This is a genomic window from Lactonifactor longoviformis DSM 17459 (genome assembly GCF_900129135.1).
In the GTDB taxonomy this organism is placed as follows: Bacteria; Bacillota; Clostridia; order Lachnospirales; family Lachnospiraceae; genus Lactonifactor; species Lactonifactor longoviformis.
The window spans coordinates 243,085-300,270 of record NZ_FQVI01000001.1 but is presented as its reverse complement, the minus strand read 5'-3'; the positions used below and the strand labels follow the sequence as shown (position 1 = coordinate 300,270).

General features: G+C 46.6%; 59 protein-coding genes, 1 tRNA gene and 1 pseudogene (1 of these 61 only partly in view). 53 read left to right on the top strand and 8 right to left on the bottom strand.

Annotation, left to right across the window (positions count from 1 at the left end):
• The 5 genes in view from BUA56_RS01295 to BUA56_RS01275 are tightly spaced (at most 48 nt apart) and all read left to right on the top strand, a layout consistent with a single transcriptional unit that may run on beyond the window.
• On the top strand, positions 1–510 hold the 3' end of the coding sequence (locus tag BUA56_RS01295) for an ABC transporter ATP-binding protein (protein ID WP_072848421.1). It extends 627 nt beyond the left edge of the window; the window shows 510 of its 1,137 coding nt (coding positions 628–1,137); its start codon lies off the left edge, out of view; it ends in the stop codon at positions 508–510.
• On the top strand, positions 497–1,396 hold the full coding sequence (locus tag BUA56_RS01290; RefSeq protein WP_084067549.1) for an ABC transporter permease: 900 nt from the start codon (positions 497–499) through the stop codon (positions 1,394–1,396). The genes BUA56_RS01295 and BUA56_RS01290 overlap by 14 nt, the downstream gene beginning before the upstream one ends.
• A gap of 3 nt (positions 1,397–1,399) precedes the next feature.
• Positions 1,400–2,221, top strand: a complete 822-nt coding sequence (locus tag BUA56_RS01285) for an ABC transporter permease (protein ID WP_072848419.1) — start codon at positions 1,400–1,402, stop codon at positions 2,219–2,221.
• Positions 2,222–2,258: 37 nt separating this feature from the next.
• A complete protein-coding gene (locus BUA56_RS01280; protein WP_072848417.1) occupies positions 2,259–3,350 on the top strand; it encodes an ABC transporter substrate-binding protein in 1,092 nt (363 codons plus the stop codon).
• A gap of 48 nt (positions 3,351–3,398) precedes the next feature.
• The gene (locus BUA56_RS01275) at positions 3,399–5,069 is read left to right on the top strand and encodes an amidohydrolase (protein WP_072848415.1); all 1,671 of its coding nucleotides are present in this window, start codon (positions 3,399–3,401) and stop codon (positions 5,067–5,069) included.
• 28 nt (positions 5,070–5,097) lie between these two features.
• Here BUA56_RS01275 and BUA56_RS01270 read toward each other — a convergent pair whose 3' ends face one another.
• Positions 5,098–5,922, bottom strand: coding sequence for a MerR family transcriptional regulator (locus BUA56_RS01270; RefSeq protein ID WP_072848413.1), 825 nt, complete (start codon positions 5,920–5,922; stop codon positions 5,098–5,100).
• A 154-nt stretch (positions 5,923–6,076) separates the two neighbouring features.
• Here BUA56_RS01270 and BUA56_RS01265 point away from each other — a divergent pair, with 154 nt between their 5' ends.
• From BUA56_RS01265 to mscL, 13 genes are all read left to right on the top strand, one after another.
• Positions 6,077–6,397, top strand: coding sequence for a (2Fe-2S)-binding protein (locus tag BUA56_RS01265; RefSeq protein WP_072848412.1), 321 nt, complete (start codon positions 6,077–6,079; stop codon positions 6,395–6,397).
• 4 nt (positions 6,398–6,401) lie between these two features.
• The gene (locus BUA56_RS01260) at positions 6,402–7,973 is read left to right on the top strand and encodes an FAD-dependent oxidoreductase (protein WP_072848410.1); all 1,572 of its coding nucleotides are present in this window, start codon (positions 6,402–6,404) and stop codon (positions 7,971–7,973) included.
• Between the two features lie 12 nt (positions 7,974–7,985).
• Positions 7,986–8,318 (top strand): (2Fe-2S)-binding protein, encoded by a 333-nt coding sequence (locus BUA56_RS01255; RefSeq protein WP_072848408.1) that lies wholly within the window; start codon positions 7,986–7,988, stop codon positions 8,316–8,318.
• The gene (locus BUA56_RS01250) at positions 8,311–9,450 is read left to right on the top strand and encodes an NAD(P)/FAD-dependent oxidoreductase (protein WP_072848406.1); all 1,140 of its coding nucleotides are present in this window, start codon (positions 8,311–8,313) and stop codon (positions 9,448–9,450) included. The genes BUA56_RS01255 and BUA56_RS01250 overlap by 8 nt, the downstream gene beginning before the upstream one ends.
• A 45-nt stretch (positions 9,451–9,495) precedes the next feature.
• On the top strand, positions 9,496–10,644 hold the full coding sequence (locus tag BUA56_RS01245) for a tyramine oxidase subunit B (protein ID WP_072848405.1): 1,149 nt from the start codon (positions 9,496–9,498) through the stop codon (positions 10,642–10,644).
• Positions 10,645–10,704: 60 nt separating this feature from the next.
• Positions 10,705–11,910, top strand: a complete 1,206-nt coding sequence (locus BUA56_RS01240; RefSeq protein WP_072848403.1) for a tyramine oxidase subunit B — start codon at positions 10,705–10,707, stop codon at positions 11,908–11,910.
• A gap of 319 nt (positions 11,911–12,229) precedes the next feature.
• Positions 12,230–13,252, top strand: coding sequence for an aldo/keto reductase (locus BUA56_RS01235; protein ID WP_072848402.1), 1,023 nt, complete (start codon positions 12,230–12,232; stop codon positions 13,250–13,252).
• Position 13,253: 1 nt separating this feature from the next.
• Positions 13,254–13,637 carry an MBL fold metallo-hydrolase gene (locus tag BUA56_RS22520; RefSeq protein ID WP_084067548.1) on the top strand — a complete coding sequence of 128 codons (384 nt, stop codon included), beginning with the start codon at positions 13,254–13,256 and terminating at the stop codon, positions 13,635–13,637.
• On the top strand, positions 13,607–14,074 hold the full coding sequence (locus BUA56_RS22885; protein ID WP_158640963.1) for an MBL fold metallo-hydrolase: 468 nt from the start codon (positions 13,607–13,609) through the stop codon (positions 14,072–14,074). The genes BUA56_RS22520 and BUA56_RS22885 overlap by 31 nt, the downstream gene beginning before the upstream one ends.
• A complete protein-coding gene (locus BUA56_RS01225) occupies positions 14,071–14,721 on the top strand; it encodes a 4'-phosphopantetheinyl transferase family protein (protein ID WP_072848401.1) in 651 nt (216 codons plus the stop codon). The genes BUA56_RS22885 and BUA56_RS01225 overlap by 4 nt, the downstream gene beginning before the upstream one ends.
• 24 nt (positions 14,722–14,745) lie before the next feature.
• Complete coding sequence (locus BUA56_RS01220; protein ID WP_072848400.1) at positions 14,746–15,417, top strand: response regulator transcription factor; 672 nt, start codon at positions 14,746–14,748, stop codon at positions 15,415–15,417.
• On the top strand, positions 15,418–16,431 hold the full coding sequence (locus tag BUA56_RS01215) for a sensor histidine kinase (RefSeq protein WP_072848399.1): 1,014 nt from the start codon (positions 15,418–15,420) through the stop codon (positions 16,429–16,431).
• 88 nt (positions 16,432–16,519) lie between these two features.
• Positions 16,520–16,954: a large conductance mechanosensitive channel protein MscL gene (mscL, locus tag BUA56_RS01210; protein WP_072848398.1), complete on the top strand. Its 435-nt coding sequence runs from the start codon at positions 16,520–16,522 to the stop codon at positions 16,952–16,954.
• Between the two features lie 110 nt (positions 16,955–17,064).
• Here the strand turns inward: mscL and BUA56_RS24050 are convergent, their stop codons facing one another.
• Positions 17,065–17,292 carry a helix-turn-helix domain-containing protein gene (locus tag BUA56_RS24050; RefSeq protein WP_158640962.1) on the bottom strand — a complete coding sequence of 76 codons (228 nt, stop codon included), beginning with the start codon at positions 17,290–17,292 and terminating at the stop codon, positions 17,065–17,067.
• A gap of 35 nt (positions 17,293–17,327) precedes the next feature.
• Between BUA56_RS24050 and BUA56_RS01200 the strand changes: the two genes are divergently transcribed.
• Positions 17,328–17,510, top strand: coding sequence for a transposon-encoded TnpW family protein (locus BUA56_RS01200; RefSeq protein ID WP_072848396.1), 183 nt, complete (start codon positions 17,328–17,330; stop codon positions 17,508–17,510).
• 74 nt (positions 17,511–17,584) lie between these two features.
• Here BUA56_RS01200 and BUA56_RS01195 read toward each other — a convergent pair whose 3' ends face one another.
• Positions 17,585–17,986, bottom strand: coding sequence for a putative toxin-antitoxin system toxin component, PIN family (locus BUA56_RS01195; RefSeq protein WP_072848395.1), 402 nt, complete (start codon positions 17,984–17,986; stop codon positions 17,585–17,587).
• Positions 17,983–18,258, bottom strand: coding sequence for an AbrB/MazE/SpoVT family DNA-binding domain-containing protein (locus BUA56_RS01190; RefSeq protein ID WP_072848394.1), 276 nt, complete (start codon positions 18,256–18,258; stop codon positions 17,983–17,985). The genes BUA56_RS01195 and BUA56_RS01190 overlap by 4 nt, the downstream gene beginning before the upstream one ends.
• Positions 18,259–18,473: 215 nt before the next feature.
• Here BUA56_RS01190 and BUA56_RS01185 point away from each other — a divergent pair.
• Positions 18,474–18,659 (top strand): annotated as a pseudogene (locus BUA56_RS01185) (ABC transporter ATP-binding protein); the annotation flags it as partial.
• Positions 18,652–20,637 (top strand): ABC transporter permease, encoded by a 1,986-nt coding sequence (locus BUA56_RS01180; protein ID WP_072848393.1) that lies wholly within the window; start codon positions 18,652–18,654, stop codon positions 20,635–20,637. The pseudogene BUA56_RS01185 and the gene BUA56_RS01180, both read left to right, overlap by 8 nt.
• Before the next feature lie 162 nt (positions 20,638–20,799).
• On the opposite strand, the gene BUA56_RS01175 is transcribed toward BUA56_RS01180, so the two are convergent.
• Complete coding sequence (locus BUA56_RS01175) at positions 20,800–21,633, bottom strand: AraC family transcriptional regulator (protein ID WP_072848392.1); 834 nt, start codon at positions 21,631–21,633, stop codon at positions 20,800–20,802.
• A 118-nt stretch (positions 21,634–21,751) separates the two neighbouring features.
• Between BUA56_RS01175 and dapF the strand changes: the two genes are divergently transcribed.
• The 7 genes from dapF (at position 21,752) to BUA56_RS01140 (ending at position 29,495) form a co-directional block, all read left to right on the top strand.
• Positions 21,752–22,612, top strand: a complete 861-nt coding sequence (dapF, locus tag BUA56_RS01170) for a diaminopimelate epimerase (protein WP_072848391.1) — start codon at positions 21,752–21,754, stop codon at positions 22,610–22,612.
• A gap of 45 nt (positions 22,613–22,657) precedes the next feature.
• Positions 22,658–23,152 (top strand): Lrp/AsnC family transcriptional regulator, encoded by a 495-nt coding sequence (locus BUA56_RS01165; RefSeq protein ID WP_072848390.1) that lies wholly within the window; start codon positions 22,658–22,660, stop codon positions 23,150–23,152.
• Positions 23,149–24,309: an aminotransferase class I/II-fold pyridoxal phosphate-dependent enzyme gene (locus BUA56_RS01160; RefSeq protein WP_072848389.1), complete on the top strand. Its 1,161-nt coding sequence runs from the start codon at positions 23,149–23,151 to the stop codon at positions 24,307–24,309. The genes BUA56_RS01165 and BUA56_RS01160 overlap by 4 nt, the downstream gene beginning before the upstream one ends.
• Positions 24,310–24,380: 71 nt before the next feature.
• Positions 24,381–26,240: an ATP-dependent nuclease gene (locus tag BUA56_RS01155; RefSeq protein ID WP_072848388.1), complete on the top strand. Its 1,860-nt coding sequence runs from the start codon at positions 24,381–24,383 to the stop codon at positions 26,238–26,240.
• Positions 26,241–26,247: 7 nt separating this feature from the next.
• Positions 26,248–27,009 carry an arginase family protein gene (locus BUA56_RS01150; RefSeq protein ID WP_072848386.1) on the top strand — a complete coding sequence of 254 codons (762 nt, stop codon included), beginning with the start codon at positions 26,248–26,250 and terminating at the stop codon, positions 27,007–27,009.
• A gap of 96 nt (positions 27,010–27,105) precedes the next feature.
• Positions 27,106–28,428 carry an aspartate kinase gene (locus BUA56_RS01145; protein ID WP_072848384.1) on the top strand — a complete coding sequence of 441 codons (1,323 nt, stop codon included), beginning with the start codon at positions 27,106–27,108 and terminating at the stop codon, positions 28,426–28,428.
• 293 nt (positions 28,429–28,721) lie between these two features.
• The gene (locus tag BUA56_RS01140; RefSeq protein WP_072848382.1) at positions 28,722–29,495 is read left to right on the top strand and encodes an EcsC family protein; all 774 of its coding nucleotides are present in this window, start codon (positions 28,722–28,724) and stop codon (positions 29,493–29,495) included.
• A 777-nt stretch (positions 29,496–30,272) separates the two neighbouring features.
• On the opposite strand, the gene BUA56_RS01135 is transcribed toward BUA56_RS01140, so the two are convergent.
• Positions 30,273–30,770, bottom strand: coding sequence for a GNAT family N-acetyltransferase (locus BUA56_RS01135; protein WP_072848380.1), 498 nt, complete (start codon positions 30,768–30,770; stop codon positions 30,273–30,275).
• Positions 30,771–30,950: 180 nt separating this feature from the next.
• On the opposite strand from BUA56_RS01135, the gene BUA56_RS01130 reads away from it, so the two are divergent.
• The 9 genes from BUA56_RS01130 to rseP all read left to right on the top strand — a co-directional run bounded on the left by BUA56_RS01130 (position 30,951) and on the right by rseP (position 41,427).
• Entirely contained in the window at positions 30,951–31,247 is a 297-nt protein-coding gene (locus tag BUA56_RS01130) for an Hpt domain-containing protein (RefSeq protein ID WP_072848379.1), read from the top strand.
• Positions 31,248–31,322: 75 nt separating this feature from the next.
• Positions 31,323–33,485, top strand: a complete 2,163-nt coding sequence (locus BUA56_RS01125; RefSeq protein WP_072848377.1) for a GGDEF/HDGYP domain-containing response regulator — start codon at positions 31,323–31,325, stop codon at positions 33,483–33,485.
• A gap of 152 nt (positions 33,486–33,637) precedes the next feature.
• A complete protein-coding gene (locus tag BUA56_RS01120) occupies positions 33,638–35,926 on the top strand; it encodes a vitamin B12-dependent ribonucleotide reductase (protein ID WP_072848376.1) in 2,289 nt (762 codons plus the stop codon).
• A 139-nt stretch (positions 35,927–36,065) separates the two neighbouring features.
• Positions 36,066–36,761, top strand: a complete 696-nt coding sequence (gene pyrH / locus BUA56_RS01115; protein WP_072848374.1) for a UMP kinase — start codon at positions 36,066–36,068, stop codon at positions 36,759–36,761.
• A gap of 44 nt (positions 36,762–36,805) precedes the next feature.
• Entirely contained in the window at positions 36,806–37,357 is a 552-nt protein-coding gene (gene frr, locus BUA56_RS01110; protein WP_072848373.1) for a ribosome recycling factor, read from the top strand.
• Between the two features lie 83 nt (positions 37,358–37,440).
• Positions 37,441–38,151, top strand: coding sequence for an isoprenyl transferase (locus BUA56_RS01105; protein WP_072848371.1), 711 nt, complete (start codon positions 37,441–37,443; stop codon positions 38,149–38,151).
• Complete coding sequence (locus BUA56_RS01100; RefSeq protein WP_072848369.1) at positions 38,151–38,939, top strand: phosphatidate cytidylyltransferase; 789 nt, start codon at positions 38,151–38,153, stop codon at positions 38,937–38,939. Before BUA56_RS01105 ends, BUA56_RS01100 begins: the two co-directional genes overlap by 1 nt.
• Before the next feature lie 13 nt (positions 38,940–38,952).
• The gene (locus BUA56_RS01095) at positions 38,953–40,095 is read left to right on the top strand and encodes a 1-deoxy-D-xylulose-5-phosphate reductoisomerase (RefSeq protein ID WP_072848367.1); all 1,143 of its coding nucleotides are present in this window, start codon (positions 38,953–38,955) and stop codon (positions 40,093–40,095) included.
• A gap of 3 nt (positions 40,096–40,098) precedes the next feature.
• Positions 40,099–41,427, top strand: a complete 1,329-nt coding sequence (rseP, locus tag BUA56_RS01090) for an RIP metalloprotease RseP (protein WP_084067542.1) — start codon at positions 40,099–40,101, stop codon at positions 41,425–41,427.
• Positions 41,428–41,541: 114 nt separating this feature from the next.
• On the opposite strand, the gene BUA56_RS01085 is transcribed toward rseP, so the two are convergent.
• Positions 41,542–42,279, bottom strand: a complete 738-nt coding sequence (locus BUA56_RS01085; protein ID WP_072848366.1) for a FadR/GntR family transcriptional regulator — start codon at positions 42,277–42,279, stop codon at positions 41,542–41,544.
• Between the two features lie 256 nt (positions 42,280–42,535).
• On the opposite strand from BUA56_RS01085, the gene BUA56_RS01080 reads away from it, so the two are divergent.
• On the top strand, positions 42,536–43,510 hold the full coding sequence (locus BUA56_RS01080; protein WP_072848364.1) for a C-terminal binding protein: 975 nt from the start codon (positions 42,536–42,538) through the stop codon (positions 43,508–43,510).
• Between the two features lie 59 nt (positions 43,511–43,569).
• Here the strand turns inward: BUA56_RS01080 and BUA56_RS01075 are convergent, their stop codons facing one another.
• Positions 43,570–44,835, bottom strand: a complete 1,266-nt coding sequence (locus BUA56_RS01075; protein ID WP_072848363.1) for a peptidoglycan-binding domain-containing protein — start codon at positions 44,833–44,835, stop codon at positions 43,570–43,572.
• Between the two features lie 246 nt (positions 44,836–45,081).
• On the opposite strand from BUA56_RS01075, the gene BUA56_RS01070 reads away from it, so the two are divergent.
• The 15 genes from BUA56_RS01070 to BUA56_RS01000 all read left to right on the top strand — a co-directional run bounded on the left by BUA56_RS01070 (position 45,082) and on the right by BUA56_RS01000 (position 56,384).
• Positions 45,082–46,020, top strand: a complete 939-nt coding sequence (locus BUA56_RS01070; RefSeq protein ID WP_072848361.1) for a substrate-binding domain-containing protein — start codon at positions 45,082–45,084, stop codon at positions 46,018–46,020.
• 73 nt (positions 46,021–46,093) lie between these two features.
• A complete protein-coding gene (pstC, locus tag BUA56_RS01065) occupies positions 46,094–46,957 on the top strand; it encodes a phosphate ABC transporter permease subunit PstC (RefSeq protein WP_072848359.1) in 864 nt (287 codons plus the stop codon).
• The gene (gene pstA / locus BUA56_RS01060) at positions 46,957–47,823 is read left to right on the top strand and encodes a phosphate ABC transporter permease PstA (protein ID WP_341443306.1); all 867 of its coding nucleotides are present in this window, start codon (positions 46,957–46,959) and stop codon (positions 47,821–47,823) included. The genes pstC and pstA overlap by 1 nt, the downstream gene beginning before the upstream one ends.
• A gap of 4 nt (positions 47,824–47,827) precedes the next feature.
• Positions 47,828–48,577, top strand: a complete 750-nt coding sequence (gene pstB / locus BUA56_RS01055; protein WP_072848358.1) for a phosphate ABC transporter ATP-binding protein PstB — start codon at positions 47,828–47,830, stop codon at positions 48,575–48,577.
• Positions 48,577–49,224 (top strand): phosphate signaling complex protein PhoU, encoded by a 648-nt coding sequence (phoU, locus tag BUA56_RS01050; protein ID WP_072848356.1) that lies wholly within the window; start codon positions 48,577–48,579, stop codon positions 49,222–49,224. The genes pstB and phoU overlap by 1 nt, the downstream gene beginning before the upstream one ends.
• A 26-nt stretch (positions 49,225–49,250) precedes the next feature.
• Entirely contained in the window at positions 49,251–49,925 is a 675-nt protein-coding gene (locus tag BUA56_RS01045) for a winged helix-turn-helix domain-containing protein (protein WP_072848354.1), read from the top strand.
• Positions 49,925–51,592, top strand: coding sequence for an ATP-binding protein (locus BUA56_RS01040; protein ID WP_072848352.1), 1,668 nt, complete (start codon positions 49,925–49,927; stop codon positions 51,590–51,592). Before BUA56_RS01045 ends, BUA56_RS01040 begins: the two co-directional genes overlap by 1 nt.
• A 92-nt stretch (positions 51,593–51,684) precedes the next feature.
• Positions 51,685–52,248, top strand: coding sequence for a chromate transporter (locus BUA56_RS01035; protein WP_072848351.1), 564 nt, complete (start codon positions 51,685–51,687; stop codon positions 52,246–52,248).
• Complete coding sequence (locus tag BUA56_RS01030) at positions 52,245–52,820, top strand: chromate transporter (protein WP_072848349.1); 576 nt, start codon at positions 52,245–52,247, stop codon at positions 52,818–52,820. The genes BUA56_RS01035 and BUA56_RS01030 overlap by 4 nt, the downstream gene beginning before the upstream one ends.
• A gap of 97 nt (positions 52,821–52,917) precedes the next feature.
• On the top strand, positions 52,918–53,580 hold the full coding sequence (locus tag BUA56_RS01025) for a vitamin B12 dependent-methionine synthase activation domain-containing protein (protein WP_084067539.1): 663 nt from the start codon (positions 52,918–52,920) through the stop codon (positions 53,578–53,580).
• A 3-nt stretch (positions 53,581–53,583) separates the two neighbouring features.
• Complete coding sequence (locus BUA56_RS01020) at positions 53,584–54,906, top strand: replication-associated recombination protein A (RefSeq protein WP_072848345.1); 1,323 nt, start codon at positions 53,584–53,586, stop codon at positions 54,904–54,906.
• A gap of 84 nt (positions 54,907–54,990) precedes the next feature.
• Positions 54,991–55,074, top strand: a tRNA-Leu gene (locus BUA56_RS01015).
• 471 nt (positions 55,075–55,545) lie between these two features.
• The gene (locus BUA56_RS01010; RefSeq protein ID WP_072848343.1) at positions 55,546–55,779 is read left to right on the top strand and encodes a hypothetical protein; all 234 of its coding nucleotides are present in this window, start codon (positions 55,546–55,548) and stop codon (positions 55,777–55,779) included.
• 161 nt (positions 55,780–55,940) lie between these two features.
• Positions 55,941–56,180, top strand: a complete 240-nt coding sequence (locus BUA56_RS01005; RefSeq protein ID WP_072848341.1) for a type II toxin-antitoxin system RelE family toxin — start codon at positions 55,941–55,943, stop codon at positions 56,178–56,180.
• Positions 56,181–56,192: 12 nt separating this feature from the next.
• Positions 56,193–56,384: a hypothetical protein gene (locus BUA56_RS01000; RefSeq protein ID WP_072848339.1), complete on the top strand. Its 192-nt coding sequence runs from the start codon at positions 56,193–56,195 to the stop codon at positions 56,382–56,384.
• The last annotated feature ends 802 nt before the right edge of the window (positions 56,385–57,186 follow it).

Sequence of the window (57,186 nt, the reverse complement as noted above, 5' to 3'; positions counted from 1 at the left end):
AATGAGGGGCGGATCGAACAGATTGATACACCAAGAGAGATCTATGAGCATCCGAAAACCAAATTTGTTGCAAATTTTATCGGAGAAACCAATTTGCTGGACGCCATGATTCTGGAAGTCAAGGGAAATCAGGCGGTAATCGGTACCGAGGTTGGAAAGGCACTGGTGTCTCTGGATCCGAAGGAGAAATTTCAGGTAAATGACGGCGTGTCCGTTTCGATCCGGCCGGAGCATATGAAATTTTCAAAGACGCCGGTAGAGGGATTCTCCATCAAGGGTGTGGTGAAGGAACAGATTTTCGTGGGAAATCTGATCAAGATGATGATCACCCTCAATGACGGAACAGAGATTCGGATCAACCGTTTTGATGCCGCAGATCTGGAGGAAACGGGCGAGCTTCTCTATCTGTACTGGGAGCTGCCCTGGGGAATTGTGATCAAGGAAAAGAATCTGATTAACACAGATTCCTTCCGGGATATCAAGGGAGGTGATCCGGATGAAGAAGAGTGAAGAAAAGCCCAGACCAAAGGGACGACCGAAAAAAACAAGGCGGGAGCGCATGACAACGCTGATTATGCAGGCGCCAATGACGATATGGGCGGCGCTGTTTATCATTGCACCGTTCTGCCTGCTGGCATTTATGAGCTTTATGACAAAGGGGCCGCTGGGGAGCATCCAGTATACGCCAACGCTGGACAATTACAAGGAAATCCTAAATCCGGTGTACGCGGATGTGATCAAACAGTCTCTGGTTGTGGCCGGCTGGACCACCACACTGACGATCCTGATGGGATACCCGCTGGCCGGGTTTATCGCGAAGGTGAAGAGCAAAACCTCTTCGCTGCTTACCATTTTGCTGATGCTTCCGCTGTGGGTCAGCGGGCTGGTCGTATTATACAGCTTTGTAATTCTTCTTAACAACAGCGGAATCATTAATACAATCTTAATGAAGCTGCACTTGCTCAAGGAACCGCTGGCGCTGCTTTATAACAATTTTGCGATTGTCGTAGGTATGATCTATATGTTTTTACCTTTTGCAGTGCTGCCGATGTATTCTTCGATCGAGAAACTGGATCCCGGATTGATCGAAGCGTCCAAGGATCTGGGAGCAGGGCCGGTGAAAACATTTTGTAAAGTTACATTACCACTTACATCCCCGGGAGTATTTGCGGCTATCATCCTGACCTTTATTCCCTGTATTGGATACTACATGGTAACGGATATGCTGGGCGGAGGTACAAGCCTCATGATTGGCAATCTGATCTACCGGCAGTTTACAATCTCAAGAAACTGGCCTTTTGGAGCGGCGCTTTCTGTAGTGCTGGCTGTCATCATCTTTTTGATGGTATTTATCTACACGAAGCTTGGCGGAGATTTGGATGATTTAGGAGCGTAGCCTATGAAGAAAAAGAAGATTATCAATGGATTACATAAAACCTATGTGCTGCTGTTGTTCCTTTTTTTCTATGCGCCGGTTGCTGTGATGATTCTGTTTTCATTTAATACCAGCAAGGCAAATGTTGTCTGGCAGGGATTTACAACAAAATGGTATCTCAAACTGATGGGTGACAGTGAGCTTTGGGGCATCTTCGGAACAACAGTACTTATTGCGGTTCTGACCACGATATTCGCCTCTGTCGTTGGAACGATGGGGGCAATCGGATATAAAAAGTCAAAGGGAAAGCTGGCGAAGTTAATCACAAATTCAACTTATTTTCCAATTGTTATCCCTGAGATTGTTTTGGCAGTGGCCTTGTTTATGATTTTTAATACATCAGGATTTTCCCTTGGAATTCCGGCAATTGTGATTGGTAATACGACGATTTGCCTGCCTTATGTATATATAACGGTAAAATCAAGACTGGTGGGAATGGAGCCGTCGATAGAAGAGGCTTCTCTGGATCTGGGTGCAGATCGGATTTATACGCTGTTTCACATCACGATACCGCAGATTATGCCGGGAATTGTATCGGGAGCGTTTATGGCGTTTTCCCTCTCGCTGGATGAGTTGATTATCACCTCGTTTCTGGCGGATGCAGGCACGACGACTTTACCGATGAAGGTTTATTCAATGATGAAAAAGGGAATTTCCCCGGAAATCAATGCACTTGCAACAGTTATATTTACAGTCAGCATACTGTGCGTTGTGATCTATCTGGCAGTGGACGGAATTCGGACAATAAAGGCTGTCAAGGCCAGAAAGAAACCGCGGGATCTGTAGGAACGTTTAGATATTTGAGAATGGAGGAGGAAAGACGATGAAAATGAATAAAACACTCTCTGTGTTATGTATGACAGTACTTTTTGCAGGATCCTTAAGCGGCTGTGGAAATGACGGATCTTCACCAGAGGAGGGAGGAAGCGCTTCTAAAGGAGGCACTTTAAACGTGCTGACATGGGAAGGTGATGTTTCGGATGAGACGGTTGCTGACTTTGAAGAAGAGTATGGCGTGGATGTCAATATCACTTATGTGGAAGACACCAACACCATTCTGGCAAAGATGCTGCAGGGAAACAGTGAGTATGATGTGATTGATATAGAAAGCGCCTATATGAAATCTTTTGTGGATGCGGAGCTGCTTGCACCGCTGGACTACGACAAGATAACGAATTATGAAAATATCGATCCGGTATATGTAGAAAAGGGCGCGATGGGTGATGAGAAGCTGACATACAGCCTGCCGATTACCGGGCCTCTTTATACCGGCGTTGTCATAAACAAGGAAACCTGCCCTATAGAAATTGATTCCTTTGAGGACCTTGCAGATCCGGCGCTGGAAGGACAGGTATGGAGCACAAATGCGACAATTTCACTGTATGCAGGTGCACTGAAGGCACTTGGTTATTCTCCGAACAGTCAGGATGAGAAGGAACTCAATGAGGCGCAGGCGCTGTTGCAGAAAATTAAACCTAATATCAAGGCATTTGGAGCAAGCTCAATTTCTTCTCTTGAGACAGGAGAATGCTCGGTTGCATACACCTATGATTACAATATACTGATGTTTGATGACAAAGCAAACTGGGACAAATTCGAAATTGTACCGGAGACGACATTGGGGTACTGCCAGTACTGGACAGTAGCGGCGTCCTCAGAGAATCAGAAGCTGGCAAATGAGTTTATTAACTACACCTACTCTGCAGAATCCGCAATAAAGCTGCTCAATGAATGGGGCGGTGTTCCGGCATTGAAGAGAGAACTGATTGAAGAGGGTGTTGCAAAGGATTATTTTGAGAATCCGATGCTCCAGGAATTCGCCGATATGTGGCCTGATCATGAAGAATTATCCGTCAGCGACGAGCAGACCGCGATCATGGATACGCTTTACAATGAGTTGATGAGCGGAGAATAACGATAGTAAGGATACAGGCAGAAACGCGTGAATTTCAGGAGGTGAAATATGGGAGCACGGCAGATCATACTTGGAAAGGTGTTTACTTCGGAGCAGGAGAACTGCTATGCCGAGGGATTTGTAATAGAGGATGGAAAGTTTATTGCTGTGGGATCGAAAGAGAAAGTAATGGCATATTGGACGGACGGTTCCGTTATCAGGGAATATAAGGTCGGAATCATCGTACCCGGTTTTACGGAAGGACATGCGCATGTCAGCTCCTCCGTTGAATTGACAAAGGGGCCCTTCTTAGGAGTGGATTCCATTGAAAAATGCCAGGAAGTGCTCCGGGAATTTGCGGAGAGTCATCCGGGCAAATCCCCCATTATAGGCGGAGGGTTTGAACCAGGGCTGTTCGGTCCAAAGGGGCCGACTGCAGACCTCATTGATGCAGTTGTCAGCGACCGTTCGGTAATCATTTCTGACGAGGGCCACCATTCGGTCTGGGTTAATACAAAAGCCTTGGAGACAGCAGGGATCGCGAGAGATACTATTGACCCTCCGGGCGGTCAGATCAGTCATAATGAAAATGGGGAACCGAGTGGTTTTTTGCAGGAGATGGCCATCGATCTGATTACACCGGCCCTGCCAGAGATTACAAAGGAGGATTATGAGAAGGCGATTCTGTATTATCAAAACATCGGACTCTCCAACGGAATTGTTACAGCCTTTGAACCTATGCTCAGTCATTCTGCGGATGAATCGGTGCGTTTTGATGCTTATGAAAAGCTGGAGAAGGAAGGAAAGCTGAAGATCACCTATCGTGTGGCACCGACGCTGAATCCCGGGGACGACGCGGAAGAGTTTTTTCAACAGGCGGTAATGTATCGGGAGCGTTTCTCAGGCTGCGATAAGGTACAGATCCAGACGATCAAATTTTTTGTGGACGGAGTCGTGGACGGACATACTGCACTGCTGCGGAGGCCATATAAAATGGAACCCTTCGATTGCGGCCCGGTGCTGATCGGGCAGGAAGAATTAGAACGAAGGATGATCAGGGCGCTGGAGGAAGGATTTGGTATTCATGTGCATGCGATTGGAGATGCGGCGATCGATGAGGCGCTGAACGGATTCGAGGCGGCACAAAAGCAGGTTCCGGGAAAATATCGAAATGCAATCACGCATTTACAGGTGTGTCAGCCGGATCATCCGAAGCGGATGAAGGAGTTGAACGTAGTTGCGGTCGTCAATCCGTACTGGCATTTTAAAACGCCGTTATATGAGCCATTGGAGCTCCCGTTTCTGGGAAAGGAACGGGCAGAGAGGATGTATTATCTGCGTTCATTTCTGGAGCAGGGGATTCCTGTCTGCCAGGCCAGCGATTTTCCAGTGACAGTTCCCCCGGATACGATGTTCTGTCTGCATATGATGGTGAATCGAATGGAGCCGAAGACGTCAAAGGAAGTGTATTTTCCGGAGGAAGCGATCTCTGTCGAAGACGCCTTGCGGGTGCTCACGATCGGCGGAGCCTATGAGAATTATCTGGAAGACAGAAAAGGTTCTATTAAGGTCGGAAAAGACGCGGATTTTGTTGTGCTCAGCCAGGATGTGACCGCTGTTCCAAAAGAATCCATTTATACTGCCAAGGTCTTGGAAACGTGGATTGGCGGAGAAAATTGTTTTGTTTTACAGGAAGAGGACAGCATTGATTGCACAGTGCCGGACAGTCACTGTAAATGAACGAAAAAGACCGTGAGCAGTATCTGCATTATACAGATTTAACAGGAAGCTGGATTTCAATCAGATATTCGTCTTCAATGGAGGTCTCATATTCGTCAATATAGCAGAATTCGATAGGATCTCCGTTCGGGACATACTGATGCTCCCCGGCGTAATGATACATTGTCGGAAGAAGCTGTCTTGTTTTTTTTAAGTGACCTTTATACAGGATAGACAGATAGACACCTTCGGGAAGGGTATAGTTACATTCCGCTTTCATAAAGGAATCCGAGTAGAAAAATACATTTTTTGTTTTGTAATAATCGGAATCCGGGTTGCTGTTTTCAAGATCCAGCGTATAGCAGTCGCAGATGCCGATGGTCCCGACATACTGTTTGGTCTGGTTCATATATTGAATCAGATAATAGTCGACGAGATTGTCAGGAATGTTATGATCTTTTACCATAATGCAGCGCCGCTGTTTCAATGACAATTCCCGAATCTGTTCATTGTCATATTGATCCATCATTGAGTTGATGGAATCCAGGCGGGTTTTCAGATGCTTTTTTGTATATGCCAGTCTCCGGAGCTGTTCGTCGATGGCGGAGAGTTCTGCAGAAAGCATATGCTTGGTTTTGTTGACGTTTTGGTCAGTGACGAACTGCCGGATCTTTTCGGTGGAAAAGCCAAGTCCGAGCAGTTCTCTGATGAGTGCCATCCGACGGAAATGCTCAACAGTATAATAACGGTAATTGCTTTCAGGATCCCGATAAGGCTGCAGGATTCCGACATTTTCATAGTAACGGATGGAATCTACACCGATATTAAAAAATTTGGATAATTCGCCGATTTTGAAGGTTTTATCGTTTTTCATAGGGCTCCTCTCTATGGATGAAACCGGATAAGCGATGACTCTGGTATGATACAGGAGTTTAACATATCTGCGGAGAAAATACAAGGGGAACAGCAGTGTGCAGGATCGGCATAAATAGTTACAATAATACTTCATAAGGGAAGGAGAGTCTTTCATGGAAAGAATACAGACACATCCCATTCTGGGAGATACGCCGGAAGGAAAACAGGTAACGTTTACCTATGACGGAAAAATCCTGCAGGGAATTGAAGGTGAGCCCATTGCGGCAGCCCTGCGGGTCGCGGGCGTGATGACGCACCGTTATACTAAAAAAAGGCATGAGCCAAGAGGCGTGTTCTGCGCTATCGGCCGCTGCACAGACTGTGTTATGGTTGTGGACGGAAAGCCGAATGTACGAACCTGCATTACCCCGCTCAAGGAGGGGATGGTGGTAAAGACACAATATGGCGCATCGGAAAAAGAAGGGGAGGTGTGAGCCTATGGAGAGATATGATCTGATCGTGATCGGTGCTGGGCCGGCGGGACTATCCGCAGCCATCGAGGCGGCGAAAAACGGAGCTCGGGCCGCTGTATTTGACGAAAATGAAAGGCCGGGCGGACAGCTGTTTAAACAGATCCACAAATTCTTTGGCTCAAAGGAGCACAAAGCGAAAATTCGAGGATTTAAAATTGGCAATGATTTGTTGAAGGAAGCAGGAGAATGGGGCGTAAAGGTGGTATTAAACGCAACAGTGATCGGTCTTTATCCGGAAAAAGAAATAACTGTCCGGATCGGTGAGAAGATCCTGCATTATAAAGGAGACAGCGTATTGATCGCCACGGGAGCAAGTGAAAACATGGTGACCTTTGAAGGATGGACAAAACCGGGGGTGATCGGAGCAGGAGCAGCTCAGACGATGATGAACCTTCACCATATCAAGCCGGGAAATAAAGTTTTGATGCTGGGATCCGGAAATGTAGGTCTTGTTGTCAGCTATCAGCTGATGCAGGCGGGCTGCAAAGTTGTCGCTGTTGTCGATGCGGCGCCTCGAATAGGCGGATACGGAGTGCATGCGGCTAAGCTTGCGCGGTGCGGAGTTCCCTTCTATCTGTCTCATACGATTGTTCGGGCGGCCGGGACTGAGGCAGTGGAGGGAGTAACCATTGCACAGGTGGATGAGAGCTTCCGCTTTGTTCCCGAAACGGAAAAAACATTTGAGGTAGATACTGTCTGCGTGGCGGTTGGTCTTTCCCCCATGTCACAGCTTTTAAAACAGGCCGGGTGTCGGATGAAGGATACGCCGGGCGGTCTGATTCCGGACTGCGATGAGTATGGAGCAACATCTGTGCCGGGAATCTTTGCGGCGGGAGATGTTGCCGGTATTGAGGAAGCAAGTTCCGCGATGATCGAAGGAAGAATTTCCGGTGCAATGATCGCAGGCTATCTTGGATATCTGGAAGAAAAAGCAGCTCACACCAGAGTGGAAGAGCTGGAAAAGGCACTGGAGAGTCTGCGGAAGGGAATGTTTGCCCCAGAAAACAGAGGAAAATTTATGAAAAAGACGGAAGAAGGAATTGATACCTCAGTCAGTCTGCTGGAGCATGGATTCCTGGCGGACAATGAGGTGGAAAAGTATCCGGGCGTGATTCGGAAAGCCGGGACGCATCCGGTGATCGAGTGTACCCAGAACATTCCCTGCAATCCCTGTCAGGATGCGTGCCCGAAGGGATGCATCAGCATTGGAAGCAATATCACCTCCCTTCCGGTTGTAGATGGAACAGCAGAGTGTATCGGCTGCGGAATGTGTGTGGCGTCCTGCTCCGGACAGGCTATCTTTCTTGTGGAAGAAAAGTGTGAGGATGGGTACGGTACAGTTACACTGCCTTATGAGTTCTTACCCTTGCCGGCCGCCGGACAGAAGGGTATTGCTCTGGGAAGAGACGGAACAAGGATTTGTGAGGCGGAGGTCGTAAAGGTCAGATCCGCGCAGGCATTTGATCATACGAGTCTCCTGACAATGAAGGTGCCTTCGGATATGGTGATGAAGGCCAGATTTTTCAAGGCAGTCTGAGGAGGAAAAACAATGGTGGATGTACAGGAAAAATTAAAAGCGATCGGCCCCTATAGAGAGGAGCCGGATGATGATATGCTGATCTGCCGCTGCGAGGAAGTGACAAAAGGAGAGATACGTCAGGCGGTGCATGCCGGGATGTTCACAATGGAAGAAATCCGGAGATATTTGCGGACAGGTATGGGGCTCTGTCAGGGACAGACCTGCGGAAAGCTTGTGAAGGGAATCGTGGCCAGAGAGCTGAAGGTATCGCCTCTGGACATTGAACCGGCGACATCAAGAGTGCCGATGCGGCCTACGGAGATGAAAATTCTGGCGAGAGACGGGGGTGCATGTGATGAGTAAAATGACAGCAGATGTGATTATCATCGGAGGCGGAGTCAATGGCTGTGCCGCAGCCTATTATCTGGCAAAAAAAGGCGTCTGCGACGTAATCGTGCTGGAGGCCGATAAGAGCATCGGGCATGGCGGATCTTCAAGAAACGGCGGAGGCGTGCGGCAGTCAGGAAGAGATATGCGGGAACTGCCCTACGCTATGTATGCGGTCAACAATATGTGGCCGACACTCTCGGAGGAGCTGGGCGTGGATGTGGAATATTATCAGCGGGGCAATCTTAGGTTGGGAAAGACAGAAAAGCACCTCAAAAAACTGGAAGGACTTGCATCTGGATCCAGAGCACTTGGCCTGGATATGAAGGTAGTGGACGCCCAAACAGTAAAGGAGATCTGTCCGTACCTGTCCGATGAAGTGATCGGGGCAAGCTGGTGCCCAACGGATGGACACGCAAATCCGATGCTTACGACACTTGCGTATTACAAAAGAGCGACAGAGCTGGGCGTTCGTTTTATTACGGACGCAAAAGTAGAAAAGCTGGAAAAACAGAGAGGAAGACTGCGCAGGGTTATTATGAAGAACGGCGAGATATTTGAGGCGGAAACGGTGATTGTGGCGGCCGGATATGAGAGCCGGTATCTATCCAGAACAGTAGGGGTGGATATTCCCCTGTATACTTACTTTGAAGAGGCGCTGGTGACGGAAATGCAGCCGCATATGTTCGACATTATGCTGGGAACGGCGGATGGTGATTTTTACGGACATCAGTCCAGACATGGTTCCTTCGTATTCGGATCGGACAGCGGGCTGGAGGGCGATATCGATATGCCTCTTGATGAACTGAAGACCTCTTCGCTTACGGCCTCCGCGGGCTGCCGGGCCATCATCGGGTATATTCCTCTTCTTGCTGATGCCAAGGTTGTCAGGACATGGGGGGGCTGGATTGACATGTGCCACGATGGGGTTCCGGTGATCAGCAAGGTGGAGGAGGTACCCGGAATGATTCTGGCATGCGGATTTACCGGTCATGGATTCGGCACCGCTCCTGCGGTGGGGCTGATGCTGGCTCAAATGGCTTTGGAAGAGGAGACGTCGGTTGATATTTCAGCACTGCGCTATGATCGGTTTAAACCGGTACGGTGACATGCTTGGGATAGGAATAAGGACAACGGAAGGAGAAAACTTGAGATGGATGAGAGAAAAATCGAATTTTTATTTCTGAATGAAGAGGATATGATAAAGGCAGGGGTACTCGACGCGGGGCGGTGTGTGGATACGGTCGGCGAAGTGATGAGTTTGCTGAGTGCGGGAGACTATCTGATGGGTGGAAAGGCACATAACGATCATGGAATCCAGCTGATTTTCCCCAAGAAGTCGGAGATCGTCGGATTTCCCCTGGAGGATTCCAGAGATCGGAGATTTATGGCTATGCCGGCCTATCTGGGGGGAAGATTTCACATGGTAGGTGAGAAATGGTACGGATCCAACGGGCGCAACAGTGACCGGGGATTGCCCAGATCGATCCTGATGGTTACCCTCAATGATGCGGAAACAGGACAGCCCCTGGCTTATATGTCGGCAAACCTTCTGAGCGCGATGCGAACCGGGGCCATGCCGGGACTTGCGGCAAAGTATCTGGCCCCTCCAAATGCAAAGGTACTGAGCATGATTGGAGCCGGAGTTGTCAATAAGACGTCGCTTATGGCAATTATGTCAAAAACACCGACAATTGAGGTGTTGAAGATTAAAGGAAGTTCTCAGAAATCAAGGACTGCAGCCGAACTGGCGGAATACGCGAAGGAGACATATCCGCAGTTAAAGGAGATTATAATATGCGCAAAGCTGAGTGAGGCTGTGATCGGCGTGGACATCATTTGTGAGGGCGTCTCCGTAGAACCGAGAAAATGGCCCCAGATTGATTCCTCCTGGCTGAAAAATGGCTGCCTGATTGTTTCCTCGGGCTCTATCGGAATAGATTATAAATTCACAAAAGATCATATCACAAAGGTAGTTGACAATCTGGGAATGTATAAGGAATACATCAAGGTTTATCAGGAATATGACAAGAACGGAAACAAACTGCCCACTGGTGTTCCGGGAATGGAATATGTCAATATGATTCAGGCCGGAGAGATTGAAGAAGCGGACGTACAGCATCTGGGCGCGATTGTAAGAGGAATTGAGCCGGGAAGAACCTCGAAGGACGAAATTATTATGGTCAGTCTCGGCGGTATGCCGATTCTCGACGTTGGCTGGGGGCATGAATGTTATATGAAAGCGCTGAAGGAAGGAATCGGCCTGAAATTAAAATTATGGGATACACCATATATGGCATAAAGGAAGGATTCGCAAGAACGCAAAAACAAAGAATTATTTATACGTTGGGAGATGAGGAATATGAAGCAAAACAGGAATGTGGAATTTGAACCGGCTGGAAGAAAAAGCAATGTGGAATCAGAGAGTACGGAGGTGAGCTTTCTGTATCTAAGTGAGGACGATATGGTGGACGCGGGTGTGCAGAACGCTGCGCGATGTGTGGATGTTATGGAAGAGATGATCGGGCTTTTGGAGGATGGAGATTTTCTCATGGGAGGACCATATAACGACGCCCATGGTCTGATGCTGTATTTTCCCAAAAAATCCCCGATCAAAAATTTTCCGATCAATAATTCCCGGGATCGTCGATTTATTGCCATGCCGGCTTATCTGGGCGGCCGGTTTCATGTGGCTGGAGAAAAATGGTATGGATCCAACGGAAATAACCGGGAGTTAGGTCTGCCAAGATCCATTTTAATGATGATGCTCAATGATGTGGAGACAGGAAAGCCTCTGGCATATATGTCCGGAAATCTGTTGAGCTCTATGCGGACAGGGGCTATGCCAGGGATGGCGGCGAAGCACCTGGCGGTTAATGACGCAAAAGTCTTATCTCTGCTGGGATGCGGGGTAGTCAACAAAGCCTGTCTGATGTCGATTATGACGGTGCGCCCTGATATTGAAATTATAAAACTCAAGGGCAGCTCACGGACCTCAAAAACGGCGCTGCGCATGAAGGAATATATAGAAGATCATTATCCGGGAGTAAAACAGGTTATCCTCTGTACGACGATGGAGGAGGCGGTCAGAGACGCCGATATTGTCAGTGAAGCGATCTCATGCATGTACGGTCAGTGGCCGGAGGTGAAGAAGGAATGGATGAAGCCAGGACTTTTGTATATTTCATCCAGTACATTTAACATGGAGTATAGCAGTATTGTGGATCTGAAAAAGGTGATCGACAATTATGGGATGTATGAAAACTATGCAGAGGAGGACGAGTTGGGATATGACGAAAACGGTATTCGCAAGCATTCCGGATGTATGGGTGAGGACTTCGTCTATATGATCGAGGATGGCCTGATCGAGAGAGATTCGCTGATCCGTCTGGGGGAGATTATCCGGGGGAAGAAACCGGGGCGGGAGTCTGATGAGGAAATTATTCTGGTATCGCTGGAAGGCATGCCGATCGAGGATGTCGCCTGGGCGTATGAATGTTACAGTTATGCGTTGATCCATGATATTGGAACGAGACTGAAAGTATGGGATAAGCCGCGGGCGTTTTAGCTAGATTCTCATTGAGTTTTTTTTCACACCCGAGTAGTATGTTCTATCATATAAAGAGTGAACAGCCGTTACTTTTCATATCCCGGCCACTCACTATACGGAGTGGTTGGGATATGAAAAGTAGTGGAGACAATGAGCCCACTGCGACCTCTCTCTGCCATCCGGAATGCGGATAAAATTATGACCATAGGGGACGGGAATGGTTGCGGACCAGATGGATCAGGAGGTATAATAATAGCTGTATATGTGGATTAATATCCCGCCTCACAGGAGAAACACAGGGGGATTTGAAAAAGCATTCCTATAAGGAGGAGAATATATGGCAGAGGTTACACTGGGAACCACCGGCATTACAGTTAATAAAAATGGGTTCGGGGCCCTTCCGATCCAGCGGATCGGCAGGGAAGAAGCGGCCTATCTTTTGAAGAAGGCCTATAACAACGGCATTACCTTTTTCGACACGGCCAGAATGTATACAGACAGTGAAGAAAAAATTGGTTATGCCTTCAAGGGCATGCGTGAAAAAGTTTACATTGCGACAAAGACACCTGCCGTCACAGCGGAGGACTTCTGGAAGGATCTGGAGACCAGTCTGAAAATGCTGGACACAGATTATATTGATATCTTTCAGTTTCATAACCCTTCCTTCTGTCCCGTTCCGGGGGACGGGACAGGTCTTTTCGAGGCCATGGAAGAGGCCAGAAAGCAGGGAAAAATACGTTTCATTGGAATTACAAACCACCGCTTATCCGCAGCGGAGGAAGCCATCTCATCGGGATACTATGACACACTGCAGTTTCCATTCTGTTATCTGGCATCCCCCAAGGATCTGGAGATTGTCCGCAAATGCAGGGAGAAGGAAATGGGATTTATTGCTATGAAGGCCTTATCAGGGGGACTCATAAACAATTCCCGGGCAGCGGCTGCCTATATGGGACAGTTTGACCATGTACTCCCCATCTGGGGAATCCAAAGAGAGAAAGAATTGGATGAGTTTCTCTCTTATGTAAAGACACCTCCGGTGATGGATGACAAGATACGGCAGCTGATCGAAAAGGACAAAAAGGAGCTGTCCGGCAATTTCTGCAGGGGCTGCGGCTACTGCATGCCATGCCCCCAGGATATTGAGATTAACAACTGTGCCAGGATGTCTCTTCTTCTGCGCCGGTCTCCGTCAAAGCTTCAGCTGACTGCAGAGGTGCAGGCTAAGATGAAGAAGATAGAAGACTGCATTCACTGCGGCCAGTGTGCCCGGCGGTGTCCCTATGGGCTGGACACCCCGGCGCTGCTGGAGGCAAACTATAAAGATTATCAGGAGGTTCTGAACGGAAAGGAGATCTGATTTGGCTAAGATAGTGACATTGATAGAGGACACCGGAAGAGATGACGGCCTGGAGAAGGAGCATGGACTGAGCTTCTACATTGAGGCGGCAGGGCATAAAGTACTTTTTGATACCGGGGCCAGCAATAGATTCCTAATCAATGCGGAGGCATTGGGCATTGATATCTCTCAGGCAGACACCCTTGTAATCTCCCATGGCCACTATGACCACGGGGGAGGAATGGAAGCCTTTCTGGAAGTCAACCAAAAGGCCGGAATCTACATCCGGAGGGATGCTTTTCTGCCCCATTATTCCGGAAAACAGAAGGGATGGGCAGATATCGGTATCTGTTCCAAATTAAGGGTTCCCCAAGAATGCATTTTACAGAGCGGGAACTTCAGATAGACGAGAGCCTGTTTCTGTTTTCCAATGTAAAAGGAAGGGTTCTGTGGCCGGACTCCAACCAGAATCTGAAGGTGAAAATTGGTGAAAGGTATGTGCAGGATGACTTTGCACATGAACAGAATCTGGTTATTACAGAAAACGGCAGAAAAATTTTGGTGGCCGGATGTGCCCACAATGGGATTATCAATATTCTGGAACACTACAGGCATCTGAAAAAAGGAATGCCGGATCTTGTAGTTGGAGGGCTTCACCTGACAAATCCCAGAGCAGGAACATCCGTAGAGCCGGAAATCATCCGGGAAATAGGGGACAGGCTTTCTGCCTATCCCTGCAGCTATATGGTCTGCCATTGCACTGGGGAAGAAGCATATGGGATCCTCCGCAGAAAGCTGGGAGACAGGATTCAATATATACGGACAGGAGATGTGATACATTGATAGTTACCTGGATTGGAGATGTACGGCCACTGATGGAAAAGGCGTCCTATGAGCACTGTTACCGGATGCTGCCTGCTATGCGCAGAGATAAGGCGGACCGCCTGTCCCGTATGGAGGACAAGGCCCTAAGTGCGGGTGTATGGACACTGCTGGAAAAAGCCAGAAAGGAATTCGGTTTCAGGGACTACCCCCTGTATAATCTGTCCCATTCCTTTCCCTATGCTTTGTGCTCTTTTGCGGCAGAAGAGGAAGATGCGCATAGGGGAATGCAGCTGGGGTGTGACGTGGAAACGGTGAAGGCGCCCAGACTATCTGTAGCCAGTCATTATTTTCGGCCGAGGGAATATGAATACATTCTGATGCAGCCAGATGAGGAGAGACAAAAGCAGGCATTTTTCAGGTATTGGGTCCTGAAGGAGAGCTTTTTAAAGGCGACGGGTAAGGGAATGGGACTTTCCATGGACAGCTTTGAGATAATAGTCGGGGGGAAGGGCGGCAGTGAAGGGCCGGCGCTTACCCGCAAGCCCCCGGAATATCCGGATACCTACTATTTTCAGGAATACCAGACAGCGGCGCCGGACGCCAGGGTTGCTGTCTGTGCTACCTGTCCGGATTTTGCGCCCGGGCTGCGGTATGTGGACTTCTAATGAATCAGAAAGGAATAGGATGCTATGAGCAGAATAATGATTGTGGAAGACGACCAGGTAATAGCCAGAGCGATAAAAAAGCATCTGGAATCCTGGGACTTTGAAGTGCATTGCGCGGAGGATTTTCAGAAGATACTGTCAGATTTCGCAGAGTTCCAGCCGGAGCTTGTCCTGCTGGATATCTCACTGCCCTTTTATAATGGATTCTACTGGTGTACGGAGATCCGTAAGCTCTCCAAGGTGCCTATCATCTTTCTCTCATCCACAACAGATAATATGAGTATTATCATGGCAATGAACATGGGGGGCGATGATTTTATTGAAAAGCCCTTTGACCTGCATGTCCTTACAGCAAAGATTCAGGCTCTATTCCGGCGCGCCTATTCTTTTCAGGGTAAGGTGGATATGATAGAGCACAAAGGAGTCATCCTGAACTTGGGCGATGCAGCCCTGTACTATCAGGGGGACAAGGTAGAACTGACAAAAAATGAATTCCGCATCCTTCAGACGCTCATGGAACAGGCCCAAAAAGCAGTATCCAGAAGTGATATTATGACCAAGCTCTGGGAGAGCGACAGCTATATTGACGACAACACCCTCACGGTGAATGTGACGCGCCTCAGGAAAAAGCTGGAGGATGCCGGGCTAACAGACTTTATTAAGACAAAAAAAGGGATCGGATATATGGTGGAGTAGATGGGAGAGGATAAAAAGCCAAAGGTTTTATTGGAATATGCAAAAAAGAAGCTTCCTCTGTTTCTGTACCTGTCACTTTGTACCGGAATTTTCTGGATGGTTTTATCGCTTTATAACCTGCCGGCAGAGGCAGTTGGGTATGCAGCCCTGCTCTGCCTGGCAGCTGGTGTTCCGCTCTTTCTGGGGGGATTCTTCCGGTTTCGGAACAGGCACAGAGTTTTGAGGGAACTGAGGCATGAGGTCACTGTGCACCTGGAGAATCTTCCCCGGACAGGAGAACTGCTGGAGCAGGATTATCAGGAACTGGTCAGGACACTGTATGAAGAAAAGAACAGGCTTCAGGAGGCGATGGAGGCCGGCTATCAGGAGTCGGTGGATTACTATACCCTCTGGGTACATCAGATTAAGACCCCCATTGCCGCCATGCGCCTCCTGCTGCAGTCGGAGGACAGCCGGCTGAGAGAGGAGATGGAACTGGAGGTTTTTCAGACAGAGCAGTATGTGGAGATGGCGCTTCAGTATCTCCGTATGGGAAATATGGGAAATGATATGAATCTGCGTCTTTACAATATGGAACATCTTATCCGGCAGGCAATCCGCAAATATTCCAGGCTCTTTATCCTGAAACACATTGCCTTGCATCTTTCAGAGGTGAGCAGCAGGGTAGTTACAGATGAAAAATGGATGGTGTTTGTTTTGGAACAGCTTCTCTCAAATGCACTGAAATATACGAAAAAGGGCAGTATCTCTATCTATCTGGATCCGGACAGAGAGCAGACTCTGGTAATAGAGGACACCGGAATTGGCATTCAGGCAGAGGATCTCCCCAGGGTATTTGAAAAAGGCTTTACGGGATACAACGGGAGGAAAGATAAAAAGTCTACAGGCATTGGCCTGTATCTCTGCAGGGAGGTGCTGGAGCGGCTGTCCCACAAAATAGAGATAACCTCAGAAGTAGGGGTGGGAACCAAAGTGAAAATTGATTATTCGGCCAAATACAGAGAGTTTGAGTGACACAGCCCGGCAAAGCTGAGTCCAGATTAGGCAATGCAGAGAGAACTTGTTATAATATTCACGCAGTAAATTACGAAGGAGGAAAAACATGAAGAAGTTTATAAAAGAGTTTAAAGACTTTGCCCTTCGCGGCAACGTGATGGATATGGCGGTAGGTGTACTTATCGGAGGTGCGTTTTCAGGCATCGTAACATCCCTTACCGACAATTTCATCCAGCCTATTATTAACATGATTATAACACGCAAATTTTACAGTCTGGAAGAAGTTGCAGGGTATGCGTCTGCATTCGGTTCATCGGTGGTGAACTTCCTGATTATGGCGTTTATTCTGTTTCTTCTTCTGAAAGCAATGAATAAGTTACTGACCATCGGTGCCAGGAAGCCGGAGCCGGAAGTGCCGGCTGTCAAAATCTGTCCATTCTGCCAGAGTGAAATCAGCATAAATGCTACCAGATGTCCTCATTGTACCTCCCACATTTCGGAGGATGAGGAGGAAGTGCAGGCTGAAACTGCGGAAGCGTAACTACATATCTGAAGTATTCCCCCTGCAGGGTAAGAAGTATCTGGTCATGCAGGGGGGTTTTTATGTGTAAAAAAGGCATAACTTGTCCCTGGATGCATATAGAGGCCAAATTATAACAGATTTTTTATGCAGAGACACAAAATCAGATTAAGGCGCGTATTCCAGTGATTGAGATCCTGATTTAAGATAGACTCTATTTTTCCCAGCTTATAGTAGACGGTGTTTCTGTGTAAAAAGGTCTTAGCGGCAAGGGCGTGGATACTGAAATCGCAGGCTATGTAAGACTCTAAGAAATTCAGATAGTCAGTGTGGTTATATTTGTCGTATTCTATTAACACGTATTGGGAAAGATTGGCAATGAAAGGAGAAACCAATGAATAAAACGGTAGATATGAAAACAGAGAGTAACACGTTTACAAAGAAGATTGGGCAGTCACCTTATGTCGTCCGGTTTCATTACAGCGAGAATGCAAGGGAGACGATGCAAGAGAAAATCAACCGGATGCTGGCGAATGAAGTGCGCCAGGCAGAGTTCAGAGAGCAATTATCAGTATAACAGGCAGGGTGAGTTTAGATCACAGGGAAATGCGGAGCCTGGAATCAATAATTCGATTCCCGCTCCGCAGCATTTCAATAATTAAGAAATTCAGCCGGTGTCATAATTCTGGGATGCTCCACGCCGGATTCTAAAAAATCTTTATCGCCGGTGAGCAGAATATCGGCCCTGGCTTCAATGGCTGCACGCAGGATCGGGCGGTCATCCAAATCCCGGATCTGTGCTTCTGAAGCGTCTGTTTCCGTTGGGATTGGAACCAGTTCCAGTGTAAGGAGTGCAACGGATAGGAATTTATCCAATGAAGCAAGCCGGTCTGGGAATTTCTTATTAAAAATCCGCTTTATTTCATCCACATTCTGCTCGCAGATCATCCCATGATTCGGGTAGGACGCCGCTTTTACATACGCATGGAAAGGGACGCCTTTTGCGCTCAGGGCGGCAGAAATCAGGACGTTGGTATCGATCAAAACCCTCATGCGTTTTTGTCCTCATTTCTTAATTCGCTTACAAGCTCCATAACATCATCTTCAGAGGTTAAGCCGGTGCGCTCCGCTTCCCCTGCCATCTCCTGCTGAAGCACCTGCATGGCATAGACAGCAGAATTGACAATACGGACAGTATTTCCCTCAACGATAAACGTAATGCGGTCACCGCTTGCCACTCCGAGAACATCCCGGATATCCTTTGGGATTGTAACCTGCCCCTTTGCCATGACTTTTGCATTATCGACAAACATATTTACTGCCATGATTTTACACCACCTATCTAAAAATATGAAAAGTAGGGATTTCCCTACCTTTATTATATGCAGTGATCGCAGAAAAATCAAGGGCAAATGTTGGCATGGGATAAGACAACGAAGAGCGTTTTAATCATGGATTTACGTGCTTTTTCGGCTTTTAAGCAGGACTTTTAATGAAAAAGTGCCTTTTTTGATGAAAAAACTATTGACATTTTGTTTCCGGACAGACTATCCTGATGGTAACCCACAGTGCCAGAGCAGCCAGCCATGCGGGCAGAGTGCTGTTTATCAAGGACGGGGAAGTCTACAATCAGATTTATAGGGGAAATATGGACAGTGAAGAACTTATGCACCAGATTAACAATACACTGACTGTACTGATGAGCGGAGGTGAGGAACGTGAATAAAGGCTTTTATCACAAACTTGCAGCCAATAACATCAAAAAGAATAAAAGAGTATATATCCCTTATATTCTAGCAGGGATTTTCACTACGATGATGTACTATATGCTGAATTCCATCTCCTTAAATGAAGGATTGGATCACATGAGCGGGGGCGCCAGCTTGAAGATTATACTCAATCTGGGATGTTGGGTGATCGGAATTTTTGCGGTGATTTTTCTGTTTTATACGAACCGTTTCTTAATGAAGCAGAGGCAGAAAGAGATAGGACTTCTGAATATTCTTGGAATGAATAAAGGCCATATTGGTAAGATGCTGTTCTGCGAAGCCCTGCAGATCGCACTGATTATCATAGTGGGAGGACTGGTGGGAGGCCTTCTGCTGAACCGTCTCATGTTCCTTCTTCTGCTAAAACTTTTAAATTTCTCAGTGACCTTGAAATCGGCAATATACGGTAAAGCCCTTTTGTCTACGATCTGCCTTTTTGCTGCGATTTTTCTGGTGATTTTGGCAAGCAATCTTCACCAGATTCACCTGACAAATCCCATAGATCTCCTTAAGGGGGGACAGAGAGGAGAGCGGGAACCCAAGACAAAATGGCTTCTGGCACTGGTGGGAGTTATCTGCTTAGGCATTGGCTATACAATATCAATTGTCACAAAATCTCCTCTGGATGCGATGATGCTTTTCTTTGTAGCCGTCCTTCTGGTCATTATAGGCACCTATGCGCTGTTTACGGCAGGAAGTATAGCCATATTGAAGCTTCTGCGTAAAAATCCGGGATACTATTATCAGACGAAGCACTTTATCAGCGTTTCGGGAATGATCTACAGGATGAAACAAAATGCGGTAGGACTGGCTAATATCTGCATTCTCTCAACAGCAGTGCTGGTTATGATTTCAGGCACGGTATCTCTGTATGTGGGACAGGAGGATGCTCTTAAAACCAGATACCCCAGAGAAGTGCAGGTCACAGGATATGATATCAATGAAGAAAAGAAACAGATTGTCAATTCCGTAGTAGAGGAGACCCTGAAGGACCGTCAGATGGAGGCAGTGAACCCCTTTACTATCAGTATGGGAAGTATGGTTGCTTATAAAGAAGGAAGTAAGTTTGAAATCACCGAACTGCAGGACTTTAACAGCAGCCAATTAAAAGAGATATGCCTGATTCCTCTGGAGGAGTATAACCGTCTGGAACACAAAGAGGAAACACTGAATCCGGACGAAATCATGATGTATTCGAAAAACGGTTCCGGAGACTCTCACATTACTTTAGAAGGCGATACCTTTCGGGTGAAGAAACATCTGGATCACTTATTTGAGACAGAGGGAACAGGGGATCAAGAACTCATTGAGGTATATTACCTGATTTTCCCGGATGCAGATGCGGTGAGGAAGCAGATGCAGAAACAGGATTTTAAAGAAGCCAATCTCAACGGGCTTATGTATAATTATGGGTTTGACTTAAAGGGCAATGAGAATGAGATTCGGGACTTTGAGAGTGATTTGAAGACACGGTTTGAGCAAAACGCAGACCAGGATCTGGCAGTTTATGTGGAAGGAAGGTTATCCGGCAGAGAAGATTTTTATTCGGTATACGGAGGACTGTTCTTTATCGGCATCTTTTTGGGCCTGGTGTTCTTAATGGCAACCGTACTGATCATTTATTATAAACAGATTTCAGAGGGATATGATGATAAAGAGAGGTTTGCAATTATGCAGAAGGTGGGGATGAGCAAAAAGGAAATCCGCTCATCTATCAGAAGTCAGGTACTTACCGTGTTCTTCCTGCCTTTGGTTATGGCTGTCATACACATTGCATTTGCCTTTCCTATCGTCACCAGATTGATGGCAATTATGAATCTGACGAATGTAGGATTGTTTGCGGCATGTACTCTGGGTGTAATCATGGTATTTGGGGTACTGTATGGAATTGTCTACGGAGTGACGGCAAGGACGTATTATAAGATTGTTGAGTAGGAGAGAAATAGCATCCTAAGGTTGAGATTTCCCAGTGGGAAGGTGTGGATGGCAGGGGGGACGGTGAGAAAAATCCCGCATCCCTCCCTCCGCCCTTGACCGTCCGTCCGCAACACTTTGCCCGCCGACTATTTTACCTCGAACTTTACATATACTATTTCATCATCTATCCCCCGTCACCGAATGCCCAAACCTCTTTTTATAGGCCCGGGAAAATGTGGAGTAATCTTTAAACCCGCAGTCCAGGCAGGCTTGTGTTACAGGCATTCCTTTCTCTATCAATTCTTTGGCAAGTGAGAGCCGTTTGTATGAAATATAATTCCCAATGGTATACCCCATTTCTTCTTTAAAAAGCCGCATCATGTGATAGCGGCTGATATAAAAGGTTTGAGCCAGGTGGTCAATGGAGAGATCTTCTGCCAGATGTTCATTAATGTAAGCCAGAAGGTCCATGATTTTGGAATTGCAGGTGCTGGTATTCAGGTATTCCAGATCATTGCTGAGGGCGGCCCGGTTCAGATGTATCATGAATTCCAGAAAAAGCAGCTGGCGGTACAGGCTGCTTGCGTAGGAGGAATCAGAAAAGGATTGCTCCAGCGCCACAACGGAATCAAAAAGAGTTGTTTTGCCCAGGGTATGCATGCGCAGGACGTTGGAGTTCTCCTTTTCTGCCTTTTGAAAGCAGTAGCTGAGATCATAGTCGCCGGTGCGGTAATCTTTAATAAAACTGGGAGAGATATAGACGATGATCCGCTCGTAGGGAACTGTTACGTCTATCTCCGGTCGATGAATGGCATTGTGGCTGACGAATACGATATCATAGGGCTTCAGTTCATATGTTTTTCCCTCGATCATATAATTTACCTTACCGCTGATAAAAAGAACGATTTTATCAAAATCATGGTAATGGAATTCAAATTCTGTCATAGGGGCATCTGTCAGGTGAAAAAGCTGAAATTCACTATTTAAATACCCGCGCTTCTCGTATATACTCATAGTAGACACCTCTTTTGTATTATACAGCATAATTTGCAATATAAAAAGCACCATTTCAATTTTGTGATCAAATAATGCTTGTTATGATAGGAAAAGAGAGAATAGGGAGGTATGAATTATGGCAGTTACATTTAAAAAGTATCACGGTTTGGGGAATGATTATCTGGTGTACGACTGTATTAAAAATACTTATGAGCTGACACCTAAGCGGGCCAGGATGATTTGTGACAGGCATTTTGGGGTGGGGTCTGACGGAATTTTGGTGGGACCTTATTTTGAGGAAGACGGCATACATGTGAAAATATATAATCCGGACGGGAGCATGGCAGAGGAGAGCGGAAACGGAATCCGAATCTTTGCCCGTTATCTCAAGGATAATGACTATGTTCAGAAAAAACATTTTGTACTTCATACAGACAGAGGGTCTGTGGAAGTGACCTATCTCAATGAGAACGGCAGCCGCCTTCGGGCTTCTATGGGAAAACTCAATTTTTTCAGCGATGAGATTCCTGTCACAGGACCAAGGAGGGAAGTCATCAATGAGGAGATGGAGTTTGGAGGAAATACCTACAAGACCACTTGTGTTTCTATAGGCATTCCCCACTGTGTCATTCCCATGGATGAAATTTCAAGGGAAAAGGTCTGTTCCATTGGAAAGTTTTCCGAGGATGCCCCCTGTTTTCCGAACCGGATGAATACGCTGATTATGAAGCCTATAGATGAATACAATATAGCTATAGAAATTCATGAGAGGGGCGCCGGTTATACATTGGCATCAGGCAGCGGCAGCTGTGCGGCGGCAGGCGTGGCATACCGTCTGGGGCTTGCCAGCAATAAGATGACCGTTCATATGCCGGGAGGAGAACTTCAGGTAGAAATTGAAGAGGACGGCGAAGTTCTTATGACCGGAGATGTGGGGTATGTGGGGACTACTACCCTGGGATATGAATTCCTGGCAAAGCTGAGAGTGCTGGAATAAAAAACAGTAAACCGGATCATGTGAGCAGAGATGAGGAGACAGAACATGGATGTAGAATTGAGAAAAGAGATTCTGCGGCTTTTGGAGAGGAATGCCCGGCTAAGCGCTGAGGAGATCGGCGTGATGGCGGGCAGGCCGGCAGATGAGGTACAGAAAATTATCAGAGAACTGGAAAATGAGCAGGTTATCTGCGGCTACCATACACTGATTAACTGGAACAAAGAAGAGGAGGAGCTGGTAACGGCACTGGTAGAACTGAAGGTAACTCCCCAGGGGGGTGATGGCTATAATAAGATTGCAGAGCAGATTTATCAGTATCCCCAAGTGGAAACTTTATATCTGATGTCAGGCGCTTACGATTTCCTGGTAGAGCTAAAGGGGAAAACCATTAAGGAGATCTCTATGTTTGTGTCAGAAAATCTGGCTTCCATGGATGAAGTGCAAAGCACGGCTACTTATTTTACGCTGACTAAATATAAGGAGCAGGGAGTTAACCTGATCAAGAAAAAACAGGACGGAAGAATGGTGATCACTCCATGAGCCGGTTTGTGACTGATAAAGTAAAACAGATGAAACCCTCAGGTATCCGAAAGTTTTTTGATTTGGTCAGCGAAATGCCGGATGCCATTTCCCTTGGGGTGGGGGAGCCTGATTTTGATACGCCCTGGCATATCCGGGAGGAGGGAATCCGTTCCCTGAAAGCCGGCAGAACCTTTTATACCTCCAACGCCGGTCTCAAGGAGCTCAGGGAAGAAATATGCAGATATATAAAGAGAAAACAGGGACTTAGCTACGATCCTTTCAGTGAGGTTTTTGTTACCGTAGGGGGGAGCGAGGCCATTGATATTGCCTTCCGTACTATACTGGAGCCAGGGGATGAGGTGATTATTCCGGAGCCGGCCTTTGTATCCTATGTACCCTGTGTACAGCTGGCCGACGGAGTGCCGGTAACGATCTCCCTGAAGGAGGAAAACCAGTTCCGTTTGAAGCCGGAAGAGCTGGAGGCGGCCATTACCCCAAAAACGAAGGCACTTCTTTTATCCTTTCCTAACAATCCTACGGGGGCGATTATGGAGAAAGAAGATCTGGAGGCACTGGTGCCGCTGATTATGAAACATGATTTGGCTGTAATATCAGATGAAATCTACAGTGAACTGACGTACAGAGATCCCCATGTGAGTATAGCAGGTCTTCCGGGAATGCGGGAGAGAACGATTCTGATCAATGGATTCTCAAAAGCCTATGCCATGACAGGATGGAGACTTGGTTATGCCCTGGCACCTGGTGAGATTATGAAGCAGATGATCAAGCTTCACCAGTTCGCCATAATGTCAGCTCCAACAAACAGCCAGTATGCAGCTGTCAGAGCACTGAGATACGGGGATGAGGATGTACTTTTAATGCGCCAGTCTTACAATGAAAGGCGGAGATATCTGATGCACCGGTTAGCGCAGATGAATATTCCCTGTTTTGAACCGTATGGGGCATTCTATATCTTCCCCAATATATCCAGGTTCGGCATGACTTCAGAAGAATTTGCCAACCGATTGCTTTCAGAGGAAAAGGTGGCTGTAATCCCCGGGACTGCGTTCGGGGAATGCGGTGAAGGGTTTATCCGGATTTCTTATGCGTATTCTATTGAAGAATTGAAGACTGCATTTGACAAGATTGAAAGCTTTATCTCCAGGTTAGCCTGAGAACACAGGGCGGGGACATACTCTCCGTCCTTTTGCCGTAGTTACGTGTTGTTCCAGAAAAGGAGCAGATTATGCAGATTGAGAGCCTTGTGATTCGGAATTTTAAATCTATCCGTGAGATGCGAATAGAGGGAATTGAAAATGCCCTGATTCTTGTGGGGAAAAATAATACGGGAAAGACTTCTGTCCTGGATGCGATCCGTGCAGTGGGCGGAGTGTATGAGATAAAAAAAGAAGATTTTAATGAAAAGCGCCAGAATATAGAGATTCAGGTTACGTTAGGTTTTTCTCCCCAGGATTTGCGTCTTCTTCACAGCCTTGGGATGGTCAGCCAGTATAAACGCTATGAGCTGTGGGAGAAGGACTTTTGCCAGAAGCTGCCCTCCTATAAAGAGGGTAAGCTGTTCTTTGAGTTTTCAGCCAATTATGAGGGAAAAATACGGTATCACGATGGGATTAAAAAGAATAACTCCCATATTCGGGAGGTTTTTCCAAAAATATATTTTATTGACATACAGCGGGAGGTCAAAGAGATACAGGACGATCTGCTGATGTTTCAGGAAAATGAACTTCTCGGCAGAATGCGGTCTGGCAGCTGTATGTTCCACGAGGGCAAGCAGTGCCAGCACTGTTTTTCCTGCATCGGGCTGATTGAGAAGAAGACGCCCCGGGAGCTGGATGTGTTTGAGACTTCAAAGCTTCTGGAGTACAAGATGTATCATATGAACCTCAGCGATTTTTCCAGGAAGGTGAACCGGAATTTCCGCAGAAACAGTGGATCTTCCGAAGAAATCTGTTATACGATGGAATGCAGCCCGGATCATATGTTTCAGGTTACGGTAGAAACGTATCACAGCGTCAGAAACAGAAGACAGCCTATCGAGCATTTGAGCAAAGGCATGAAAAGTATCTACATGCTGTCTCTTCTGGAGGCTTACGTGGAACAGGGAAATCTAATCCCGAGTATTATCATGATAGAAGACCCTGAGATTTTTCTCCACCCCAAGCTGCAGAAGGTTTCCAGTGAGATTTTGTATCGGCTGTCAAAAAAGAATCAGGTGATTTTTTCTACCCACTCCCCGAATCTGATTTTTAATTTTAACAGCAGGCAGATTCGTCAGATTGTATTGGGGGAGGATGAATATTCTGTTGCCAGGAAAAAGACGAATATAAATGCTATTCTGGATGATCTGGGATATTCAGCCAGCGATTTAATGAATGTAAGCTTTGTATTTATAGTAGAGGGAAGACAGGATAAAACTCGTCTGCCGCTGCTTTTGGAAAAATATTATTCCGAAATTTATGACAAGAAGGGAAAGCTTTCCCGGATTGCTATCATTACGACCAATAGCTGTACAAATATCAAAACTTATGCAAATCTGAAGTATATGAATCAGATATATATGAGGGACCAGTTTCTTATGATAAGGGACGGGGACGGGAAGGATCCGGAACAGCTGGCAAAGCAGCTCTGCAGATATTACGATGAGCGCAGCCTGGAGGACATTGATAAGCTTCCCAAGGTAACCAGGAGAAATGTACTCATTTTAAAATACTATTCCTTTGAGAACTATTTCCTGAATCCGGAGATTATGGCACAGTTGGGAGTGATCGAATCCCCGGAAGAGTTTTACCGCATCCTCTTTGGAAAATGGCAGGATTACCTCTGGAGAATACGGAGCGGACAGCATCTGACAGAAGTGCTGGGGAAGAACCTGGAATCCAAGGAAGAACTGAAAAGCCATATGGAGGACGTGAAAATTTACCTGCGGGGCCACAATCTTTTTGATATTTTTTATGGCAGATATAAGGATCAGGAACGGGAGATTCTCAAAAAGTATATTGATCTTGCACCCAGGGAAGAGTTTCAGGACATTCTGGATGCGGTAGACAGGTTTGTTTATTTTGACAGCAGAAAAAAGGGAGAATGAGAAATAAATGGGAGAACCCATAACAGTATTAAATTTTGATCATGTTTATGAGGAACAGGATTTTTACCGGAAGGAGAAGTATATCTGGATCGATCTTACAGATGTATCAGGGGTAAATGGCTACTGTGACAGCCATGCCATGGCTGTGCTGAGAAAACGGCTCAGACAAAGACCCCATTCCAGAATTCATTTTATTGACTCCGGCAATTATCATTATGTGACTTATCTGCTGCTGGAATATATCAGAGAACCTTTTTCCCTGGTTCTTTTTGACCATCATACAGATATGCAGCCGCCGCTCTTTGAAGAGTTATTATCCTGCGGCTGCTGGGTCAGAAGAACGCTGGAGGAGCACAAGTATCTGCGGGAAGTGATTATGATTGGAATGGAAAAAAGGCAGCTCGAGGCCATTGATCCTGTATATCGCAAACGGATTACAGCATATAGCAGGCAGACAGTGGAGGAAAGCAGTGAATGGGAGGAATTTGCGGAGCAGCATATTCATTATCCGGTATATATTTCTATTGATAAAGACGTAATAGACACAGGGGAGGCTGCTACCAACTGGGATCAGGGCGGACTTACCTTAAAGCAGCTGAACGAGGTTTACGGAAAAATCTGCAGAAATCACAGGGTTCTGGGTATTGACGTGTGCGGAGAGAGTGCAGACTATCTGGGAATGCTGGAACGCTTCGAAGCAGATAACAGCAAGAATAACCAGGCAAACGAAAAAATCCTGGATATGATAGAGGAAAAGACATTTTCCTAGTAAAAAAGACAATTTTTTCTGGACTTTTTTAAAATTTAACGATAATATTATGTATTATGTTGTAATGGAATCATACAATCGGGAGGAAAAGCAGCAATGAAAAAAGTAGTAAAATTCGGCGGGAGCTCTTTGGCAAGTGCAGAACAGTTTCAGAAGGTGGGGGATATTATTCGTGCCGACGAGTCAAGACGGTACGTGATCCCCTCTGCACCCGGCAAAAGATTTACTGATGATATTAAGGTTACGGATATGCTGTATGAGTGCTATCAGGCAGCTGCAGAGAAGAGAAAGGAATTTAAAAACCTGCTGAGATGTATCCAGGAGAGGTACCAGGAGATCATCGATGGTCTTGGACTTTCTCTGTCACTGGAAGAAGAATTTTCGGTAATCGAGCAATCATTTAAAAATGGTGCGGGAGAGCAGTATGCAGCTTCCAGAGGAGAATTCCTCAACGGTAAGATTATGGCTGCCTATTTGGGGTATGAATTTATAGATGCGGCAGAAGTAATTATCTTTGACGAAAATGGAAGCTTTGAAGCGGACAGAACCGACGAGATACTTTCCGCACGCCTGGAAAATGTAAAAACTGCTGTAATCCCGGGATTTTATGGTGCCACAGAGGATGGCGTAGTTCACACCTTTTCCAGAGGGGGATCCGATGTAACAGGATCCATCGTGGCAAAGGCCATCAAGGCAGACCTGTATGAAAACTGGACTGATGTCTCAGGATTTTTAGTGGCAGACCCAAGGATTATTAAAGATCCTCAGGTAATTGAGACCATCACATACAGAGAGCTTCGGGAGCTTTCTTATATGGGAGCAACCGTGCTGCATGAAGATGCTATCTTCCCTGTAAGAAAAGAAGGAATCCCTATCAATATCAGAAATACCAATGAACCTGAAGATAAGGGAACCTTTATCGTAGAAAGCACTTGCAGAAAACCTAAATACACCATTACAGGAGTGGCCGGCAAGAAAGGGTTCTGTTCCATTTACATTGAGAAATCCATGATGAATGCGGAGATTGGGTTTGGGCGCAAAGTTCTTCAGGTATTCGAAGAACAGGGGATTTCCTTCGAACATGTGCCGTCCGGAATTGATACCATGACAGTATTCGTACACCAAAGTGAGTTCGAAGAAAAAGAACAGCAGGTAATAGCGGGTATCCACAGAGCCGTACAGCCCGATGTAGTAGAGATGGAGTCCGATCTGGCCCTAGTCGCTGTAGTAGGCCGGGGAATGCGCGCCACCAGAGGAACAGCCGGAAGAATCTTCTCTGCTCTGGCACATGCCAATATAAACGTAAAAATGATTGACCAGGGGTCCAGTGAACTGAATATCATTATAGGTGTAAAAGACAGCGACTTTGAAACAGCAATAAAGGCAATATACGATATTTTTATTATGACTCAGATCTAAAAGAGGGATAAAAAGGGGACGTGTTCTTTCTACAAAGAACACGTCCCAAAATCGATCCAGCCTGTCCCTAATTCATTTTGCCCTGTCCCTTTTTCATTATATTCCTCTAATGTATTGCAAAACATATAAATTTTCTTTAAATATTCCCGCCAATGTTTCATGAAAAATTAACAGCTGTCAAGAATAATATATGTTATGATAATTGGGTATTCTAAACCGGAAAAGGGGCCGGTTTAGCATTGCTGAAGACGGCACATGAAGATGTGCCTGTATCGTTATAAGGGGAGAATATTATGGATAATGTTTTGAGAAGCCAGTTGAAAAAGATTGGCAAAAAAGAGAAGAAATTACTGGACAAGAACAAAAAGGGGACCGTCCGGGCAGTCTCGGAAAAGTTAGAAAATAAGATTCCGGAAGGGGTTAGAGTTAAGCTGGAAACTGCTTTCTATAAAGGGTTCCGCCTTGTCTTTTCTAAAGGGACGGGATGGATTGAAAAAACATATAACAAAGAAAAGCGAATGCTGGAATATGAAGCAGAGGATTATACATATAAGAGAGATCAGAAAAGAGTAATCAAACAGCTGAATAAAGTTTCCTCCAGGAGCAGTATGTCTAATCTGGGACTGACAGCTTTGGAGGGGACTGTTATGGGGGTGCTTGGAATCGGATTGGCTGATATTCCTGTGTTCATAGGTGTGCTTCTGAAGGGAATCTATGAAGTGGCTATAAGCTATGGATTCTCCTACGAAAAAGAGGAAGAGAAATATTATATTCTTCTGATGATAGAGGCAGCGCTTGCCCACGAGGAAACACAGCGGACACTGGACGATAAGGTAAATGAGATTACTGAGTATTTAAGCCAGGGGATCGCTGTTCCTTATCTGGTGGAAGAACAGATGCGGCAGACAGCAGATGCCATGGCAGAAGATATGCTTTGTATGAAGTTTATTCAGGGTATACCTATTGTGGGAGTGCTGGGCGGAGCCGTTAATGTGTCCTATTTTAACCGGGTGATGAGGTATGTGAAATTGAAGTACCGGAAGCGGTATTTGTTGTCGAAAAATTGAGATTTAATGCAACCGCTTGAGTTTCGATTCAAGGTGCTCCAAGTCGGAAAGTTGAGGTGGCGGGGGGACGGTGAGAGGAACCCGCGGCAGCGGGCTGGCTGGTTCGGGCGGGAGGAAGGCTTAAGTTCCGGGGACACCTCCGTCGCGAAGAGAGTCTAAGACAAAACCGGAATCCCCGCCGGAGCACCGTTCGTATGTGCAAAGAATGCTTGATGTGCATTCTCTGCCCATGCTCACTTTTTTTCGGCGCGGATTGCCGAAAAAATCTCCAGCGAGAATCCCGGTTTTGCCTAAGACTCTCTACTCACTCCTGCGGAATCGTCCGCGGACCTTAAGCCTTCCTCCCGCCGCCGAGGGATTCCTCTCACTTGGGTATGGGAGAGTTCCAGGGGTAGAGCTACATAATGGGAACAATAATGCGAAACAAGAGGAAAAGTGTACAACTCTCGACCTTCCCCGCCCGTTTTCCGTGAATGTGAAGTGAGTCTCTGCCAGGTCAAGTGAGGAGGTCTTGGGGCCATGGTAAGGGAGGGTACTGCTCCTATCTGCGCAGACTGCGGAGTGCGTCCGAAGATCCACTGCCGGCGGTCACTTAGGAGCGAAGGCTCTCCTGAGCTTCTTAGTGAACGGCCAGGCAGTTAGCTAAGGAGAAACGCGGCAGCAAGCAGATAGGAGCAGTACCCTCCCTTACCATGGCCCCAAGACCTCCTCACTTGACCGTCCGTCTGCAATGCCCCGCTCGCCGACTACATAACCTCGAACTTCACATACAAAAAACTATAATTTCTTTTCCATTATATAATCATCCATCACAAACCCATTCCCAATATCCGCCACCTGCGTTCTTGTTTTCCGGAATCCCATATGCTCATAAGCTCCGATGGAATTTGTATTGTTTTTATTGCACGTCAGCCAGATGAGGGAGAGCCCCCGCTCTCTGCACAAAGAAGAATAAAAATCAATCACTTGGGAGCTGTAGCCGTTGCCCCGGTGCGCTTCCTTTATGTAAATCTTGCTGAGAAACAGCGTTTTGTCCTCCTGGTGAATTCCTGAATACCCGATGGGAGTACCTTCCAGGCTGAGAAGAAAGTATTCATATCCCTCTCCTAACTGTTCCTTGAGAGCCGAGTAGGACTGGAAACGTTCCAGCATATATGCAACCTGTTCAGCGCCTATGATAGGGGTAAAGTGCTGCTGCCATATTTCTTTGGCAAGGCCGGCGATGGTCAGAATCTGGGCATCAGTAACTGCGGGTTCAATCTGTAATCGTTTCATGTAGTATGCCTCCTTATGGTACATAAAATTGTATTTATTATAAAATGAAACCAAAATTTTTACAAGGAAATTGCCAAACTCCACATGTGCTTTACTTTTGATTGAAAGAAGAGTAAAATAGTAAAAAATGAAATTATTTTTTCAGCAGGGAGAAAAAAGCCCGGAAAGGATATTAAAAATATGGAAATAAAAGAAATAATGGAAGCTGCAGGTTTTCCATATGAAACTACTTTACGAAGATTTTCAAACAACGAGGCGTTGTTAAAAAAGTTTTTATGTAAATTTGTAGACGATACCACATTTTGCGAGCTTACAAAAGGAATAGAAGAAAAAGATTATGAAAAGATTCTCATGCAGGCTCACACCTTAAAAGGTGTAGGAGCTAATTTAGGATTTGACAAGCTGAGCCAGGAGTGCGCCGGCATAGTAACGGCAGTCAGAGAAGAACGGTATGAGAAAATCCCCCCCTTATTTTGAGCAGGCAAAGAAAGAATATGAGACAGTAATGGCCTGTATTCGTCAGATACAAGGGTAAAAGAGGAGGTGTCAAGCATGACTGCAGATGAGAAATTACATAGAGGGAAACCCAGGATTCTCATCGTGGATGACTTGGAACTGAATCGGGCAATATTGTGTGAATTATTCTGCAAAGAATATGAAGTGCTGGAGGCCGAAAACGGCCAGGAGGCTATTGATGTGCTGGAAGAACAGAGCGACAGCATACAGGTAGTTCTTCTGGATATTGTGATGCCTATTTTGGATGGGTTCGGTGTTTTGGATAAGATGAGCCAGAAGGGCTGGATTGGACGGATCCCGGTAATTATGATTACTGTAGAGACATCCGACGGCGTAATGCAGAAGGGATACGAGATGGGGGCTACCGATATCATCTCTAAGCCATTTAACCCCAATATCATCCGCCAGCGTATCCACAACATCATTGAACAGTATACCTATAAGCAGAAACTGGAGCGGCTGGTAGAAGAACAGACAGAGATTCTCAGGCGTCAGTCCAAGAAGCTCAGAGAAAACAGCGCCCAGATGATTGATACCCTCAGTGCCGTGATCGAGTTTAAAAACACAGAGTCGGTGCAGCATATCTATAATATACGTACACTTACCAAGATCCTTCTGAAAGAGTTCTCCCGCAGACACAGGCAGTATGCCCTGAATGAAGAAAAGATAGAAAGTATTTCCGAAGCAGCAGCCATGCATGACATCGGTAAAATAGCAATTCCCGATCAGATATTAAACAAACCGGGCAAGCTGACAAAAGAAGAGTTCGAGATAATGAAAACACATACCCTGAAAGGGTGTGAGATTTTAGAAAAGCTGGCTACGGTGCAGAGTCTGGCCTACTATGACTACTGTTATGACATTTGCCGCTATCATCATGAGAGATGGGACGGAAACGGCTACCCTGACGGACTGAAGGGAGATGAGATTCCCATCTGGGCCCAGGCAGTGTCTATCGTAGACGTGTATGATGCTCTGACCAGCAAACGGGTGTACAAAGATGCCTATCCCTCCAAGAAGGCGATTCAGATGATAAAGGATGGGGAATGCGGAGTGTTCAACCCCCTTATGCTGGACTGCTTTCTCAAAGTGGTATCCAAGTTTGAGGAGGGAATACGCAGGGAGTCAGAGGAAAAGAATCTGACAGCTGAGGACAGCGGTATCATTATACCGGAGCAGGACAGCCACCAGGACAACGAGTATGAGCTGTCAACCAGAACTCTTCGCCTGCTGGAATTAGAGAGGCAGAAATACAGAATTCTTTCTGAGCTTTCCGGAGAGATTTTATTTGAGTATAATATCAAGTCAGACAAACTAATATTTTCGGATCAGTACCAGGTGCTGACCGGGCGGGATGCCGGCTTTGAGAATTTCTGGAGGGGAAGCGCCAAAGAGCAGCTGATTCTGAAGGAAGATATTCCCAGACTTTATGAAAAGATAAAAGAAATATCAGAAGATAAGCCGGACTGCAGGCTGGAGATGCAGATTGATCTGGAAGAAAAGGGCTATGAATGGTATGAGGTATATCTCTATCCTATCTGGGATACTGGCTTTGAGAGGGTGTGTATCGGCTATATGGGAAAACTGATAAATATCCAGAAGCAGAAAAAGAGGAACCTGCAGCTGCAGAAGGCCGCCGACAGTGATCCGCTCACCGGGATTTTAAACAGGCAGGCAATGCAGAAGAAAGTATCCCATCTTCTGAGAACCAGGCAGATTCATGCGGGGGCTATCGGGTTCATTGATCTGGATAATTTCAAGACAGTAAATGACAGCTACGGTCATATGTTCGGAGATGAGGTTCTCAAGCGGGTGGCTGGAGTCCTGAGGAGCATACTCAGGGAAACAGACTATATAGGACGAATCGGCGGGGACGAGTTTATCGTATTTTTCAGGGAAATTTCTGCGAGAGAAGCCCTGGAGAGAAAGCTGGAGCAGATGTGCGAAAGTCTGAGGCAGAATGTGGACGGCTGTCATGTGTCTGTGAGTATCGGAGCCTCCCGCTATCCTGAGGACGGAGACACCTATGATGTTCTGCTCCATAAAGCGGATCAGGCACTCTATATGTCAAAGCGCATGGGAAAAAATGGATTCCAAATCTACGATGAGGCCTGCGGCAGCAAACCCTTCCGCTCCCTTTTGTCGGGTATGGATGAGTATGACGAACGCCTGGAACAGATGGTGCAGGCATTAAAATAATATCAGACATAAACTACCAGGTATTGACATTTTTAGAAGCTATGCTACAATATATGGTATGTCAGAACGAAACATAGAGAAGGACTGTTGCAGTCAAAGGCCTACAGGCAAAAAGCTGCAGCGGTTCTTTTTCACGGAAAAGGAGGAAATGAATGGAGATATCAAAGAATGCCAGAATGGTACTGGAAAAACGCTATTTGATGAAAGATGAAAATGGTGAGGCAATGGAAACTGTGGATGGAATGTTCCACCGTGTGGCCAATGCCATTGCCCGGGGAGATCTTCTCCACGATGAAAATGCAGATGTAGATGCCACGGCGGCAGCCTTTTATCATATGATGACGGAACTGGAGTTTTTGCCTAATTCCCCTACCCTTATGAATGCAGGACGTCCTCTGGGGCAGCTGTCTGCCTGCTTTGTTCTTCCGGTGGAGGACAGTATGGACTCTATCTTTGAAGCGATCAAACAGGCGGCTTTGATCCATAAGAGCGGAGGCGGGACAGGCTTTTCCTTTTCCAGACTCCGTCCGGAGGGAAGTACGGTCAATTCCACAGGAGGGGTGGCCAGCGGTCCCATAAGCTTTATGCGGGTATTTAATATGGCAACAGAAGCGGTAAAACAGGGCGGATCCAGAAGGGGTGCCAATATGGGGATTCTTAGAATTGACCACCCGGACATCCTGAAATTTATTGACTGTAAAGCTGATAATAAAGAAATTACGAATTTTAATATCTCTGTAGGACTCACAGAGGCATTTATGCAGGCAGTGGAGACAGACGGGGAGTACAGTCTGATCGAGCCGCATACCGGTACCGTGGCCGGCAAATACAGAGCCAGAAAGGTATTTGACAAGATTGTGGATGCCGCATGGAGAAACGGAGAGCCGGGTATTATTTTCCTGGATCGCCTGAACAGGGACAATGTAGTCCCGAAGCAGGGGGAGATTGAATCGACCAATCCCTGCGGAGAACAGCCCCTGCTTCCCCACGAGAGCTGTAATCTCGGGTCAGTTAACCTGACAAAGATGCTGAAGGAGAGCAGAACAGGCTATGTATTTGACTGGGAAAAGCTGAAAAATACTGTGAAAATGGCAGTTCATTTCCTGGATAACGTGATTGATGTGAACAAATATCCTCTGGAACAGATCGATTACACCACAAAACAGACAAGAAAGATCGGGCTTGGCGTTATGGGGTGGGCAGACTGCCTGCTGATGATGGGAATCCCGTATAATTCAGAGGCAGCAGTAGAACTGGGAGAAAAGGTAATGAAATGTATCACGGAAAGCGGCCGTGAGGCCAGCCGGAAGCTGGCAGAACAGCGGGGAGCTTTCCCGCTCTTTGAGGAAAGTATCCTTCCCCAGGACATGCCCCAGAGAAATGGGACGATTACAACCATAGCTCCCACAGGGACGCTCTCCATCATTGCCGGTTGTTCGTCCGGGGTAGAGCCTATCTTCGGCTATGTATTTATAAGAAATATAATGGATGGGACAGAATTGCTGGAAGTCAATCCCATCTTAAAAAAGGAACTGGAGAGAAGAGGATTATATTCGGAAGAGTTAATGCGGAAGATTGCAAAGGAAGGTACGGTGGCCCATATAGAAGAGCTTCCTGAGGATCTGCGGAGAGTCTTTGTGTCCACCCATGACATCAGCCCCTCCTATCACGTACGCATGCAGGCTGCTTTCCAGAAATATACGGATAATGCCGTGTCCAAAACCGTTAATTTCAGCAATTATGCCACGAGAGAGGATGTGGCAGAGGTCTATACCCAGGCCTTTAAGCTGGACTGCAAGGGCGTTACGATCTACAGAGACGGCAGCCGCAATGAGCAGGTACTGAATATCGGCAAGGTGAAAAAGGACGGAGAAGAGGAAGAGATAGCAGGAAGAGTAGTTCCCCGGCTGCGCCCGGCGGTTGTCTCCGGGATTACGGAAAAGGTTCAGATCGGATGCGGCAATCTCTATATCACTGTAAACTATGACGATGAGGGAATCTGTGAGGTGTTTACCAACACCGGGAAAGCCGGAGGCTGCCCCAGCCAGAGTGAGGCGACTGCCCGTCTGGTTTCCATATCCCTGCGCAGCGGTATTGATGTAAAGTCTATCGTAAATCAGCTTCGGGGAATCCGTTGTCCTTCCACGATCCGGCAGCCCAAGTTAAAATGTACTTCCTGCCCGGATGCCATCGCACGGGTAATCGAAAAAGTCTATAATGAGCAGGTGAAGTTAGGACGCTGGGCACCGCCTGCCAGCAAAATCGTGGTAAAGACGGAAAAGGACGGAAAAGGCACAGTGCGCAAGGCAGCAGATCCTCTGATTCCTGAACCCGGTGAAGTCCCTGGAAATATGCATTTTTGTCCGGAATGCGGTGCATCCTTAGAGCATGAGGGAGGCTGCGTCATCTGCCGCCAGTGCGGATACAGCAAATGCGGGTGATCACAGCGGCAGAAACTCTAGAAAAAAAATATGGATTTTATGCAGTTCTATGGTATAATGTCGGTAGGCATGGGACAAACATGGTCCATGTTCTGTGAATGCTGAAAGGCAAGACTTAAAAATAACTGAGGTGTAATTCATGAAGAGAGTATTGTTGAAGTTAAGCGGAGAAGCTTTGGCAGGTCCTAATAAGACAGGGTTTGATGAAGCTACGGTAATGGAAGTAGCAAGACAGGTAAAGGTATTGACAGATGAGGGAACCCAGATAGGAATCGTCATCGGAGGCGGGAATTTCTGGAGAGGACGAACCAGTGAGACTATCGACAGGACCAAAGCAGATCAGATTGGCATGCTGGCTACTGTGATGAACTGTATCTATGTATCCGAGATTTTCCGCTATGTGGGAATAAAAACTCAGGTGCTGACACCATTTGCCTGCGGATCTTTTACTAAATTATTTTCCAAGGACAGGGCGAATAAATATTTTGACAGAGGAATGGTAGTATTTTTTGCCGGGGGAACAGGCCATCCATATTTCTCCACAGATACCGCTACCGTGCTTCGTGCCATTGAGATTGAGGCAGAGACCATTCTTTTGGCAAAGGCTGTGGATGGTGTATATGACAGCGATCCTAAGATTAATCCGAACGCGAAAAAATATGAGGAAGTAACCATCCAGGAGGTCATTGACCAGAAGCTTGCTGTTGTGGATATGACAGCATCTATTATGTGCATGGAAAACCATATGCCTATGCTGGTATTCGGACTGAGCGAAGAAAACAGTATTGTGAATACCGCCCATGGAAACTGCTCCGGCACAAGAGTAACGGTATAGAATTCAAATGCTTATTAAATAAAAGGATTTAGGAGGAACTTTATATGGACGAAAGAGTGCAGGTATACGAAAACAAAATGCAGAAATCACTGGAGAATTTAATCTCTGAGCTGGGAACGATCCGTGCAGGACGTGCCAACCCGCATATCCTGGACAAGATTCAGGTGGAATATTACGGTACGCCGACTCCTCTTCAGCAGGTGGCAAATGTTACCGTGCCGGAACCCAGAATGATTCAGATTCAGCCCTGGGAAGGCTCTCTGGTAAAGGCTATTGAAAAAGCAATACTTGTTTCCGATCTGGGAATCAACCCTACCAATGACGGAAAAGTAATTCGCCTGGTGCTCCCTGAGCTGACAGAGGAGCGCAGAAAAGAATTAGTAAAGGATGTTAAGAAAAAAGGAGAGGCATGTAAAGTGGCCATCCGCAATATCCGCCGCGATGCCAACGATGCTTACAAAAAGCTGGCAAAACAGGATGTTTCTGAAGATGAGATCAAAGAGCTGGAGTCAAAAGTACAGAAGCTCACAGATAAGTTTGGAAAAGATATTGACAAAGTTGTAGAAGATAAGTCAAAAGAAATCCTGACTGTATAATTGATAGGAAAGACAGGAGAGGGGCACACTACCATAAGTATCTTATGGGCACGTGCCTCTTTGCGCGTAGAGAGGAGTTTAGGATGAATATTCCCAATCATGTAGCCATCATACTGGATGGCAACGGAAGGTGGGCAAAGTCCAAAGGAATGCCCCGGAATTACGGCCATGTAAAGGGCTGTGAAAATCTGGAGAAGATCTGCGGGATTGCAAAGGATCTGGGGATTAAATATCTGACGGTGTATGCATTTTCCACGGAAAATTGGAAACGATCCAAAGAAGAAGTTGACGGACTGATGAAGCTGTTCCGGAATTACACCAAGAAATGCATTAAAATAGCAAAAAAGAATAAAATGAGAGTCCGTATCCTGGGGGAGCCGTCTGCATTCGACGCAGATCTTCAGGAGAGTATCCGGGAATTGGAGGAGTTCTCCAAGGACTACGATGAACTTCATTTTCAGCTGGCCCTGAACTATGGAAGCAGGGATGAGATCGCCCGTGCGGTAAAAAAAATGATGCGGGATCAGGAAGCGGGGAAACTGGAGTGGGAAACTGTTACAGAGGACACGATCTCAAATTATCTGGATACCGCAGGACTGCCGGATCCGGATTTGATGATACGCACCAGCGGAGAAGAGCGGCTGTCCAATTTTCTGCTGTGGCAGCTGGCCTACACAGAGTTTTATTTTACTCCTGTTCCGTGGCCTGATTTTGGAAGAGATGAATTAATCCAGGCAATCGAGAAATATAATAGTAGAGACAGACGCTACGGAGGCGTCAAGGAGGAGTCATAATGTTTAAGACACGGCTGTTAAGCGGGATTGTACTGGTGATTCTGGCTCTGATTACAATTATTTCAGGAAATCTTGTATTATTTTGTACACTTCTGGGCATCTCTCTGATAGGGATGCAGGAGCTGTACCGTGCCATGGGTGTGAGAGAAGATAGGTTTAATGCCTTGGAACTGGCAGGCTATGGAGGGGCAGTGATTTTTTATCTCACCTTACTTCTGGGGCAGACAAAGTATGAGATGACTGCCCTGCTTTTTGGGCTGGTGGGAATTATGTGTGTCTATGTGTTCGCCTATCCAAAGTATCGTGCGGAACAGGTTATGGCGGCATTCTTCGGCATTGTTTACGTAGCGGTAATGCTCTCTTATATCTACCAGACCAGGAACCTGGAGGATGGTAAGTTTATAGTATGGCTTATCTTTATCTGTTCCTGGGGCAGCGATACCTGCGCATACTGTGTGGGGATGCTCATAGGAAAACATAAGATGGCCCCTGTCCTGAGTCCGAAAAAGTCGGTAGAAGGCGGAGTCGGCGGAGTCGCTGGAGCGGCTCTTATCGGCGGCGTCTATGGGGCTGCCGTCCACAGTGATATTGCCATGTATGCGGTGATTGGAGCTGTCGGCGCGCTGATCTCAATGGTAGGGGATCTGGCGGCTTCTGCCATCAAAAGAAACCGTGAGATTAAGGATTATGGTACGCTGATACCGGGGCACGGGGGAATCCTGGACCGGTTCGACAGTGTGATATTTACATCGCCGTTTATTTATTTTTTAGCGGCAGTACTGTTATAGCGAAGGGAAGCATATGAAGAAAATAGCAATCTTGGGGTCCACAGGATCCATAGGTACACAGACGCTGGATGTGGTGCGCAGGAATCAGGATATACAGGTTCTGGCTTTGAGTGCAGGCAGCAATATTAAGGTTCTGGAAGAACAGATACGGGAATTTCATCCCCGTCTGGCGGCTGTATGGAAGGATGAAAAAGCAAAAGAGCTGGCAGTTAGAGTTGCCGATACTGATACCCGGGTGGTGAGCGGGATGGATGGTCTGCTGGAATTATCTGTCCTGGAGGGAACGGAACTTCTGGTAACAGCTATTGTGGGGATGATAGGAATTCTGCCCACAATAGAAGCAATAAAAGCGGGAAAGGATATTGCCCTTGCCAATAAAGAGACGCTGGTAACCGCCGGCCACATTATTATGCCTCTGGCACAGTCCCGGGGTGTGAGAATTCTTCCGGTTGACAGTGAACACAGTGCTATTTTTCAGTGTCTGAACGGGGAGGACACAGGGACCGTGAGCAGACTTTTGATCACAGCCTCCGGCGGACCCTTTCGGGGAAAGAAGACAGAGGAACTCAGAAATGTAAAAGTGGAGGATGCTCTGAAACATCCCAACTGGGCTATGGGCCGGAAGATAACGATAGACTCCGCGACCCTGGTCAATAAAGGCCTGGAGGTTATGGAGGCAAAGTGGCTGTTTGGCGTTGACTTGGACCGGATACAGGTAGTGGTACAGCCCAAAAGCGTGATACACTCTATGGTTGAATTCCGGGATGGAAGTATTATGGCTCAGTTAGGAACCCCTGATATGCGGCTGCCTATTCAGTATGCCCTGTACGGGGGAGCCAGAAAGTATCTGGGAGGGGAACGCCTAGACTTTTTCCAGCTGGCAGACATTGCCTTTGAGGCGCCGGATACAGAAACTTTCCGGGGGCTGCCCCTGGCTATGGAGGCTTCTGAAGCGGGAGGGTCTATGCCCACAGTATTTAATGCCGCCAATGAGATGGCAGTGGGCAAATTCTTGAAGAGAAGTATCGGTTTTCTGGATATTTACCATATTATTGAGGAATCTATGGGAAGGCATCAGGTGGTTAACAATCCAACTGTAGACGAAATATTGGAGATAGAAAAGGATACATACAAGTGGATTGAAAGCAGGTGGTAAATTATGAGCAGTATATTTCATATGGTAAGTAACGCAGGGCCGTTTCTCATAAAACTTTTGGTGGCAATGCTGGTATTCAGCGTCATCGTAATTTTTCATGAATTGGGACATTTTCTGTTGGCAAAGAGAAACGGCATTGGCGTCGTGGAGTTTTCTTTGGGAATGGGCCCCCGTTTGATCAGCACAGTGAAGGGGGAAACCAGGTATTCCGTAAAGCTTCTGCCCTTTGGCGGTTCCTGTATTATGGTAGGAGAAGACGGAGATGAACAGGGGGAGAATACGTTTAACAATGCCCCGATCTGGGGACGGATCGCTGTGGTAGCCGCGGGGCCAATCTTTAATTTTTTTATGGCGTTTGCATTTGCTATGATTATTGTCAGTGTGGTGGGATATGATCCTGCGGAGGTGATGGAAGTGCCGGAGGGCTCCCCGGCGGCAGAGGCAGGTCTTCAGGCCGGAGATATCATCACAAAGTTTGAGGGCCGCAGCGTAGATATCGCCAGGGATATGGATACGTACATTGCCCTGCACGGACTTACCAGCGACGAGATAAACCTTACCTACACCAGAGACGGAAAAAAACAGTCAGTCCGCTATCAGGCAGAGAGTGTGGAAAAGTATATGCTTGGCTTCGGCTATACGCCCGACGGCCCGGCTGAGATAACCAGTCTTTCCAGAGGACTTCCTTTGGAGGAAGCCGGACTTCAGATCGGGGATGTGATTACCAGCATAGACGGAACCCCCATCGGGGATGCCAATGGGCTGGTAAAGTATCTGGAGGCAAATCCCCTCAGCAGTCAGAGAGTAACCATCGGATACGAGAGAGACGGCAAAGAAAAGGAAGTTTCTGTAGTTCCCAGGATGAATAAGAATATCTCTCTTGGGTTCGCTTATAACCTGGGGAGGGAGAAAACGAACTTCCTGGGGGTTATGAAGTATAGCTTCATAGAAGTAAAGTATTGGATTCGTACCACAGTGGAAAGCTTATTTATGCTTGTTAAAGGGCAGTTTACAGTGAACGACCTTTCCGGACCAGTGGGAATCGTAAATGCCATCGGTGACTCCATCGATCAGGCAAAGCCGGAAGGGACGAAGATGGTTTCCCTGCAGATGATTTACTGGGCCATTCTTCTGTCTGCGAACCTGGGAGTCATGAACCTGCTGCCGATTCCAGCTTTGGACGGAGGACGCCTTGTCTTTCTGATTATCGAGGCAATCCGGGGCAAGGCACTGAACCGGAACGTGGAAGGTATGGTCCACTTTGCAGGTTTTATGCTTTTAATGGCATTGATGGTATTTGTAATGTTTAATGATATCCGCAAACTGTTCTGAGTTTACCAGGATGCACAGCTATGCGCAGCCGGAGGCAGATAAAGCCTCCCGGCTGCCTTTTTAGTATAGTGGAAAAGGTTCTCCGGGCGGGATGCTGGATAGCCGGATGTTCTCCTATATGGAGATCCCCATCTTTGTGTGTCTGGGAAGAGATTCTCTGTAAGTCTCGTCGATTCTGATATGCGTCTCAATCATCTCCTCCAGCAGTTTTTCATCCCTTTTCTTCAAAGCGGTAAGGATTGCCAGGTGCTCTTCGTAAGTTTTTTGGTATTCCGCCTTCTCATAGGTAACCTCTGCCATCCCCTGAAAGTACTGCTGAATCAGAACAAAAAGAGTCTGATACAGGTATTTGTAGAGAATATTGTCGGAGAGATCAAGCAGTGCCATGTGAAAATTGCTGTCGTATGCTGTGAGAAGCTCCACAGATAGTTCCTTGCCGTTTTCCATGTGGGCCTGGGGAGGAACCATAGAGGCCTCTAGCTGCAGAATGGCAGGATCAGGGACATTTCGTACGATATATTTACATGCTTCCATTTCCAGAACCTTGCGGAGCTGGAGAAGATCGTCCAGCTTTCCTTTGCTTAAGGCAAACATGATGCAGAGGGTATTGTTGATTGTGTTTTCCGGGTGCTGGGTGATATAGTTGCCGCCTCCCTGGCGGCTTTCCAGGATCCCCATAATTTCCAGTGCCTTCAGTCCTTCCCTTACAGACGAGCGGCTCAGAGACATGGACGCGGCCATATCCCGCTCTGTAGGAAGCTTGTCCCCGCATTCCAGCTCTCCGGTGAGAATATCCTGCTCAATTTTTCTGAATACTTCGTTGCAGTTCGTGGTTGATTTTGTGAATTCCATGTTTTCCTCTCCTTTTAAAAAGTTAAATAAATAACAGGATAAAATGTATTTACGTTTTGGCAGTTATAGTGTATAATAATATTATAACAATTGGTCAGACCAATTTCAAGAGTAAATTTACTTTTACATCAGAATAATTGGGCGGGCATACGGCTGCACCGTATGATAATGTATACCCAAAGGGCATCCCGTGACACATGCCCTGCGGGCGGGCATACGGCTACACCGTATGACAATGTATAAGGAGGTTGATGATATGAAGGTTGTATTTGCTGAGTATCCTGAGAGCAGAAACAGGGATATTAAAACGGAGATGATGTATCTGCCGGACGGCGCAGAGATCGGATTTGCGGTGTATGACGAAGACCATCTGGAGGCATATTATGAGGCTTTAGAAGATGCAGATGCAGTTTTGACGGGGTTTGCCCCTCTTGATAAAGCGGCGATTGATCACTTGAAAAAGTGCAGAATTATATCTGTGCAGGCAACAGGCTGGAATTTCGTTGATTCTGATTATGCAAAGGCAAAGGGGATTGCTGTATGTGCGGTGGGAGAATACTGTACCCAGGAGGTAGCAGACCATGCTATGGCACTTATGCTGGCACTGTGCAAGATGTTTCCCTATCATACAAGAAGAATAAACCAGGATAAGGCATGGGAGATTGAGAGCTTAAAAGATCGTGAGGTCCGGCGGATTGAAGGCCAGACTCTGGGAATTGTAGGATTCGGAAAGATTGGCCGGGCCGTGGCGAAAAGGGCGCAGGCCTTTGGGATGAAAGTGATTGCATACGATCCTTATATCGAGGCGGAAGCCGCCAATGCTATGGGGGTATTGCTGACCGATATCGACACCCTTCTGGGAAGCTCTGATATTATTACCATCCATATGAACATGACGGAAGAGAATGAATGCTTTTTTAATAAAAATACCTTCGCTAAAATGAAAAAGCATCCTTTTATCATTAATGTGGCAAGAGGCGGCATGATCAATGAGGAGGATCTGGCGGAGGCACTGGATAAGGGTCTTGTCAGAGGCGCTGGTCTGGATGTGCTTTACAGTGAATCGCCTGACCTTGCAGCCAGCAGGCTTACCAACAGGGAGAATGTGATTATTACGCCCCACAGTGCTTTTTATTCGGACGATTCCATTGAAGCCTGTGAGAGGATCTCAATGGAAAATATTCGCTATTATCTGGAGGGAGAAAAAGACAAGGTATTTAAACTGGTATGATAAAAAGGCAGATAAGCGGGCCGGGAACGATGGGTTCCCGGCCCTTATTGCGTCAGCGGCTACTGAAGTTCCGCAATTCTTGTAACACCTACAAAGATTTCCTGTATCTTATACCAGGTGCGGTAGTCTACGATTCCGGTCTGAGGGAGACCGAAAATGCTCTGGAATTCTCTGACTGCATTCTGTGTGCCCTCCCCGTAGATGCCGTCAGCAGCGATGGAAGGAATCGCAGTGTAAACTTCACCGATGGTATTAAGCTGTTCCTGCATCTGGCGTACTTTGTCTCCGCTGGCGCCTATATCCAGATTGTAGCCGGGCCATGAGGCGGGAACCCCTGAAACCTCCTCGGCGGAGTTAATGTACATATTATCGCCGTAATAGTGCCGGAGGATTTCAATGGCGGAATAATTCTGATCGCCCAGGTATTTTGAGCCCCACTGACTCATCCAGTTGGGACAGGAGACCCTCTGTCCGTCACAGTACTGTGTCAGGATAGGCTGTTTTACATTCGGCCGTGAGAGATAATTGGAGAATAATTCATCCACAATATCAGAAATGCTCTTGAAAATATTTCTTCCGTACATAAATTTATGATCATAAGCGGTGGATGAAGTAATGGTAAAATCATACCCTTTATTCCGATACCACTCTGTGTAAACACGGTTCAGGGTAAAGGACATAATGGCCAGAACATTGGCACGTATCGTATTATCCGGCCAGGTAGCGTATATCTCACTGGATGCAACATTTTTGATATAGTCCCTGTAACGGATATAATAGTTTGCTGCTGTTGAATCACTGGGGGCGCCGTCGTGCACTACAACATATTCCGGAATCACAACCCTGCTCAGGACAATCTCCCCTGATTCATTGGTAGGCTTGATCTCATCCTCAGGGATCTTAGGAGGGTATTCTCCATACAGGGTATGAGCCGGAATCACGATGTTCTGGAATTGTTCTCCGGGAGCTGTGGGCTGCATACGAACCGGGAGAAGTGCCTCGGCTTCCGGGAGAACCTCTGTGCCTGAGACGTCGATGGGCTCAAAGCCGTCAGCATTGATCTGCACTGTGTATTCAGAATAGGGCTGATACTCTGAGGGAGCCATACTGTAATCCAGCGGCGGTGCCGGAAGCTCGATCTCAGGTGTCTGACCGTTTGCATCTGTTGTTAATTCTTCGATAGGGCTTTCGGGATCTCCGGAGTAGGAGATGGTTACTTTAGCATTTGTGATGGGCAGATTCCGGATGGATGACTGGACAGTTACCATAAGCCTGCCCCGATCCACCCGATTATCCTGCATAGCGCGCATATGCGAATAATTCATAAGTACCTCGCAAAATAGAACCTTCGTAATATTTTATGCAGCAGTCTTTAATATGTACCTGTGAATCATTTTTCAGGAAAAAATCTGAGAGGAACTCATATCCTTTGCCTTTTGTGGGAATCATGAGTAAGAGAGGCAGATTTTACATTTTACATTTATTTAACATGCCCAGGCTTTTGGATTTTACAAGGGATTGTTACTATCTAAATGTATTAAGTGAAGCAAACAAAAAAGGAGTAAAAGGTTATGATGAAAAAATTAGTAGCAGGACTTTTGGCAGCAACGATGACCCTTGGTATGTTAGCAGGCTGCGGAGATAACGCAGGAGATTCCAACAGTGACACACAGACTGAGGGTACAGACAACACAGGCGATACGGATGCGAAGGATACGTCTGGTAACAGCAATCCTATCACCGTTATTTCAAGAGAAGACGGCTCAGGTACGAGGGGCGCGTTTGTTGAACTGTTTGGAGTAGAAGAGAAAGATGACAGCGGGGAAAAAGTGGACAACACCACACAGGATGCGGAAATTACCAACAGCACAAGCGTTATGATGACAAGTGTGGCCGGAAATCCTGATGCCATCGGTTATATTTCTCTGGGTTCCCTGAATGACACTGTCAAGGCATTAAAAATCGATGGGGCTGAGGCAACGGTAGACAACATTAAAAGCGGTACTTACAAAATTTCCCGTCCTTTTAATATTGCTGTAAAGGAAGGCTTAAGTGAAGTGGCTCAGGATTTTGTTGACTTCATCTTAAGCAGTGAAGGGCAAAAGGTAGTTGAGGACAGCGGATATATCACTGTGAACGATTCTGCTGAAGCATATGCCGGCAGCAAACCGTCAGGAAAAATTGTAGTTGCAGGCTCTTCCTCTGTAACCCCGGTTATGGAAGCGCTGAAGGAGGCATATTTGAAAGTAAATTCCGGAGCTGAAATTGAAGTACAGCAGAGTGATTCAACAACAGGTATGCAGTCCGCCATGGATGGCATCTGTGATATCGGAATGGCATCCAGAGAGCTGAAGGACTCTGAAACAGGCGGCGGTCTGAAAGCAACTCAGATTGCACTGGACGGCATTGCAGTAATCGTTAATAAAGAAAATTCAACAGAAGACATGACCAGTGACCAGGTAAAAGCTATTTACACAGGTGAGACAACATCCTGGGGAGATATTCAGTAATTATTTTACGGCGAAAGAGTTGTGGCAGAAACAAGAGGCTGCAGCCCTTTTTCGCGTTGAAGGAGCGTAAAACATGAAAGACATGAAAGAAACAATAATGAAAATTATCTTCCTGATATCTGCCTGCGCTTCTATACTGGCAGTAGCCCTTATCTGTATCTTTCTTTTTGCAAATGGGGTTCCGGCCATAGGCAAAATCGGAGCCGGGGAATTCCTTCTGGGTAAGACCTGGAGGCCGAACAATAATCTTTTCGGCATCTTTCCCATGATACTGGGCAGTATCTATGTTACGGCAGGAGCAATTATTGCAGGCGTTCCCATCGGAATTCTGACAGCAATTTTTATGGCTAAGTTCTGTCCAAAATGGCTGTACCGGTTTATGAAGCCTGCTGTGGATCTGCTGGCGGGAATCCCCTCAGTTGTCTATGGCTTTTTCGGTCTGGTGGTAATGGTACCTCTTGTGCGGCAGTTCTGCAGGGCATTTGAACTGAATGGCAACGGCAGCAGTATATTTACGGCATCCCTTCTTCTGGGAATTATGATTCTCCCCACAGTGATCGGTGTTTCAGAGGCGGCAATCCGGGCTGTGCCGGACCAATATTATGAGGGAGCGCTTGCCCTGGGGGCAACCCATGAGAGAAGCGTATTTTTTACGGTGTTTCCGGCAGCGAAGTCAGGTATTATGGCCGCGGTTGTACTTGGAGTTGGAAGAGCGATCGGAGAAACCATGGCGGTGATTATGATAGCAGGCAATCAGCCGCGGATGCCAAAAGGACTCTTCGAAGGGGTCAGAACCCTGACCGCCAATATTGTTTTGGAGATGGGGTATGCGGCGGATCTTCACAGAGAAGCGCTCATTGCAACGGCAGTGGTACTCTTTGTGTTTATTCTGATTATCAACCTATTATTCTCGTTACTCAAAAGGAGGCAGAAATAATGCAGGCAATGAATAAGCAAACCTGGAAACAAAAAGCAAAGGCTTATAGGAGCAGTCCTCTGTCCTTGTTTCTGCTGATTTTAGTGGCACTGGCGTCCCTGATAACAGTATGTGCTCTTCTTTTTCTCATTGGATACATTATGGTAAAGGGGATACCGAACCTTACGCCGTCTCTTTTTGCATGGACATACAATACGGAGAATGTTTCTCTGCTTCCTGCACTTATCAATACCATACTTATGACACTGTTATCCCTGCTGATCGCAGGCCCTCTGGCAATTTTTGCCGCGATCTATCTGGTAGAGTATGCCAAGCGGGGCAATAAATTAGTGGAAATTGTGCGTGTGACGGCTGAGACGCTGACGGGAATTCCATCTATTGTTTACGGACTTTTCGGCCTGCTGTTTTTTGTGACAACACTGAAATGGGGGTATTCCCTTCTTGCGGGCGCATTTACTCTGGCAATTATGATTTTGCCGGTAATTATGAGAACCACAGAGGAAGCACTGGGGTCTGTGCCCGATACGTTTCGGGAGGGGAGCTTTGGGCTGGGAGCCGGACGTCTCAGGACAGTCTTTGTCGTGGTCCTTCCGTCAGCAGTTCCCGGTATCCTTTCCGGAGTCATTCTGGCCATCGGAAGAATTGTGGGAGAGACAGCGGCCCTTATGTATACGGCGGGAACAGTAGCTGAAGTGCCAAGCAGCCTCCTGTCTTCCACGAGAACGCTGTCTGTGCATATGTATGCCTTGTCCAGTGAAGGCCTTTATACCGACCAGGCATATGCCACGGCGGTGGTTCTCCTTATTATTGTACTGCTGATTAACTGGCTGTCTGGTGCTCTGGCCAAGAAAGTGAAGAAAGGATAAAGACATGGATAAGTTTACGATTTCAAATCTGGATTTATATTATGATGATTTTCATGCCCTGAAGGATGTGAATCTGAATCTGCCGCCCAACGAAATAACCGCCTTCATCGGGCCCTCCGGGTGCGGCAAATCAACCTTATTAAAATCTCTGAACCGGATGAATGATTTGGTGGAGGGATGCAGAATCACGGGAAAGGTGTTGTTGGACGGGGAGGATATCTACGGGGATATGAACGTGAATCATCTGCGCAAACGAGTGGGCATGGTGTTTCAGAAGCCGAATCCCTTCCCTATGAGTATCTATGACAATATTGCGTACGGTCCCAGAACCCACGGAATTCATTCCAGGGCAAAACTGGACGATATTGTGGAAAAGTCCCTGAGAGATGCCGCCATCTGGGAGGAAGTGAAAGACCGGCTGAAGTTAAGTGCTCTGGGCATGTCCGGAGGACAGCAGCAGCGTCTCTGCATCGCCAGGGCGCTTGCGGTAGAGCCGGAGGTACTCCTGATGGATGAACCTACCTCGGCCTTAGATCCTATCTCGACTTCAAAAATCGAAGACCTTGCGATAGAATTGAAAAAAGATTATACTATTATTATGGTTACACACAATATGCAGCAGGCGGCCCGTATTTCAGACAAAACAGTCTTTTTCCTTTTGGGAGAGGTCATCGAGTATGGGGAGACAGAGCAGGTATTTTCTGTTCCGAATAACAAGAAAACAGAGGACTATATTACCGGGAGGTTTGGATAATGAGAATCAGGTTCGAACAGCAGCTTGAACAGCTGAACATTGAATTAATCAAGATGGGCGCCCTGTGTGAATCAGCTATTAATAAGGCAAATGAGGCACTGCTCAATGTGGATAAAAATGAAGAGTGCGTGGCAGAGGTTATGGGGATTGAGGATGAAATCAATCAGAAAGAGCGTGACATAGAGGCTCTGTGTATGAAGCTGCTTCTGCAGCAGCAGCCGGTCGCCAGGGATCTGAGACAGATTTCCTCTGCGCTTAAGATGATTTCTGATATGGAGCGCATCGGAGATCAGGCGGCTGACATTGCAGAGATCTCTAAATATGTCCAGGTGCGTCAAAATGCCAGCAAGATTCACATCGGAGACATGGCCAAGGCTACTACGAAGATGGTTACGGAGAGCATTGATTCCTATGTAAACCGGGACCTGAAAATGGCTCAGGAGGTGGTCAGATATGATGATGTGGTGGATGATCTGTTTCAGGAGGTAAAAAGTGAGTTGATAGAACTGGTTGTAAAAGACAGCCAGAATGGAGAGTTTTACTTTGATCTTATTATGGTTGCCAAATATTTTGAGCGAATCGGCGATCATGCAGAAAATATTGCCCAGTGGGTAGAATTTTCAATTACCGGAAAGCATGAGTTTTAGAGAAAAGGGTTAGGATGGAGGAACGTATGATTTATTTGGTAGAGGATGATGACAGCATACGGGAACTGGTAATTTACACGCTGCACAGCACAGGGTTTGAGGCTGTGGGATTTATGTGTGCAAAGGACTTTTGGAAGGGAATAGAAAAGCAGATGCCGGCCCTGGTTTTGCTGGATATTATGCTGCCTGATGAGGATGGTCTCCAGATCCTGAAGAAGCTCCGGAGCAATACTTCAACAAAGAAGGTTCCGGTTATTATGCTCACGGCAAAAGGCACGGAATATGACAAGGTGGTAGGACTGGACAGCGGTGCGGATGACTATATTCCAAAACCGTTTGGCATGATGGAGCTGGTATCCCGGATAAAAGCAGTCCTGCGCCGCACGGAGCCGGTAAAGGATGAGAATGTATTGGAAGCCGGCAGCATATCTGTGGATATTGACAAGCACCTGGTTATGGCTGACGGAAAAGAGGTTACACTTACCCTGAAGGAATTTGAACTGCTCTGTTATCTTCTGAAAAACAAAGGGTTTGTGCTGTCCCGTGATAAGATTCTTTCCCGTATCTGGGGATATGACATTGATGTGGAGACACGAACGGTCGATGTACATATCCGTACTCTTCGGCAGAAGCTGGGCAGCTGCGGAGAAATGATAGAGACTGTCCGGGGTGTGGGATACCGGATAGGAGGAACCAGATAATGAGAAAAAAAATCTTTGGGAATATGTGTGTGATCTCCATACTGGCTATCTTAGTCACTTCTATCTTTGTTGTGGGCGTATTTTACGGGGACTTTGTAGAGAAGATGAAGAGTGAAGTGGAAACAGAGGCAGGATATATCAAAACTGCCGTGGAACAGATGGGAGAGGAGTATCTTGATGAGATCCTCAGCCAGCCGGAGGTAAACAGAAGAAACCGTATCACCCTGGTAAACAGTGATGGCACGGTTATTTTTGACAGCTACTATAATCCGCAGTCACTGGAAAACCACAGGAAGCGCCCTGAGATTCAGGCTGCCCTGACAGAGGGCACAGGGAGGTGCAGCAGGGTGTCAGATACGCTGCAGCAGGAGACATATTATTATGCCCTGAAGCTGGACAACGGTATGGTGCTTCGGGTGGCGAATACCAGCAGCAGCGTCTATGCCAGCCTCCTGCGGGTTATTCCCCTGGTTCTTCTCATCTGTGTTATAGTATCTGCAATTACCATGCTGATAGCTACCCGTCAGACGAAAAAGATTGTGCAGCCCATCAATGAACTGAATCTGAAAAAACCGGAAGAGAATGATACTTACGATGAGCTGGCCCCTTTGCTGGGCAGACTGGAAAAGCAGAACAAAACTATTAAGCTTCAAATCGAGGAGCTGAAGGTGAAACAGAGAGAGTTTACCGCGCTGACCGAAAATATGAGCGAAGGATTTTTGGTTATTGACCAGGATGGAAATGTACTTTCCTACAACAGCAGTGCTCTGGAGCTCCTGGGAATGAAACAGGCCATCGGTGAGAAACAAAATATTCTTACATTTAACCGCAGTGTGGGACTGCAGAATGTAGTGGATGAAGCGCTCAAGGGCAATCCAAGCGAACAGGAGATACAGGTAGAGGGGAAATACTGCCAGATTATGGCGAACCCTGTGACCAGCAAAAAGCAGATCAAAGGTGCAGTTATTGTGATTATGGATGTTACAGAAAAACAGCAGAGAGAGCAGATGCGCAGAGAATTCTCAGCAAATGTCTCCCATGAGCTTAAGACACCTCTCACATCGATCTCCGGATATGCTGAAATCATGAAAAACGGCCTGGTAAAACAGGAGGACATTCCCAGATTTGCCGAGAATATCTATAAAGAGACTGCCAGGCTTATAACCATGGTAGGTGATATCATAAAGCTGTCCCAGTTGGATGAGAACCAGGTCGCTCTGCAGAAAGAAGAAGTAGATTTGTATTCCGTGGCAAAAGAAGTAGTGGAGCGTCTGCAGGCAACCGCCTCCGGTCATAAAGTTACTCTCTCCCTGCTGGGAGAATCCAGAACTGTAAACGGAGTGCGCCAGATACTGGATGAAATGATATACAACCTCTGTATCAACGGCATAATCTATAATCGGGAGGGCGGGTATGTACAAGTGCGCGTAGAAAATCGGGAGGGACACACCATTCTGGCAGTCAAAGACAACGGCATTGGGATCCCCCAGTCAGATCAGCAGAGAGTATTCGAGCGTTTTTACCGGGTAGACAAAAGCCACTCAAAACAAGTGGGAGGTACAGGGCTGGGGCTTTCCATCGTAAAACACGGGGCAATGTTTCATAGAGCCGGTATCGAGATGGACAGCATTCCAGGTAGCGGCACAGAAATCAGGATAGTCTGGTAGAAATAGGGAAATATTTATATGTTTCATGGGAGATTATTATTTTACTTATTAACCTTCAGGACGTATACTGATGGATGAGGAGGCTTTCAAAGATGGAAAAGGGAATTATAAGAAAGTTATTTTTATCCACCTTTTATCTGAGTGCATTTACGTTCGGAGGGGGATATGTCATTATTACTTTGATGAAGAAGAAGTTTGTGGATGAATACCACTGGATGGAGGAGCAGGAGATGCTGGACCTTACTGCCCTGGCCCAGTCGGCCCCCGGTGCGATTGCGGTGAATGGGTCTCTCATCGTAGGATTTAGAATTGCAGGGATCAGAGGGGCTCTGGCTGCAGTTGCCGGGACAGTACTGCCTCCGTTTTTTGTATTGTCTGTAGTTTCTATGTTTTATGCGGCATTCCGGGATAATAAGATGGTTAGTCTGGTTCTGGAAGGAATGCAGGCGGGGGTCGCAGCCGTAATTGCAGATGTGGTGATTGATTTGGGTGCTAAGATTGCGGGAGAGAAGAATGTGGTGTCTCTGCTGATTATGGCAGGGGCTTTTCTCTGTGCGTACGTGTTTCATATAAATGTGATTATCATCATACTGGTCTGTGTGGGGATTGGAACCATACGGGGGCTGTGGAATATGAGGAAGGATGGGACAGAATGATTTATATAAAATTATTTCTCAGCTTTCTTCAGATAGGCGCTTTCAGCATCGGCGGGGGATATGCCGCCCTTCCCCTGATACAAAGTCAGGTAGTACACATTCAGCACTGGCTTACTGCGGGAGAATTCACAGATCTGGTGACAATCTCACAGATGACTCCGGGACCAATTGCCATTAATGCGGCCACTTTTGTAGGTCTGCGTCTGGGCGGTGTATTGGGGGCAGTGATTGCCACACTGGGCTGTATCCTCCCATCGTGTATTATCATGTCGATTTTGGCGTATTTTTATTTTAAATACCGGGAGCTGGAAGTGCTTCAGACCATTCTGCAGGCACTCAGGCCTGCAGTGGTGGCGCTGATTGCTTCTGCGGGCCTTGGCATTTTAGTACAGGCACTTTGGAGCGACAGCAGCAAGGGGATTTCCTTGGAGACGCTGAGCCTGTCCGGGGGAGCCATCTTTGTGGTTTCTATTATTTTGCTGAGAAAAAGGAAGATGAACCCTATAAAGGTTATGGGGATCGCCGGAGCTCTGAATGTTGTCCTATTCTATGCCTCGGTGCTGCTAAAATAAATGGTTTTCCATTGCAAACCGGCCGGAGGAATAGTACAATCACAGTAAGATGATTCGTGTGAGGCCTAAGAACAGGAAGTCGTAAAGGAGGATGCCAATGGAACGTTTTGTGATGGATGATTTTCAAGTACAGATATCCATAGAAACACTGTCGGAGAAGCTGCATCTGTCGGAGCAGGAAGATGTGGAAATGATGGGGGAAAAGCTGCAGGAGGCCCTTCGGATAGCAAAGCCGAAAGCAGTGTATAAAATCTGTGAGGTGACGGAAATTAACGGGGATAAAGTAACCATAGAGGATACCGAATTCCAAAGTCCTACCCTTGCGGCCAAACTAAAAGGCATTCACAATGTTTTTGCCTTCGTAGCAACCTGTGGGACAGAAGTGGATGCGTGGAGCCGCCGGGAGGATGACTACATTGTGAATCTTTGGCTGGATATGCTCAAGGAGATGATTCTGGTAGAGGCTCGAAAGCAGTTTCGAAACCGTTTATCTGAAAAGTATGGGATTAAAAAGTTCGGAGTCATGAATCCAGGATCCGGGAATGCAGACACCTGGCCCATCAGACAGCAGGCCCAGCTGTTCTCCCTGATAGGGGATGTCAATGAACTTACAGGTGTGGAATTGACCGGGGGAACCCTGATGTATCCCACAAAATCAGTCTCAGGAGTTATGTTCCCGTCAGAGGAAGACTTTGTGAGCTGCTCCATCTGCAAGCGGGCGAATTGCCAGAACAGAAAGGCAAAATATATGGGGGCATAAAATATGGAACAGATGACATTGTTTGATGACAGGGCAAGAAGCAACCCGTTGGCCAGCAGGCTTCGGCCAGAGAGCCTGGAGGAATTTGTAGGTCAGAAACATCTGTTGGGAAATGGGAAAATACTGCGGCAAATCATAGAACAGGACATCGTCTCTTCTATGATTTTCTGGGGACCGCCCGGTGTGGGGAAAACCACACTCGCAAGTATAATTGCCGGAAGAACCAAAGCAGATTTTGTGAACTTCAGTGCAGTAACCAGCGGCATTAAAGAGATAAAAGAAGTTATGGCCAAGGCAGAGCAGAGCCGCCGCATGGGGGTTCGAACCCTTCTGTTTGTTGACGAGATCCATCGTTTTAATAAAGCTCAGCAGGATGCGTTTCTGCCCTATGTAGAAAAGGGAAGCATTATACTAATCGGTGCGACCACAGAAAATCCTTCTTTTGAGATTAACGGAGCTTTGCTGTCTAGATGTAAGGTGTTTGTGCTTCAGGCTCTGTCAGAGAGTGATTTGACAGAGCTTCTGCAGCATGCGCTGTCTTCTCCCAAGGGGTTTGGCGATATGAGGGTAGAGATTGAACAACAGTCCCTGAAAGCAATTGCCAGGTTTGCCAACGGTGACGCCCGCACTGCTCTTAATACTTTGGAAATGGCAGTGCTAAACGGTATTACTGAGCGGGACAAAATCAGGGTAACCACAGAAACTTTGGAACAGTGTATCAGCAGAAAATCACTTCTCTATGACAAGAATGGCGAGGAGCACTACAATCTAATCTCCGCGCTTCATAAATCTATGCGCAACAGTGATCCGGATGCGGCAGTGTACTGGCTTGCGCGGATGCTGGAAGCAGGGGAGGATCCCCTTTATGTGGCCAGGCGTCTGATCCGTTTTGCCAGTGAAGATGTGGGAATGGCTGACAGCCATGCCCTGGATCTGGCAGTTTCAGTCTACCAGGCATGCCATTTTAATGGAATGCCGGAATGCAATGTGAATCTCACCCATGCAGTTGTGTACCTGTCCATGGCACCGAAGTCCAATGCTTTATATACCGCCTATGAGGACTGTAAAAAAGACGCCATGAATCACCTTGCGGAACCAGTTCCTCTTCAGATTAGAAATGCTCCCACAGGTTTGATGCGTGAACTTCACTATGGGGAAGGATATGTGTATGCCCATGATACAAAGGAGAAATTGTCCCGGATGCAGTGCCTGCCGGATGCCCTGAAAGACAGATGTTACTATCAGCCCACATCCCAGGGGAAAGAAAAAGAAGTAAAGGAAAAGCTTGACAGAATTAAGGCCTGGAAAAAAGGGGAAAAAAGTTGAAAAAAATTCTGAAAAGGTGTTGACGAAACATAAACCGGATGCTATAATATCACTTGTCGTTCGGCAGTAAAGCCAAGGCGATAAGCGGGAGTGCTGGAATTGGCAGACAGGCAAGACTAAGGATCTTGTGGGTGTATGCTCGTGTGGGTTCAAGTCCCATCTCCCGCAGTACGAAACCCTGTATCTTATAGTAGGTACAGGGCTTTTTGCTGTTCAAAGAGAAGGCAAAGGTTAAGGGGATTTTGGAACTAGTCTATATCGCAAGTTGCTTCATTCCAGGGTACCAATACCCATCTTGAATATATCAGGGGAGCATGGAACAGGAATATCAACTATAAGCAAAATAATTAAAGATTTGGTAGACCCTATAAAAGGCAGTAGCCTATCAAATTTTTCAGATGAAAAAGATGGATTTCAAATGTAACTAGCACAGTACTATCTAACCTTTTTCGATAATACGGAGAAGCTGAAACCCAGTTTAAACCTTATTTTTTGTCAAGGAGTGACTGGGGGTGTCACATATAAAAGAAAGTTTTTAGCAGAACGGTCTTTATAGAGACTATTCCTTTACAAATTTATAGTGAATCCGGCAAAATAGAAGCCGAATTTAAGAAAGACCTGCCCCAAATATTTGGAGGAGTGCTGACTGTTGTTGCAAATGCTCTCCAGCTAAAGACCAAGGTAAAATCACCTGCCTCCTACCGGATGATGGAATTTACCACTCTTGGCTATGCCATTGCCGAAAGTATTGGTGATGGTCTTGGCGCGTATGCTGGCCCGGGTGCTTCTGCAAAAGAACTTCCCAAAGCTCCTAATGCACTCAGTCGCAAGGTAAAGGCTTTGAAATCATTATTTCTGAATGTTTATAGTTGAAATAGGAACTTCGCTTCATTCGCAAACCTATTTTCTTGAAGGAACGTATTTATATAAGGACAGGGCCGTTGCGCTAAGTGCCCTGTCCTTTTTGTTGAATTTCAGTTGGCAAAACGATATAATGTGATTAAAGAAACTTCTGACATAATGGAGGTGACAGGTTGAAAATAATATTTGAAAAGGATGCCGCAAAACATATCAGCAAAATGGATAAGCCTTCCAAAACCAGAATCAAACAGGCGATTGATAAGCTTCCGGCCGGAGATGTGAAAAAGCTCCAGGGATACATACATGACTATCGCCTGAGGGTTGGGGATTTAAGAGTACTATTTTCCGTTGAAGAGGATACAATAATTATTAAAGATGTGCTGCCCAGAGGACAAGTATATAAAAGAATATAAGAGGTGATGATTATGAGTAAAGAGATGCTAAAAGGCTTGATTGACTTAATAGATGAAGAAGACATGGAGACGATTTTTCGTGTACTGGTAAGATTCGTACCAGAAGATAAGCCGATGCCAGACGAAGTCGAAGCAATTTACCGGGCAAATAAGAGTATTGCTGAACAGGGCACCGTGTCTTATGACGAAATTGATTGGAATTGACAAAATTACTTTAAATTAAATTTTAACGGGCAGATTTTTATATTTTTTAAAAGTCTGCCCATTTGCTGTTTTTACTGGAGTAAAACATTTAACGCAGTCTTTAAAGTTTGTTAAAAAACATAAATTATTTAAACCAATTTTATATCTCACAAAAAAATATCGAAAAAAGTTTTCTTTTCGAAAAAATTAGAGATGATTAGCTCCAGAGATACTTATCCATCTGCTCGTTAGACTATGCCGGGATTTTTCAGTAAGGGCTTGCTCCATAGACTACGGAACTTGTGGGTGTATGCTCGTACAAAACCGGAATCCCCGCCGGAGCACCGTTCGTATGTGCAAAGAATGCTTGATGTGCATTCTCTGCCCATGCTCACTTTTTTTCGGCCCTGACTGCCGAAAAAATCTCCAGCGGGAATCCCGGTTTTGCCTAAGACTCTCTATTCACTCCTGCGGAACCGTCCCCGGACCTTAAGCCTCCCTCACGCCCAACCCAGCCCGCCCACCGCCGCGGGATTCCTCTCATCTGGGTATAGGGAGTTCCAGGGGGAGGTTTTTGGCAGTTTATCCAAAACATCAAGCGGACAATAATGCGGAACAAGAGGAAAAGTGTACAACTCTCGACCTTCCCCGCCTGTTTTCCGTGAATGTGAAGTGAGTCACTGCCAGGTCAAGGGAGGAGGTCTTGGGGCCAGGGGTACTGGGTGGATCTGCGCAGACTACGGAGTGCGTCCGAAGATCCACTGCCGGCGGTCACTTAGGAGCGAAGGCTTTCCTGAGCTTCTTAGTGAACGGCCAGGCAGTT

Excerpts from the sequence above, each read along its gene's own strand:
- BUA56_RS01290 (WP_084067549.1), top strand. The coding sequence starts at position 497 with ATGAAGAAGAGTGAAGAAAAGCCCAGACCAAAGGGACGACCGAAAAAA.
- BUA56_RS01285 (WP_072848419.1), top strand. The coding sequence starts at position 1,400 with ATGAAGAAAAAGAAGATTATCAATGGATTACATAAAACCTATGTGCTG.
- BUA56_RS01280 (WP_072848417.1), top strand. The coding sequence starts at position 2,259 with ATGAAAATGAATAAAACACTCTCTGTGTTATGTATGACAGTACTTTTT.
- BUA56_RS01275 (WP_072848415.1), top strand. The coding sequence starts at position 3,399 with ATGGGAGCACGGCAGATCATACTTGGAAAGGTGTTTACTTCGGAGCAG.
- BUA56_RS01270 (WP_072848413.1), bottom strand. The coding sequence starts at position 5,922 with ATGAAAAACGATAAAACCTTCAAAATCGGCGAATTATCCAAATTTTTT.
- BUA56_RS01265 (WP_072848412.1), top strand. The coding sequence starts at position 6,077 with ATGGAAAGAATACAGACACATCCCATTCTGGGAGATACGCCGGAAGGA.
- BUA56_RS01260 (WP_072848410.1), top strand. The coding sequence starts at position 6,402 with ATGGAGAGATATGATCTGATCGTGATCGGTGCTGGGCCGGCGGGACTA.
- BUA56_RS01255 (WP_072848408.1), top strand. The coding sequence starts at position 7,986 with ATGGTGGATGTACAGGAAAAATTAAAAGCGATCGGCCCCTATAGAGAG.
- BUA56_RS01250 (WP_072848406.1), top strand. The coding sequence starts at position 8,311 with ATGAGTAAAATGACAGCAGATGTGATTATCATCGGAGGCGGAGTCAAT.
- BUA56_RS01245 (WP_072848405.1), top strand. The coding sequence starts at position 9,496 with ATGGATGAGAGAAAAATCGAATTTTTATTTCTGAATGAAGAGGATATG.
- BUA56_RS01240 (WP_072848403.1), top strand. The coding sequence starts at position 10,705 with ATGAAGCAAAACAGGAATGTGGAATTTGAACCGGCTGGAAGAAAAAGC.
- BUA56_RS01235 (WP_072848402.1), top strand. The coding sequence starts at position 12,230 with ATGGCAGAGGTTACACTGGGAACCACCGGCATTACAGTTAATAAAAAT.
- BUA56_RS22885 (WP_158640963.1), top strand. The coding sequence starts at position 13,607 with ATGCATTTTACAGAGCGGGAACTTCAGATAGACGAGAGCCTGTTTCTG.
- BUA56_RS01220 (WP_072848400.1), top strand. The coding sequence starts at position 14,746 with ATGAGCAGAATAATGATTGTGGAAGACGACCAGGTAATAGCCAGAGCG.
- BUA56_RS01215 (WP_072848399.1), top strand. The coding sequence starts at position 15,418 with ATGGGAGAGGATAAAAAGCCAAAGGTTTTATTGGAATATGCAAAAAAG.
- mscL (WP_072848398.1), top strand. The coding sequence starts at position 16,520 with ATGAAGAAGTTTATAAAAGAGTTTAAAGACTTTGCCCTTCGCGGCAAC.
- BUA56_RS01200 (WP_072848396.1), top strand. The coding sequence starts at position 17,328 with ATGAATAAAACGGTAGATATGAAAACAGAGAGTAACACGTTTACAAAG.
- BUA56_RS01195 (WP_072848395.1), bottom strand. The coding sequence starts at position 17,986 with ATGAGGGTTTTGATCGATACCAACGTCCTGATTTCTGCCGCCCTGAGC.
- BUA56_RS01190 (WP_072848394.1), bottom strand. The coding sequence starts at position 18,258 with ATGGCAGTAAATATGTTTGTCGATAATGCAAAAGTCATGGCAAAGGGG.
- BUA56_RS01175 (WP_072848392.1), bottom strand. The coding sequence starts at position 21,633 with ATGAGTATATACGAGAAGCGCGGGTATTTAAATAGTGAATTTCAGCTT.
- dapF (WP_072848391.1), top strand. The coding sequence starts at position 21,752 with ATGGCAGTTACATTTAAAAAGTATCACGGTTTGGGGAATGATTATCTG.
- BUA56_RS01165 (WP_072848390.1), top strand. The coding sequence starts at position 22,658 with ATGGATGTAGAATTGAGAAAAGAGATTCTGCGGCTTTTGGAGAGGAAT.
- BUA56_RS01160 (WP_072848389.1), top strand. The coding sequence starts at position 23,149 with ATGAGCCGGTTTGTGACTGATAAAGTAAAACAGATGAAACCCTCAGGT.
- BUA56_RS01155 (WP_072848388.1), top strand. The coding sequence starts at position 24,381 with ATGCAGATTGAGAGCCTTGTGATTCGGAATTTTAAATCTATCCGTGAG.
- BUA56_RS01150 (WP_072848386.1), top strand. The coding sequence starts at position 26,248 with ATGGGAGAACCCATAACAGTATTAAATTTTGATCATGTTTATGAGGAA.
- BUA56_RS01145 (WP_072848384.1), top strand. The coding sequence starts at position 27,106 with ATGAAAAAAGTAGTAAAATTCGGCGGGAGCTCTTTGGCAAGTGCAGAA.
- BUA56_RS01140 (WP_072848382.1), top strand. The coding sequence starts at position 28,722 with ATGGATAATGTTTTGAGAAGCCAGTTGAAAAAGATTGGCAAAAAAGAG.
- BUA56_RS01135 (WP_072848380.1), bottom strand. The coding sequence starts at position 30,770 with ATGAAACGATTACAGATTGAACCCGCAGTTACTGATGCCCAGATTCTG.
- BUA56_RS01130 (WP_072848379.1), top strand. The coding sequence starts at position 30,951 with ATGGAAATAAAAGAAATAATGGAAGCTGCAGGTTTTCCATATGAAACT.
- BUA56_RS01125 (WP_072848377.1), top strand. The coding sequence starts at position 31,323 with ATGACTGCAGATGAGAAATTACATAGAGGGAAACCCAGGATTCTCATC.
- BUA56_RS01120 (WP_072848376.1), top strand. The coding sequence starts at position 33,638 with ATGGAGATATCAAAGAATGCCAGAATGGTACTGGAAAAACGCTATTTG.
- pyrH (WP_072848374.1), top strand. The coding sequence starts at position 36,066 with ATGAAGAGAGTATTGTTGAAGTTAAGCGGAGAAGCTTTGGCAGGTCCT.
- frr (WP_072848373.1), top strand. The coding sequence starts at position 36,806 with ATGGACGAAAGAGTGCAGGTATACGAAAACAAAATGCAGAAATCACTG.
- BUA56_RS01105 (WP_072848371.1), top strand. The coding sequence starts at position 37,441 with ATGAATATTCCCAATCATGTAGCCATCATACTGGATGGCAACGGAAGG.
- BUA56_RS01100 (WP_072848369.1), top strand. The coding sequence starts at position 38,151 with ATGTTTAAGACACGGCTGTTAAGCGGGATTGTACTGGTGATTCTGGCT.
- BUA56_RS01095 (WP_072848367.1), top strand. The coding sequence starts at position 38,953 with ATGAAGAAAATAGCAATCTTGGGGTCCACAGGATCCATAGGTACACAG.
- rseP (WP_084067542.1), top strand. The coding sequence starts at position 40,099 with ATGAGCAGTATATTTCATATGGTAAGTAACGCAGGGCCGTTTCTCATA.
- BUA56_RS01085 (WP_072848366.1), bottom strand. The coding sequence starts at position 42,279 with ATGGAATTCACAAAATCAACCACGAACTGCAACGAAGTATTCAGAAAA.
- BUA56_RS01080 (WP_072848364.1), top strand. The coding sequence starts at position 42,536 with ATGAAGGTTGTATTTGCTGAGTATCCTGAGAGCAGAAACAGGGATATT.
- BUA56_RS01075 (WP_072848363.1), bottom strand. The coding sequence starts at position 44,835 with ATGAATTATTCGCATATGCGCGCTATGCAGGATAATCGGGTGGATCGG.
- BUA56_RS01070 (WP_072848361.1), top strand. The coding sequence starts at position 45,082 with ATGATGAAAAAATTAGTAGCAGGACTTTTGGCAGCAACGATGACCCTT.
- pstC (WP_072848359.1), top strand. The coding sequence starts at position 46,094 with ATGAAAGACATGAAAGAAACAATAATGAAAATTATCTTCCTGATATCT.
- pstA (WP_341443306.1), top strand. The coding sequence starts at position 46,957 with ATGCAGGCAATGAATAAGCAAACCTGGAAACAAAAAGCAAAGGCTTAT.
- pstB (WP_072848358.1), top strand. The coding sequence starts at position 47,828 with ATGGATAAGTTTACGATTTCAAATCTGGATTTATATTATGATGATTTT.
- phoU (WP_072848356.1), top strand. The coding sequence starts at position 48,577 with ATGAGAATCAGGTTCGAACAGCAGCTTGAACAGCTGAACATTGAATTA.
- BUA56_RS01045 (WP_072848354.1), top strand. The coding sequence starts at position 49,251 with ATGATTTATTTGGTAGAGGATGATGACAGCATACGGGAACTGGTAATT.
- BUA56_RS01040 (WP_072848352.1), top strand. The coding sequence starts at position 49,925 with ATGAGAAAAAAAATCTTTGGGAATATGTGTGTGATCTCCATACTGGCT.
- BUA56_RS01035 (WP_072848351.1), top strand. The coding sequence starts at position 51,685 with ATGGAAAAGGGAATTATAAGAAAGTTATTTTTATCCACCTTTTATCTG.
- BUA56_RS01030 (WP_072848349.1), top strand. The coding sequence starts at position 52,245 with ATGATTTATATAAAATTATTTCTCAGCTTTCTTCAGATAGGCGCTTTC.
- BUA56_RS01025 (WP_084067539.1), top strand. The coding sequence starts at position 52,918 with ATGGAACGTTTTGTGATGGATGATTTTCAAGTACAGATATCCATAGAA.
- BUA56_RS01020 (WP_072848345.1), top strand. The coding sequence starts at position 53,584 with ATGGAACAGATGACATTGTTTGATGACAGGGCAAGAAGCAACCCGTTG.
- BUA56_RS01000 (WP_072848339.1), top strand. The coding sequence starts at position 56,193 with ATGAGTAAAGAGATGCTAAAAGGCTTGATTGACTTAATAGATGAAGAA.